This window comes from Streptomyces sp. NPDC047117 (assembly GCF_040643545.1).
Taxonomy (GTDB): domain Bacteria; phylum Actinomycetota; class Actinomycetes; order Streptomycetales; family Streptomycetaceae; genus Streptomyces.
In genome coordinates this window covers 113,440-168,786 of record NZ_JBEYUN010000014.1, presented here as the reverse complement: position 1 = coordinate 168,786, position 55,347 = coordinate 113,440, and the positions used below count along the sequence as shown (strand labels likewise).

Here is a 55,347-nt window from a genome sequence, read left to right as displayed (position 1 = left end):
TTCATGAAGGGCTGCGACTCCAGGGACGCACGAGTGAGCGGCTTGCTCGGATCCCAGCCCTGCTTGGTGATGTAGTACCGGAAGTCCGTCGTGGCGTGCCGGGCGGTCATCTTCCAGGTGAAGTTGAAGCCCTGGCCCGCCTTGAGGTTCGTGGCGGGCCACTGGCCGCCGCGCGGGTCGTCGAGTTCCGCGAAACCGGAGTTGCCGCCGGCACAGATCTTGCCGTCGGCGGGGCCGGCCGCCGGGAAGCCCTTGGGGCCCTCGACGCTCTGCGGCTCGTACTGGATGGCGCCGCAGTTCTTGACGGTGCCGGCGGCGCACAGCGACTGCCGGCTCGCGGGCTGGGTGCCGTACCCGTGGCTGGAGGCGCTGCCGGTGGCGACCAGGGAGGCGCCGGCTATGCCGAGGGTGACCACGGCAACACTGATCTTCTTGCGCATGCTTCGCTCCTGAACGTGGGGGCGGGTTCGCCGAGCTGCATTGCGGTCTAGACCAAGCCGCAGCGTAATGAGGGCCGTTGCAGTTGTCCAGACCAATTTCCACGGCTCGTCACCCGCCCTCCGTCCCCCGTTCAGCCGGAGGTGTCAGTTCCGTTCGGCGAACAGCCGCGCCAGGTGAGCGTCCAGATCCAGGTACCGGCTCTCCTGTCCGGGCGGCACCACCTCGGCGGTCGCCCGCACCCAGGCCGCCAGGTCGGTGGCCTCGGCCGTCAGCGCGCAGGCGCCGCCGTCGGCCCGCAGCTCGATGTGGACCCGGCGGAGCCCGACCGAGTCCCGGAAGGGCCGTATCCGCACGTTCCCCTCCCCCGCCGGGCCGCGCAGCCCGGCGAGCAGCAGCTCCCGTGAGAACACCCAGGTCGTGACCGTACGGCCCTGGCTGACGAAGGCGACCCTGACCTCGTACGGGCGGTCACTGCGGTAGCCGAACCGGCCCGCCACGGGAACGACGGTGTCCGGACCGAGCAGCAGCTGCAGTTCGAGGGTGCGGGTCGTGGCGGCCACCACGGCGCCTCACTCCTGCGCCGCCGCGCTGCCGCGGGCGGTGTAGAACGCCACGGTCAGGTCCTTGACCAGCGCCTTGCGCTCGTAGTCGTCCAGCTCCACCAGCCCCCGGCTGGTGAGCCGCCGTACGGTGTCGTCCACCGCGTCCACCACCGAGGTCAGCACGGTGTCGCGGTGCCGGGCGTCGAGGGCCGCCACCTGCCGGCGGTGCATGGCGGCCGCCACCTCCGGCGCGTACTCGATGCGGGTGGGCTGCGCGGAGAACACCTCGATGCCCACCGGGCGGCAGTCCGCCGCGAGCTGCGCGGTCAGCGCGTTGCCCACCGCCTCCGCGTCCCAGACGCTCGGGGCGCCGCCCTTCTGCAGCGAGGGCCCGCCGGGGCCGGCGGGCGGCGCGTCGGCGGCCAGCCGGCCGATCACCCGCGCGGTCCCGGCCTCCACCTGTTCGCGCAGGTAGGCGACGTGATCGTCGACCTCGTACCGGGCGCGGGCCGCGTCCACGACCCGCCACACCACCAGCACCACGGCCCGCAGCCGCACACCGGCCGCGTCCACGGCCGGCATCGGCTCGCTCCGCCAGTGGCGCAGCCGTACGTCGATCCGGCGGCGGCGCAGCACGGGGCTGATCCACACCAGCCCGGTCCGCCGGACGGTGCCGCGGTACCGCCCGAAGCGGCTGAGCACCCAGGCGCTGCCGACCCGGCCGCGGGTCAGCCCGCCGAGCGCGAACAGCGCGGCCACGCCACCGAGGCCGAGCAGCGCAGCGTCCCGGGCCGCCAGCGGGGAGTGGCCCCGTGCCGGCAGCCGCAGCAGCCGTGCCGCCTGCTCGGGCACCATCCCGTGCCACCACAGCAGCGCCCCGCAGCAGGCGGCCGCGGCCAGCCCGGCGACCAGGGCGATGCCACCGGGGAGCGAGGGCCCGCGCCGCTCGCTGAGGTACGGGTCCTCCGCGGGGGCGCGCAGGCCACCGGCCGGTACGGGCACGGGACCGGCGGGCTCCGTCCCGTCGTGGGGCCAGGGCTCCGCGTCGGCGGGGACGGCGGCCGGTGAGGCCACCCGGCTGCCGGCGTCGACCACGCCGAGGGCGTCGCTGAGGACCGCGCGTTCGGCGGTGTCGAGCAGCTCCTCGGCCGCCTCGATACCGGCCGTGGGCGGCAGGTCCTCCGGTCCCGGAACCGGTGTGGGCTCCGGGGTGGGCTCGGGTTCGGGCCTCGGGACGGGCGCCGGGTCCGGCATCGGCTCGCCCTCGTGGGCCGCCCAGCCGGGTACCGGGGGCCGGGCGTCCTCGGGCGCCGGGTGCCGGACCTCGGCACCGGCCGCGTCCGCCGTACGCGCGCCGGCCGGGGCCGGCCGTACGGCGTCCGACGCGACGCCGAATTCGTCCACGAAGGGCAGCCCCGTGTCGGGGTCCATCAGGGGGACCATCCGCGGTGCCACCCCGTACGTCTGTCCCGCGCCGCCCGCCGGCTCCGCCGGGAACGCGGCCTCCGGCCGTCCGCTGTCCGTTCTGCCTGCCATGAAGTGCTCCGTCATTGGAAGAGTCGCCGCCAGGTCTCGGGGCCCGGATAGCCGTCGGCGTCCCGGCCGCGCCAGCCCTGCGCGCGCTGGAACGCCTCGACGTTCCGCCGGTCCGCCTCCGTCCAACGCGGGCCGGGGCCGGAGAGGTAGTGCTTGCCGTAGCCCTTCTTCACGAGCTGCCGGCCGAGCTGTGTGACGTTCTTGCCGACCGCGCCGGGCCGGAAGTGGCGGACGCCGGGGAAGCCGCCGCTCTTGGCGCCGGCGGCCCGGCCGCCGATGTCCCGGCCCTTGCCACCGATCAGATACGCCCAGGTGTCGGGCCCGGGAAGGCCGTCGGCCTCCGCGCCGCGCCAGCCCTGGGCGCGTTGGAAGGCCCGGGTGGCGTCGCGGTCCGCCGCGCTCCAGCGCGGGCCGGGCCCCGAGCGGTAGAAACCGCTGCCGCCCCGGGCGACCAGCAGCTTCCCGAGCCGGGTCACCCAGGAGTTGTCGGACCCCGGGCCGAAGTGCCCCAGCCCCGGGAAGGCGTCCGCCACCGCGTCGGGGATGCCGGTGTCGGGCAGCCCGCCGCCGGTCAGGCCCCGGTAGCGGTAGGGCACGTATTTGCCGGCGTTGCTCCAGTAGGCGTACGGGGTGACCCGCTTCCGGGCATGTTCCGGCGCCAGTTCGTACGCGACGTACTTCGAGTGCGAGCCGTCCGCCCAGCCGCCGAAGATGGTCACGTGGGAGCCGGCCGAGGGGTTGGCCGCGTTGTGGTAGAGCAGGATGTCGCCGGGCTTGAGCTCGTCCTTCGTTATCCGCACGGCGTACCGGTCGAGCGATCCTGTCCACTGGCTGCTGCCCAGCCCCCAGGCCATCGAGACGAAGCCCGAGCAGTCCTCGCGGTAGCCGTCGGACCAGAAGCCGTTCATGTTGTAGGGCACCCGCGCCGCGATCCAGGTCTTCGCCCGCGCGATGATCGCCGCGCGGGTGGTGGGGCGGGGCTCCGCCGCGAGCCGGGCCCGCCCGCTGCCCGCCCCGCCGTACAACCCGCTGACCTGCCCTTGCGGCGTCGTGGCCGGCTCGGCGTCGGCGGCCGCGCGGCCGGCCTGACCGGCGTCGGGCAGCACATCGGCGGGCAGCCCGTCGCCGGCCGAGCCGGCGAGGACCGTACCGGCCGCGGCGGCCAGCACCAGCGCGCGGCGGGCACCGTGCGCGGCGGGGTGGCCGCCGTCCCTGAGCCGCCCGAGCGCGAGGAGGCGCCGCTCCTGCGCGCAGCCCGCGCAAGGGCAGTCGTCCGCGGGCTCGAATTCGACGAACACCGGCACCGTCATTCCCGTTCCCCTTCCGGCCGCTTCTTTCTCATAGGCCTCACACCGGCACAGCCTCTCAACTACCGGCGCATACCGCATGCTGACGGGGCAACTGATGACCTTGCATGCGGAAACACTCTTCCCCGTACCAAAACCGGCGAACCACCAGGCGAAAATGCGCCGGGGCACCGGGGCGGGGATCGCGACACGCGGAGGAAAAGCTGTCCTGCCCCGATTCCGGCAGGCGTGTCACACCTCACACGTTCGGCGGGGCGCCGACGGGTTTACGCGGTCCGGAACACCCCTGGAGTTCGTGTAGAGTTTTCCAGGTCAGCGCGCGCCGCTAGCTCAGTTGGTTAGAGCAGCTGACTCTTAATCAGCGGGTCCGGGGTTCGAGTCCCTGGCGGCGCACGTAGGACCGAGGCCCCCTCGTCACGACGAGGGGGCCTCGGTCGTTTCTTACCGGCGCTTTGCGCGGGAGTGCTGGTCAAAAGGGTGGGCCGGGGTGCAGAGTCACGGGATGGCGAGGGACATCCAGGAGCGCATCAAGAGGCTGATCATCGACCAGCGGCTGCCGTCCGGCGCGCCCCTGCCGACCGAGCCGGAGCTGATGGAGCTGCTCGGGGTCAGCCGGAACTCCGTGCGCGAGGCGCTGAAGGCGCTCCAGGCGATGGGCATCGTGGAGATCCGGCACGGCTTCGGCACCTACGTCGGGCCGATGTCGATGGCCCCGATGATCGAGGGCCTGACCTTCCGCACGGTGGCCGGGCACTACCGCGGCGAGGACAGCCTGCTCCAGCTGCTGGAGCTGCGGGAGGCGGTGGAAACCGGACTGATCGCGCGGCTGGCGGGGCGGGTGCCGGCGGCGGACCTGGCCGAGCTGGACGCGATCGTGGCGCGGATGCGGACGGAGGCGGCGGCCGGCGGCGTACGGGCCGGGACCGACCGGGCATTCCACGCCACTCTCCATCGCGGCCTGGACAATCTTCTGCTCAGCGAGGTGCTCGAAGCGTTCTGGGACGCCTTCCACCGGGTGCGTACGGACCTCGTCCCGGCGCACGGGGACCCGGAGACCACGGTGCGCCAGCACGAGGAGATCGTGGCGGCGGTACGGGAGGGCGACGGGCCCCGCGCGGAGCGGGCCGTCCGCCACCACTTCGACAACATCCGCCACAGACTGCGCAGTTCAGGCGAGCGCTGAGGGGTACGTCCGGCGGGTGCGGCGGCGCCGGACGGAGGGGCGCACGGACTGCCGCACACCACTCCGAGTCCGCCTATACGCCCACACCTTCCGTAAGCACCTCATTCCGCCCTTGCGATCATGAAGGCCGGTTAGGGACCCTGACGAGGCGGATGGGTCGAAGATGGCCTTGACGAGCATGTGGGGGAAGGCCATCGGCTGCGCCGAACGAGGAGTTGGGGAACTCCGCGCGCTGCCATGATGGCGAGGTACGACCGGGCAACCGGAAGGCGGGCGGCGCACTGCTGAGTGCGCGGGCGGCCGAGACCACGGAGCCCGAGCCGGTCAGGGGGACCAGCGGCTCGGGCGGGGAACAGACGGACACGCAGCCAGTTCTGCGTGCGGGGGGATGGAGTCATGACGTCGTCGACGCCTCACGGCGCCCGGCAGGAACAACCGTACGACCCGTCCGCGACGACGCGGTTACGCCTGCCGCGCCAGCACCGCAGGCGCCCGCAGCAGCCCGCACCGCTGCCGCGCTACGACTACGAGCACTACAGCCGGCTCGCCGGACCGCTGACCAGGCCCGAGCCCGGCAAGCCGTACAAGGTGCGGTACCGCAGCCTCCTCGCCGACGAACCGCACCGCTTACGCGCCGCCCTGCTGCTCGGCGCGGCACCGCTGGTCTCCCTCGGCCTCCTCGCCTGGCTGCTCCAGCCCGCCCACTGGACCGAGCGGGACTACCCGCAGTTCGCCTTCCTCCCCGTCCTCGACGTGGTCATGCTCGTCTCGATCGGCCTGATCGAGTTCTTCCGCTGCATGAACGTCCTCTCCAACGCCCACGCCACCCTCGTCGCCCGTGACCCGATACCGGTCATACCCGAGAGCGGCACCCGCGTCGCCTTCCTCACCTCCTTCGTGCCCGGCAAGGAACCGCTGGAGATGGTCACGAAGACCCTGGAGGCCGCGGTCCGGGTCCGCCACCGGGGCCTGCTGCACGTCTGGCTGCTGGACGAGGGCGACGACCCCGCGGTCAGAGAGGTCTGCGCGAGACTCGGGGTGCACCACTTCACCCGGCACGGCATACCGGAGTGGAACCGCGCGAAGGGCCCGCACCGCGCAAGAACGAAGCACGGCAACTACAACGCCTGGCTCCAGGCACACGGCGACGACTACGACTTCTTCGCCTCCGTCGACACCGACCACGTCCCCCTGCCGAACTACCTGGAGCGGATGCTCGGGTACTTCCGCGACCCCGACGTCGGCTTCGTCATCGGTCCCCAGGTCTACGGCAACTACGACACCTTCGTCACCAAGGCCGCCGAGTCGCAGCAGTTCCTCTTCCACGCGCTGATCCAGCGGGCCGGCAACCGCTACGGCGCCCCCATGTTCGTCGGCACCTCCAACGCGGTGCGCATCACGGCCCTGCAGCAGATCGGCGGGCTGTACGACTCGATCACCGAGGACATGGCCACCGGCTTCGAGATGCACCGCCACCGCAACCCCGCGACGGGCAGGAAGTGGCGCTCGGTCTACACCCCCGACGTGCTCGCCGTCGGTGAGGGCCCGACCGCCTGGACGGACTTCTTCACCCAGCAGCTGCGCTGGTCGCGCGGCACGTACGAAACGCTGCTCAAGCAGTTCTGGAAGGCGCCCTTCACGCTGTCCCCGGGCCGCCTCTTCAACTACTCCATGATGGTCATCTTCTACCCGATGTCCGCACTGAACTGGATTCTCGCCGCCCTCAGTTGCGCGCTCTTCCTCGGGCTCGGCGCCTCCGGCGTCCAGATCGACCCCGCCGTGTGGATGATGCTCTACGGCAACGCCTCGGCGCTCCAGATCGGCCTGTACGTGTGGAACCGCCGGCACAACGTCTCCCCGCACGAGCCGGAGGGCTCCGGCGGGGTGGCCGGCATGCTGATGTCCGCGCTCTCCGCGCCGATCTACGCGCGCTCCCTCTTCGACGCGGCGCTGCGCCGCAAGAGCAAGTTCGTGGTGACCCCGAAGGGCGACTCCTCCAGCCCCGACACCCTCTTCGGGACCTTCCGGGTGCACCTCTTCTTCCTGCTCGTCTTCGGCGCCTCCCTGATCGCCTCCTTCTTCTTCGGCCATGCGCACCCGGCGATGATCGTCTGGGCCGTACTGGCCCTGCTGGTCTGCTGCACCCCGATCGGCGTCTGGCGCTGGAGCCTGCGCCGGGACGCGCGCCACCGGGCGGACCCGGCCGCGCCGCCCGCACAGTCGCAGCCGCAGTCACAGCCACCGGCCGCCGTGGACACCGTGCCCGCGGCCACCGATGACCGGATCGCGCAGACCGTGCAGATTCCCGTGGGGGGAACCAACCGATGAGATACCGACCGAGCCGCCGCACCCGCCGGTTGGGGATGGGTGCGGTGGTGGTGATCGCCCTGGCCGCGATGAACGGCCCGGCGGTGTACGGCTTCGCCTCGGAGCAGTACCACTCGTACAAGATCAATCAGCCGGAGTACAAGGAACGGAACGGCCACTGGGACGTGGTCGACGTCCCCGACGCGTACCGGATCAACACCATCCACGCGGCCCTGCTGCACACCGGCAAGGTCCTGCTGGTCGCCGGCTCCGGCAACAACGCGGCGAACTTCAAGGCCAAGTCCTTCCGCACGGTCCTGTGGGACCCGGCGAAGAACACCTTCAAGAACATCCCCACGCCCGTCGACCTCTTCTGCTCGGGCCACACCCAGCTCCCGGACGGCAAGCTGCTGGTCGCGGGCGGCACCCAGCGCTACGAGACCCTCAAGGGCGATGTGAAGAAGGCCGGCGGCCTGATGATCGTCTACAACGAGGACCCGGACGGCCCGAAGACCTTCCCCGCCGGCACGCTCTTCACCGGCAAGGAGAACGGCAAGACCTTCGTCTCCAAGGACCCGGTCGTGGTGCCGCGGGCGAAGAAGATCAAGGACAAGGTCACCGGGAAGGTCCGGGTCGAGCACAGCGAGGGCCGGGTATACGTCGAGGCCCGCGAGGAGGGCCGCGCGCACGCCACCGGCGCCCAGGACAACTACCGCATCCACGGCCTGACCGGCGCGGACGCCCGGAACTTCTACGGCATCGCGCAGAAGCTGTCCTTCGACAAGAAGGACTTCCAGGGCATCAAGGACTCCTTCGAATTCGACCCGGTCGCCGAGCGGTACGTCCGCGTCGACCCGATGAACGAGGCCCGCTGGTATCCGACGCTGACCTCCATGGAGGACGGCAAGGTCCTCTCGGTCTCAGGGCTCGACGAGATCGGCCAGGTCGTCCCCGGCAAGAACGAGCTCTACGACCCGCAGACCAAGAAGTGGACCTATCTGCCGAAGCAGCGGTTCTTCCCCACCTACCCGACGCTCTTCCTCTCCGGCAGGGGCCAGGTCTTCTACACCGGCTCCAACGCCGGCTACGGCCCCGACAACAAGGGCCGCACGCCCGGGATCTGGGACCTGAAGAGCAACACGTTCCGGGTGGTGCCCGGGATGAGCGACCCGGACATCCTGGAGACGTCGATGTCCGTACTGCTGCCGCCCGCGCAGGACCAGCGGTACATGGTCCTCGGCGGCGGCGGGGTCGGCGAGGACCCGCGCGCCACGGCCAGGACCCGGATCGCGGACCTGACCGACCCCAAGCCCCGCTTCCGCAACGGTCCCGACCTGTACGCGAAGGCCCGCTACCCGAGCAGCGTGATCATGCCGGACGACACGGTGCTGACCACCAACGGCTCCGGCGACTACCGCGGCCGCAGCGACTCCAACGTCCTCATGGCCGAGCTGTACGACCCGGCGGCGAACAGCTCGCGCCTCGTCGCCGACCCCCTGGTCGGCCGGAACTACCACTCCGGCGCGCTGCTGCTCCCCGACGGCCGGGTGATGACCTTCGGCTCCGACTCGCTCTTCGCCGACAAGGACAACACCAGGCCGGGCGTCTTCGAGCAGCAGATCGACCTCTACACCCCGCCGTACCTCTTCCACGGGTCGCGCCCCGGCCTCAAGGCCGCGGGCCCGACGACCGTACGGCTGGGCGGTACGGCGACGTTCACCTCGGCGCACAGCGGGTCCCTGAAGAAGCTGCGGCTGATCCGGCCCGGCTCGTTCACCCATGTCACCAACGTCGAACAGCGCTCCGTCGCGCTGGACTTCACGACGAAGGGCGACACCGTGACCGCGACCCTGCCCAAGGACCCGTCCCTGGTCCCGCCCGGCTGGTACATGGTCATGGCCGTCGACGCGGACGGCACGCCGTCGAAGGCGGTGTGGCTGAAGGTGCCCGCCGCGAAGACGACGACGCCCGCCGTCAAGGACCGCGGCTGACCGTCGCGTACGGACGGAGGGGGCGCCCCGCAGGCGGGGCGCCCCCTCATCGCGTCCCTGCGCGCTGATTCACTGCTTGCTGTTGCGGGCCAGGGCCAGCGCGTACGTCGGCCACCAGGCGCCCGCCTGCGGGCCGCCCTTGCACGTGCCGTCCGACTCGCCGGGGCGCTTGATCCAGAGGTAGGCGTCCACCAGCCCGTCGTCGGTCCTGGTGGTCGGCGGCTCGCCGAGCGCCCGGCCCGGCGGGTTGCACCAGTTCTCCGCGTCGTCGCCGCCCGGCGCCGGGCCGTTGCCGTTCCGGCTGGTGTCGATGACGAAGTGCTTGCCGCCCACCATCGCGGAGAGCTGCCGGCCGTACTTCTCGTTCTCCGCCGTGGTCTGGTAGTTGGAGATGTTCAGCGCGAAGCCGTCGGCCTTCTCGATGCCGGCCCGCTTCAGGGGCTCCACCATCCGCCCGGGATCCTTGATCCAGTGCGGGTTGCCCGCGTCGAGGTAGACCTTGGTGTGCGGCAGCGCCTTGAGCTTGCCGACGGCCTCGGTCAGCAGCGCGTACCGCTCCTCGTGGAACTCCTCGGGGGTGCACTTGTCCTCGATGTGCGGCAGCGCGTCCGGCTCCAGGATCACCGTCGTCGCCCGGTCGCCGATGCCCTTGATCACCCCGTCGAGCCAGGCGCGGTAGGCGTTGCCGTCGGCGGCGCCGCCCTTGGAGTAGCTGCCGCAGTCGCGGTGCGGGATGTTGTAGAGCACCAGCAGCGCGTCACGGTCCGCCTTCGCGGCCGCCTCGGTGAAGCCGCGGGCCTCGCCCTGCGGGTCGTCGATGCCGATCCACTCCGCGACGGGCTGTGCCGCGATGCGGTTGATCAGCCGGGCGTCGTCCTGCTTGCCGCTCTTGCGGTACGCGGCGGCCTGGCGGGCGGCCTTGCCGTCCGGGTTGACCCAGTACGGCACCGTGGCCCTGGGCCGCTGGCCCGGTGGCCCGGCGCCTTCGTCGGGCTCGTCGGACGAGGAGCATCCCGCCAGGCCGGCGGCTGCCAGCAGCAGGGCCGCCAGCGCCGGTACGGTGACGCCTCGTCCGCCGCGGTCACCGCGTCGTCCGCTCGAAGTCCCCCCGGGCCCGGGTACAACGCCGTACATCCATTCCCCCCTCGGAGCACGGAACTTGGCCGGTCGCAGCAATCCTGGCACATGCCCATGGTGCGGCGACGGCGAGTGGGCAACCTGTTACGGTCCGCTTTCGTCGCCCTCTGTACGAGCGACGCGCAGGCGTTCTAAAGTGTGGTTCTGGCCCCGGCCCCCGGCCTGGAAAGCGCGCTTCATGGCGCCTCCCGCCGGCGGCAGGGCAACTCCCGCAGTCCTGAATCGCGGCGGTCGAGGACCGGTCGGCCGGTGGTTCAGGGGGGAGCGAACCGCCGGCCGGGCCGGGCGATCCGCCTTCCGTCCTTCGCACGTCGCTCACTTCCTTCAGGGTCCGCTGACGCCGGTCAGGTACGCGAAGACCACGGTGCGCGGGCGGTCCTCCGCGACGATCCGGAGTTCGGCGCGGCCGTGCTCGTGCGCCCGGTGGATCCACCGGGCGCCGGTCCGGCCGGCGGGGCGGGACCGTACGTCCTCCACCGTGAACTCCGCGATGCTGCCGTCCGAACGGGCCACCCGTACGGTCTCTCCCGCGTGGATTCCGGCCAGTCCGGCGAAGGGGCCGTGGCCGGGCCCCGCCTCGCCGCGCCCGGTCAGCACCGCCACGCCCGGCCGCCCCGGCTGTGTCCTCGACGCGTCCCAGACCACGTCGTCCGGCTCCTGGCCCGGCGGCGTTCCGTCGGTGGTGTCCGGGCCGCCCGGGATCACGTCCGCGTGGGCCGTGCCCAGCGCGCCGATGCCGACGGCGGTGGGCCGGGCGGCGGGCAGCGGGTCGATCGCGCGGGGAAGCTCCTGGAGGAGCGGGCGGCCCACCGCGGCGACGTCCCCGGTGGTGGCGGCCGGCAGCTGTCCCTCGGCCGGGCCGCGGCCCCACACCCACAGTCCGAGCAGCAGTACGGCCCAGGCCACGCCGGTCAGCAGCCGGCCGTATCCGTCGGTGGCGGCCAGGGGCTCATTCGGCATCACCGCCACCCCGCTTCCGCAGGACGTGCACGATGCGGCCGATCACGACGAGGGCGACGCCGCCGGCCACCACGAGCCCGGCCGACCGGCCCGAGTTCATGCCGCCCTCGGACTTCCGGTCCGCCGCCGGCGGGAGGGGCCGGGTGGAGACCTGGGCAGCGGGCACCGCGGACCGTGCCGCCACCCCCGCGGTGGCGGCCGGGCCGGGCCGCGTGTCCGGGCGGCCCGCCGGTTGTGCGGTGCCGGCGAGCACCACGCAGGCGGTGACGGCCGTGCACGTACAGACGGTGAATCGTGGTGGACTCATGCGCACCTCCGGATATCTCCGAAGGTCCGCCCCGCCGGCCCGGCCCGCATCCGGAGCGGCCCGTGCCGTGCGCCGTCGGGGTGAGCGGGGTCTTCCGTACGGGTGGCGCGGCCGCCGGCTACACGAGCTGGACGAGGTCCGCGATGGAGTCCACGACGTGCGACGGCTTGAAGGGGTGCTTGTCGATGTCGCCGGGCCCGGTGAGGCCGGTGAGCACGAGGAAGGTCTCCATCCCGGCCTCCAGGCCGGCCAGCACGTCGGTGTCCATCCGGTCGCCGATCATGGCGGAGGTCTCGGAGTGGGCGCCGATGGCGTTCAGGCCGTGCCGCATCATCAGCGGGTTGGGCTTGCCGACGAAGTACGGCGCGCGGCCGGTCGCCTTGGTGATCAGCGCGGCCACCGAGCCGGTCGCGGGCAGCGGGCCCTCGTTGGACGGGCCGGTCTCGTCGGGGTTGGTGGCGATGAAGGCGGCGCCGTTGTTGATGAGCCGGATGGCCTTGGTGATGGCCTCGAAGCTGTAGGTGCGGGTCTCGCCGAGGACGACGTAGTCCGGCGAGTGGTCGGTGAGGATGTATCCGATGTCGTGCAGGGCCGTGGTGAGCCCGGCCTCGCCGATCACGTACGCGGTGCCGTTCGGCCGCTGGCTGTCCATGAACTTCGCGGTGGCCAGCGCCGAGGTCCAGATCGACTCGTACGGCACTTCGAGGCCGATGCGGGCGAGCCGGGCCTGGAGGTCGCGCGGGGTGTAGATCGAGTTGTTGGTGAGCACGAGGAACGGCTTGCCCGATTCCCGCAGCCGCTTGATGAAGGCGTCGGCGCCGGGGACCGGCACACCTTCGTGCATCAGCACACCGTCCATGTCGGTGAGCCATGACTCGATCGGCTTGCGCTCTGCCACTGCCGGACTCCTGCCGTACGGGGAACTGCTGCCTGACTGCCGAGGGCGCCGGCCGTTGCCGCGCGTCTCACGCGAAACGTACGTACGACCGACGCCCACAGCCTAAGTCAGCCGGCCGTGACCTTGACCCCGTCGACGGCCCAGTACCAGTTGTTGCCTCCGGTGTAGCGGAAGCGGACCCGCACGGTGCGGGCGCCGGACGGCACGTCCAGGGCGACGGTCTCGGCCCGGGCGACGGCGTCGGCGGTGTAGGTGCGGACGGGGACCGGGGTGCCGTCGTCGTAGGAGACCAGCACCTCGGCCCGCTGCGCGCCCTCCTGGAGGTAGTGGGAGGAGAAGGAGAGCGTGGCCGGCGCGCCGCCCTGGACCGGCCAGGCGGGGCTGACCAGCGTGGAGTCGAAGGTGCCGGTGGTGGCCGCGTCGGACCATTCGTCGCCGTCGGCGACCGCGAAGACGCCGCGCGCCCGGACGTTGGACTCGCGCTGCTGGCCGGGCGCCGCCCTGGTCCAGAACTCGTCGGTGGTGAAGGACCAGCCGCGCCACTCGGTGATCCCGCCGCCGCCCATCGCGGAGTTGTCGACGGACCAGCCGGGCGGCGGGGTGCGGGTGAAGCCGAGCACGCCGGCGCCGACGCCGGTCTCGTCGACGGCCCCGGTCAGCTTCGGCCGCAGCGCGTCGAAGTCGTCGGCGGCAGGGGTCTGGAGGGGGCGGCCGTCCAGCTGCCGGGCGGGGTCGGCGGTGATGCCGAGGTGGCGCAGGGCGGTGGCGGCCACGTCGACGATCCGGACGTCCTCGCGGACCGTGCGGGCGGGCAGCCCGCCGCCGGACGCCAGGACAAAGGTCTGCCGCTCGCCCCAGCTGTTCCCGCCGTGGCCGCCGGCGTCGGTGTGGCCGTGGTCGGCGCTGATCAGGACCAGCCAGTCCTCGGCGGCGTAGGAGGCCCGGGCTTTCACGGCCGTGAGCATCTCGCCGACCTGGGCGTCCGCCGCGCGGAGCGCGTCCAGGTACGCCCGGCTGGCGGCGCCGGACGCGTGGCCGGCGTGGTCGACGTTGTCGAGCTGGACGAAGACCGCGTCGGGGTTTCCGCCCGTCAGCTCGGCGACAACCCGCGCGGTGGTGCCCTTGTCGTACTCCGCGGACGGGGTGGCGACGCGGGTGTCGACCTCGGCCGAGACGATCCGCTCGGTGATCGGTGCCCAGGAGGCGACGGCGTACGTGCGCAGGGCGGGGCGGGCACGTTCGACGCGGGTGAGGAAGTCCGGGTAGCTGCCGTAGTCGGCACCGCTGAAGCTGTTGTCCCGGACGCCGTGCTTGTCGGGCCAGACGCCGGTGAGCAGCGTCGACCAGCCGGGCGCCGACTCGGTGCGGGCCATCGGGCTCGCGTAGAGGCTGGTGGGCGCGGTGATCCCGGCGGCCATGAGGGAGTCGAGGACGGGGGTGTCGGCGTCCCGTACGCGGTCCAGCCGGCCGGCCCCGTCCAGGCCGATGAACAGGACCTTGGGGGTGCGGACGGCGGCGGTGGCGACGGCGGCGAGCGGCCCGGCGGCCAGCGCGGCGCCGGCGAGCCCTGCGGTGGCGCCGACGAGCAGGGATCTTCTGCTGAGCTCGGACAAGGTGTTCCTCCGTGGGGTGCGATGTGCCCGGCACACTCCAACGCCCCTGCCGGAACAGGGGCGTTGGGTCTGGACCCGTTACCATTCCGCGATACTGCGCGGAGCGCCAGGGCCGTGCGGTGAGAAGTGCGGGAACGGGAGGTGAGCGTCAGCTGCCGGTGGCCGACTTCCAGGCGTCGATGTAGGTGTCGAGGTTCTTGTCGATGTCCTGCCAGTCCGGCTCGAAGATCTCGACGCCCTTCATGATCTCCGCGAGCTTCCGGGCGTTCTCGTCGGTGGCCTTGACGTCCTTGCGGGCCGCGAAGCCGCCGCCGACCGAGGAGACCTCCCGCTGGACCTCCGGGCTGAGCAGGTAGTCCAGGAACTTCTTGCCGTTCTCGGTGTGCGGGGCGTCCTTCACCAGGCCCGCGGCGTACGGCAGCGCGAAGGTGGAGGGCTTGCCGCCCTTCTTGGCCGCCGGGAAGAAGATGCCCTGGTCCGGCATCGACTTCATGTTGGCGTAGTTCATCTGCACGTCGCCGTTGGCGACCAGCAGTTCGCCCTTGGCGGTCTTGGGCGCGAGCTGGCCGGTGGAGGAGGACGGGCCGACGTTGTTGGCCTGGAGCTTCTTGAAGTAGTCCATGGCTCGGTCGGTGCCGCCGAGGTCGTGCATGGCCTTGATGACGACGGCGGTGCCGTCCCCGGCCACGCCCGGCGTGGAGTACTGGAGCTTGTTCCTGTACTTGGCGTCCAGCAGGTCCTGCCAGCTCTCCGGGGACTCCTGCACTTGCTTCTTGTTGTGGATGAAGCAGAAGTAGTTGTTGACGACGGAGGTCCACTTGCCGCCCGGGTCCCGGTCGGCGGCGGCCACCTGGTCGTACCCCTTGGGCTCGTACTTCTGCAGCAGGCCCTTGCCGTCGGCCTGCTGGATGAACGGGGGCAGCGTGACGACCACGTCGGCCTGGGTGTTCATCTTCTCGCGGGCGAGCCGCTGCACGGCCGCGCCGGACCCGGCCTCCACGTAGTTGACCTTGATGCCGGTCTTCTTCTCGAAGTCCTTGAACACCTTGTCGTAGAACCCGTCGCCCTTCTCGCCCTTCAGGCCGTCGGCGCTGTAGACGGTGACTTCCTTGGCGTTCGGGTCGGCGGCGGTACCGCCGCAGGCGGTCAGCCCGGCGCCGAGCGCCAGGACGGAGACGGTCGCGGCGACCGGCTTGAGGTACGAATGGCTGCGCATGGCGGGTCGTGGCTCCTCGGGGGAAGGGTGCGCGTCAGCGGTAGGAGGCTCTGGTACGGATGCGGGAGACGCCGAAGAGCACGATCAGCGTCGCGGCCATCAGGGCCACCGCGAGGGCCGCGCCACTGAAGAGGGCGCCCCGGTCGGTGGTGGCGAAGATCTGGACCGGCAGCGGCAGCCAGTCGGGCGGATAGATCATCATCGTGGCGCTCAGCTCGCCCATGGACAGCGCGAAGCAGAGGCCGGTGGCCGCCGTGAGGGACGGCAGCAGCAGTGGCAGCTTGACCCGCCACAGGACGTACGCGGGCCGGGCCCCGAGGGCCGCGGCGCTCTGCTCGTACGCGGGGTCCAGCCGGTCCAGCGCCGCGCTCACCGACTGGTGGGCGAACGCGGTGACCAGCACCGTATGGGCGATGATCACGATCTGCCGGGTGCCGTTGAGCAGCAGCGGCGGCTGCGAGAAGGCGACCAGCAGGGAGAGGCCGACGGCGACGGAGGGCACCGCCACCGGCAGCATGAAGAGGGTGTCGATCACCTTCTTGCCCCGGCCGCCCAGGCGCTGCGCGGCCAGCGCCGCCCAGGTCCCGGCGACCAGCGCGAGCAGGCTCGCGGCGAGCGCGGTCAGCAGGCTGGTGACCAGTGCGTCGAGGGAGTCGCCCTTGGCCATGTCCTGGTAGTGCGTGAGCGTCGGGCCCGAGGGCAGCGCGCCGCTCCAATTGGTGGCGAACGACGCCGCCAGGATGACGGCGAACGGCAGCGCGAACAGCGGCAGGAAGAGGAGCAGGAAGCCCGCCCACACGCCCCATCTGGCCTTATTGCTGTGCACGAGCACGGCGGGCACCTCCCTCGCGGCCGGTGCGCGCCACCAGGGCCCGGTAGCCTGCGTACAGCGCCACGGACAGCGCGATGTTGACGACCGCCACGACGCACGCACCGGTGTAGTCGCCGTCGAGGATGGCCTTGGTGTAGACGAGGACCGGCAGCGTGACCACGTCCTTGGCGCCCGTGAACAACACGATCCCGAACTCGTTCAGGCACATCACCAGGACGAGCGCGCCGCCCGCCGCGAGCGAGGGCAGCGCCTCGGGCAGGATCACCGTGCGCACGATCCGCCACGGCCGGGCGCCGAGCGACGCGGCGGCCTCCAGCTGCCCGGTCTCCACCTGCGAGAACGCGGCCAGCAGCGGGCGCATCACGAACGGCGTGAAGTACGTGATCTCCGCCAGCAGCACGCCCCAGGGCGTGTGCAGGAAGTCGAACGGGCCGCTCGCGGCGCCGGTCGCCGAGGTCCACAGCCCGTTGGCCACGCCCGTCGAGCCGTAGACGAACAGCAGGGCGAGGGTGATCAGGAACGAGGGGAAGGCCAGGAAGATGTCGATGAACCGGCCGAGCGCCCGCGCCCCGGGGAACGGCACGAAGGCGACGACCAGCGCGAGGGCGAAGCCGAGCACCAGACAGCCGGCGGTCGAACCGGCCGCGATCAGGACGGTGTTGACCAGCGCGTCCCGGAAGGACGCCTCGGCCAGCACCTCCCCGTACGCGGCCGTCACCGGCCCGCCGTCGTCCGGCGTGAACGACTGCCGCACCAGCAGCACGAGGGGGTAGAGGAAGACCAGCGCGAGACCGGCCAGGGGCGGCAGCGCCCACAGGCCGCGCGGTACGGCCCGGACCCGCGACCGGCGAGTGACGCCGAGGCGCGCCCGCTGGGTGACGCTAGCCATCGGCACCCGCCCCCGCGGGGATCAGCACCGCGTCGTCCGGCGCGAAGTGCACGGTCACGTCGGCACCCACGGCGGGCACCTCCCGCAGCTCGCGCACGTCGGCCATGACCCGGTGCCCGCCGACCTCGACGTAGAGCCGGTGGGTGGCGCCGCGCCACTGGAGTTCGGCGAGCCGGCCGCGCAGCGCGTTCGGCCCCTCCCCCAGCCCGACCAGGTGCGGCCGTACGCACAGGGTGGCCGCGGCGCCGCGCGCCACGCCCTCCGTGCCGCGCACCGCCAGCTCGGTGTCCCCGAAGGTCACGGCCGCGTCGCCGGGCCCCGCCGTGACCGGCAGCAGGTTGGCGTTGCCCACGAAGGAGGCGGTGAACTCGGTGCGCGGCGCCCGGTACAGCTCCCGCGGCGTACCGCAGTCCCGCAGCCGCGCCCGGTCCATGACCGCGATCCGGTCGGCGAGGGTGAGCGCCTCGACCTGGTCGTGGGTGACGTACAGGATCGACACGTCGGGCAGTTCGCGGTGGAGCCGGGCCAGTTCGGCGAGCATCCCGGAGCGCAGCTGCGCGTCCAGCGCGGACAGCGGCTCGTCCAGGAGGAGCACGCCGGGCCGGATGGCCAGCGCGCGGGCGATGGCGACGCGCTGCTGCTGACCGCCGGAGAGCTCGCGCGGGTAGCGCCGGGCGTAGCCGGCCATGCCGGTCAGCTCCAGCGCCTCGGTGACCCGCGCCGCGATCTCGCCGCGCGGCACCTTCTGCGCCTTCAGCCCGAAGGCGACGTTGTCGGCGACGCGCATGTGCGGGAAGAGGGCGTAGCTCTGGACGACCATGCCGATGCCCCGCTTGTACGGCGGGAGGCCGGTGACGTCCCGGCCGCCGATCAGCACCCGCCCGGAGGCCGGCGTCACGAACCCGGCGACGGCCCGCAGCGCGGTGGTCTTGCCGGACCCGGAGGGCCCGAGCAGGGCCATCACCTCGCCGGGCTCGACGGTCAGGTCGAGTCCGTCCAGCACGGTGTGGCTGCCGTACGCGACGGAGACGTTGTCGAAACGGATGCCGGAGGCGGCGGGCTTCGTGGCCGGTGCCGCCGCGGGCGCCGCGGCGGTGTCAGGCGGGGCGGTCATCGTTCACCACTCCCAGCAGGGCGGGCAGTTCGGCGACCGAGCCGAGGACATGGGTGGCGCCCGCGGTGGTCAGCTGCTCCTTGTCGTGCGCGCCGGTGAGCACGCCGGCGACGATCCCGGCGCCGGCCCGGCGGCCGGAGAGCATGTCGTAGGAGGTGTCACCGGCCACCGCGATCCGCTGGACGGCGTCGGTGGCGCCGGTGCGCAGCAGCGCGGCGAGCACCATGTCGGGGTACGGGCGGCCGCGCCCGCCGGCGTCGGCCGGGCAGAGGGTGAGCGGCACGAGGTCCTGCCAGCCGAGCGCGGCGAGGATCGCGTCCTGGGTGACCCGGGCGAACCCGGTGCTGAGGACGACGGTGATCCCCGCGGCCCGCAGCGCCTCGATCGCCTCACGGGCGCCGGGCACGGGCGCGATCAGCCCGCCGTCGACCAGCTCGCCATAGGCCTGCTCGAAGCGGGCGTTGGCGCGCTGCGCCGCCTCCTCGTCGCCGAAGAGGTGCCGGAAGACGGAGATCTTGGACTCGCCCATCGTGGCGCGCACGTAGGCGAGCTTCTCGGCGTGGTCGGGGGTGCCGGGCTCGACGCCCAGCTCCCGGGCCGCGGCGTCGAAGGCCTGCTCGACGAGGCCGCCGTCGGCGACGGTCGTACCGGCCATGTCGAGCACGACCAGCTCGATGTCGTTGCGGCCCGTGGTGCTGTTCTCGGTCAATTTCCTCACCATCCCAGTTCGTCGGCGGTCTTCTCGGCGATCGCCGGGGAGCAGGTCATGCCGCGCCCGCCGGGCCCGGTGACCAGCCACACGCCGTCGCTCGCCTGCTCGCGGTGCACGACCCGGCCGGTGTCGGTGCACTGCGCGTACACCCCGGCCCAGCGGTGCCGGACGCGCGGCAGCGGGCGGCCGAGGATCGATTCGACGACGCCGGTCAGGTGCTCGTAGGGCTCCTCGACGGTGTCGAAGGCGAACGGCGTCTCGTACTCGTGCGTGTCGCCGATGGTCAGCCCGCCGTCCGCGCGCTGCACCATCAGCAGCTGCATCTTGTGCGCGGCGGCGGTCGGGGCCTGCGCCTGGCCGGCGTTGAGCGCGTCCAGCGCCTCGCTGCCGTACGCGGGGTAGTAACGGAAGCTGTCCGCGTCGGCGACGGAGGTGGTCAGCGGCTCGCCGAGCGGGTCGGTCTGCATCATCTGCAGCCGTACGCGGCGGACCGGGAGGTCCGGCAGCAGCTCGCGGACCAGGCCGCTCAGCCAGGCGCCGGTGCACAGCACGACCGCGTCGCCGCGGTGGACGTCGCCGTGGTCGTCCCGTACGCCGACGCCGTTGTCGAGGACATCGCGGACCTCGCGCCCGCCGAGAAAGGTGTAGCGGCCGGAGGCGAGCAGCGCCTGCTTCAGCTCGCGCTGGGCGACACGGGGCTCGACGGCGGCGTCCCGCTCGCACCACAGGGCGCCGAGGAAGTCGCCGCGCAGCGCGGGGTTGAGCGCGCGGGCCTCCTCCGCGTCCAGCAGCTTGTAGCCGCGCGCGGCGGCGTCCGGGCGGCGGGCGGCGGCCTCGGCGACGGCCCGCTCGGCCTCGTTCTTCACGACGGTCAGCGAGCCGATGGCACGGAAGCCGAGCCCCGGCACCCGGGCACCGATCTCCTCCCACAGCACGCGGGCGCGGAGCGCGGTGTCCAGCTCCTCGCCGCCCGCGCGGCCGCTCACCCAGATCTGTCCGAAGTTCCGTACCGAGGCGCCGCGGGCCTCGGCCTCCCGCTCGATGTGCACGACCTCGTGGCCGCGTTCGACCGCTTGCCAGGCATGCATGGTCCCCAGCACGCCGGCTCCGACAACTATGACTCGCATGGGCATGACGCTCGTCGCGTCGGGTGGCCGAATATGGTCCGCTCAGCAACAGAACGGTTAACAGGCCATCAAGCTTGGCCTAGACCCGTTATCTTCTCGTGACCAAGGTGGGGCCCGCCATAGGGGTACGGCCGGTGACCGGCTTCCCGCCGCGGTGATTGCTCGCGCAGTCCCCCCCGCACCCCTAGGGCGCGTCGCCGAGCCGCGCCGTGAACGAGAACCGGTCACCCCGGAACAACGTCCGCACCCGCTCCAGCGGCCGCCCGGCCGTATCGCGGCTGACCCGATGGATCAACAGCATCGGCAACGCCCCCGGCGTACCGATCAGCAGCGCCTCGCGCGGCGTGGCCAGCACCGTCTCCAGCCGCTCGTCCGCGTCGCCGAAGCCGATGCCGAGCCGGTCGTGGAGGTAGGCGTAGAAGGAGGAGTCCGGCTCGAAGTCCGTGTCGAGCCGCGGCGCCCGCTCGACCGCGACGTACGTGCTCTCCAGCCCGACCCGCTCGTCGTCCGCGAGCAGCACACGCTCCATGTGCCACACCGGCTCCCCCGCCGGCAGTCCCAGCTCGGCGGCGAGCAGGTCGGGGCAGGGGAAGCGGTCCAGCCCGATGAGGTGCCGCCCGGGACGGCGGCCCTGCTTGCGCACGCCCTCGGTGTAACTCGCCAGCGCCAGCGGCTGTTCGAGCTTGGGTCCGGCCACCACCGTGCCCCGGCCGAGCCGGCGGATCCGGCCTTCGAGGAGCAGGTCGCGCAGCGCCTGGCGCAGGGTTTCCCGCGACACCTCGAACCGCAGGGCCAGTTCGCGCTCGGTGGGCAGCGTCTCGCCCTCCCCCAGTTCGGCGAGCAGTTCGCCGATCCGCACCTTCGCCGCGTAGTACTTGGGGATGCGCCCGTGCTCGGGGATGCCGGCTCTGATCGGCGCACCGGGCGCCTGGTCCTTCGGGTAGTCCACCGGCCGATCCTCGCACGCCCGTCCGGCGCGCGGTGCGGAGTGCCGTCCTCGCCGGCTCAGTGCGCCGCACCCGCCGCGGTGAACGGCCCGTGCGGCGCGGCGAAGAGGGAGGCGAGGACGAGGTGGGCCGCGCCGAGCGCCACCATGTGTGCGCCGCCGGGTGCGGCCGCGACCGGTACCGTACGGGCGCCGCCCGCACCGTGCGCGCGCAGCTGGCCGTCGAGCGAGGCGGCGACCCCGCGTACGTACGTATCGGGGTCGGCCAGCACCGTACGCCCGCCGAGCAGGACCCGGTCGACGTCGAGCAGTTCGACGAGGTTGGCGGCGCCGACGCCCAGCACGCGTGCCGCCTCCGCCGGGTCGCCCGCCGCCACCGCGGCCAGGCACAGCGCCTCGATGCAGCCGCGCTTGCCGCAGCCGCACAGCGGCCCGTCCAGCTGCACCACCTGGTGCCCGAACTCACCCGCTCCGGTCCTGGCCCCGCGGTGCACGGCGCCGTCGAGCACCAGCCCGGCGCCCAGTCCTGTGCCCAGGTGCAGATAGCCGAACGAGCCGGCGCCGCGCGCGTGCTGCGCCAGGCCGTGCGCCGCCGCGTTGGTGTCCTTGTCCAGCACCACCGGCAGGCCGAGCCGCTCGGCGAGCGCGTCGCGCAGCGGGTAGCCGTCCCACTGCGGCAGGCCGGTGACCCGGTGCAGGACGCCCGTCCGGTGGTCCAGCGGGCCGGGGCAGGCGACGCCCGCGCCGATCACCTGCGCCTCGGGCGCCGCGGCGCGCACCTCGGCGACCCGGTCGGCGGCGGCCGCCAGCACCTCGTGCGCCCCGGCGCCCAGGTCCAGCGGCGCGCGGCGGACCGCGACCGGCTCCCCGGCCAGGTCCGCGAGGACCGCGACGCTCTCGTCCCGGTCCAGGTGCAGCCCGATCGCGTGCCGGGCGCCGGGGACCAGCCGCAGGACCGTACGGGGCTTGCCGCCGGTGGAGGCACGCCGGCCGGCCTCGGCGGCGAGCCCGTCCTCCCGCAGCCGTGCGGTGATCTTGCTGACCGCCTGCGGGGTGAGCCCGCTGCGCTCGGCCAGCTCCAGCCGGCTGACGCCGCCCTCGCCCGCGGCGCGCAGCAGCCCGAGCAGCACGGCCGCGTTGTGCCCGCGGAGCAGGGGGAGGTTGGCGCCGCCGGGCCCGCGCGGGGCCGAGCCGTCCGCCGAAGGTCCGGGCGCGGGGCCGGGCACAGGGCCGACAGGGGGAGGGTCGGTATGGGGAGGATTCTCGCTGCTCACCCCTCCATTGTGGGCACCGCTTGCACTTTGGCAACAGCGTTGCTTAAGTGGGAGTCATGAGCAGCCCGAGCGACTCCACCGGTACCGCACTCCCCGGCAGCCCCCTCCGCGTCGGCCTCATCGGTTACGGCCTGGCCGGCTCCGTCTTCCACGCCCCGATGATCGCCGCGACCGAGGGCCTGGTCCTCGACACGGTCTCCACCTCCAGCCCCGACCGGCAGGCGCAGGCCCGCGCCGAGCACCCGCAGGTGCGTACGGTCGCCACCCCCGACGAGGTGCTGGCCCGCGCGGCGGAGCTGGACCTGATCGTCCTCGCCTCCCCCAACAAGACCCACGTCCCGCTCGCCACCGCGGCCCTGGAGGCGGGCCTCCCGGTCGTCGTCGACAAGCCGCTCGCCGCGACCGCGGCCGAGGCCGAGCGGCTCGCCGCGCTGGCCGAGGACCGCGGGCTGCTCCTCTCCGTCTTCCAGAACCGCCGCTGGGACAACGACTTCCTGACCCTGCGCAGGCTGGTCGAGGAGGGCGCGCTCGGCGAGGTGTGGCGCTTCGAGTCCCGGTTCGAGCGGTGGCGGCCCAAGCCCAAGGGCGGCTGGCGCGAGTCCGGCGACCCGGCCGAGATCGGCGGGCTGCTGTACGACCTGGGCAGCCACGTCGCCGACCAGGCCCTGGCCCTCTTCGGCCCGGTCGTCTCGGTGTACGCGGAGTCCGACGTGCGCCGCCCCGGCGCCGAGGCCGACGACGACACCTTCCTCGCGCTCACGCACGCGAACGGCGTCCGCTCCCACCTGTGGGTGAGCGCCACCACCGCGCAGCTCGGCCCGCGCTTCCGGGTGCTCGGCAGCGAGGCCGGTTACGTGAAGTACGGCCTGGACCCGCAGGAGGCGGCGCTGCGCGAGGGCCTCCGGCCCGGCACCGGCGCCGAGTGGGGCGTGGAGCCGGAGTCGTCCTGGGGCCGCATCGGCGCCGGGGAGTCCCCGGAGACCGGCGGCGGCGAGCCCGTGCCGACCCTGCCGGGCGACTACCCCGCGTACTACGCCGCGGTCGCCGAGGCGCTCCGTACGGGCGGCACACCGCCGGTCACCGCCCTGGAGGCCGCCGCCGCGCTGCGCGTCCTGGAGGCCGCCAAGCTCTCGGCCGCCGAGGGCCGCACCGTCCGGATCGAGGCCACCCGATGACCGCCGACGACATCGACACCCTGGAAGAGCACGAGCGCCGCCTGGTCCTCGACCGTTTCGGCAACGACGACGCCTGGGCGCTGGGCTCTCTCCTCGTCGGCCTGGCCCGCGAGCGGAACGCGGCGGTGACGATCAGCATCCGGCGCGGCTCCCAGCGCCTCTTCCACTACGCGCTGCCCGGCACCAGCGCGGACAACGACGCCTGGCTGGACCGCAAGTGCCGGGTGGTGGAGCGGTACGGCGAGGCGTCCTTCCTGGTCGGCGCCCGTTTCCGGGCCAAGGGCCGGACCTTCGAGGAATCCTCCCGGCTGGACCCCGACACCTACGCGGCACACGGCGGCGCCTTCCCGATCCGGCTGCGCGGGACCGGGGTCGTCGGCGCGGTGGCCGTCTCCGGCCTCGCCCAGGCCGACGACCACGCCCTCGTCGTCGAGGCGTTGGAGCGATTCCTGCGCCCCGCCTGACGCAAAGCGTGCGCCCCGCCCGCCAAAACGGGAAAGCTGTGGGGGAACCGACGAGAGAGGCGGTACCCCCCATGGCGCGGACGGGCGGGGCGGGCTGGACCGGAACATCACGGCGCACCGTCCTGGCGGCGGGGCTCGCCGCGGGGCTGACGCCGCTGGTGACGGGGTGCCAGGCGGGCGACGACGGGCGGTCGCCGTTCACCGGCGAGGACGGCGCGGGCGACAAGGTGCTCGCCGTGAAGATCGACAACGTCGCCGCCGCCCGGCCGCAGACCGGCCTGGAGAAGGCCGACATCCTCTACACCGAGCAGGTGGAGGCGGGCCTGTCCCGGATACTGGCCGTCTTCGCCGCCCACCTCCCCGACCGCGTCGGCCCGGTCCGCAGCGCCCGCGAGTCCGACCTCGAACTGCTCCGCCAGTTCGGCAACCCGGCACTGGCCTACTCCGGCGCGCAGGCCAAGCTCCGCCCCACCCTGGAGTCGGCGCCGATCGTCCCCCTGCCGCCGGGCGAGGCCCCCGACGCGTACGTCCGCAGCGCGGACCGCGCCGCGCCGCACAACCTCTACCTCCGCCCGGCCCGCGCCCTCGAAGCCGCCTCGGGCGCCTCGGCCCCCGCCGACATCGGCTTCCGCTTCGGCTCAGCCCCCTCGGGCGGCACCCGCACGAGCCGGCAGGACATCAGCTACCCCGCAGCCCGCTTCGGTTTCACCTGGTCCGAGCCCCGGAACCGCTGGCTGGTCTCGATGGACGGCACGCCCTTCCGCACCACCGGCGCCGGCCAGCTGGGCGTCGCCACCGTGGTGATCCAGTACGTGACCGTCCGCTCCTCCCGCCTGCACGACAAGTGGGGCAGCGTCACGCCGTACACCGAGACCGTGGGGTCGGGGGACGCCCTGGTCCTCCGCAACGGCAAGAAGTACGAGGCCCGGTGGTCCCGCCCGGGAGCGGACGGCGGCACCACCTTCACCACGCCCGACGGCAACCGTCTCGACTTCCCCCGCGGCCCGGTCTGGGTGGCCCTCACCCCGAAAAAGGGCTGAGGCGCGGACGCCCCGCGGGCCACCCGGCGGCGGGTCAGGCGTCCTTCAGCTCCTGGCGCTGGCGGCCCAGGCCGTCGATCTCCAGCTCGACGACGTCGCCGGCGCGGAGGTAGGGCTTGGGGTCGGCGTGGCCCATGGCGACGCCGGCCGGGGTGCCGGTGTTGATGACGTCGCCGGGGTAGAGGGTCATGAAGTGGCTGAGGTAGCGGACGACCTCGGCGACCGGGAAGATCTGCTCGGCCGTGGTGCCGTCCTGCTTCAGCTCACCGTTCACCCAGAGGCGGACGCCGAGCGCCTGCGGGTCGGGGACCTCCTCGGAGGTGACCAGCCAGGGGCCCAGCGGGTTGAACGTCTCGCAGTTCTTGCCCTTGTCCCACTGCCCGCCGCGCTCGATCTGGAACTCCCGCTCCGAGACGTCGTGCGCGATCGTGTAGCCGGCGACGGCCGCGAGGGCCTGCTCGTCGGTCTCCAGGTAGCGGGCCGTGCGGCCGATGACGACGGCCAGTTCGACTTCCCAGTCGGTCTTCTCGCTGCCTCGCGGTACGAGCACGGTGTCGTCCGGGCCGACGACCGTGTCCGGGGCCTTCATGAAGACGATCGGCTCGGCGGGGAGGGCCGCGCCGGTCTCCCGGGCGTGGTCGTGGTAGTTCAGCCCGATGCACACGACCTTGCCGATGCCGGCGAGCGGAGCGCCCGTGCGGAGTCCGGCAGGGTCCAGTGCGGGCAGCCCGCCGGACGCGGCCGCCTCCCGTATCCGGGTCAGCGCGGTCTCGTCGGCGAGCAGCGCCCCGTCGATGTCCGGCACCAGTTCCGACAGGTCACGCAGGGTTCCCAACTCGTCGAGCAGCGCCGGGCGTTCCGCCCCCACCGGTCCGACACGCAGCAGCTTCATCGATTCAACTCCCGTGGTCGTGTGCGAAGGGTCGGCCCGGGAGGGTCTCCCGGGCCGGCCGATGGGTGCGGCCATCGAGCGATTCGGACGATCGTCCAAGAACGGGGTCCCGCCCGCAAGACCCCGTTCACGTACTGGACCTTTACTCGGCAGTAGCAGTCCGCGACTTGGTGCCGCCGACGGCCGGCCGGGCGGCTTCGGCGGCCGGTTGCCGGTCACGCGTCAGCAGCGCCCGCTCGCACACGGTCCATGCCGTGGTCGTGACGACGTACAGGCCCGCTGCCAGCGGCACGACGGCCACGGTGACCAGGGTGCCGAAGGACAGCAGCGGCGCCAGCTTCGTCATCGCGGCCATGCCCGGTACCTGCTCACCGGTGGCGTCGGCCCGCGCCGCCGCCGTCGCCCGGCGCGTCCGCCGGAAGTTCCACGTCGCCACCGCAGCGACCAGCACGAAGAGGGCCACGTACACCAGCCCGTGCGGGCCGAACGGGCCGCCGTCGGCGAGCGCGTCGGCCCAGCGGCCGCCGAGCGGGGCGCCCAGCAGCCGCTCCCCCAGCAGCCCGGAGCGGGCGGAGGTGAAGAGGTGGTACATCAGGAAGAAGACCGGCAGCTGGAGCAGCATCGGCAGACAGCCGGCCAGCGGCGAGGCGCCCGCGTTCCGGTAGAGGTCCGCCAGTTCGCGCTGCATCCGCTCGGGGTCCTTGGCGTGCCGGCGGCGTATTTCGGTCATCCGCGGGGCCAGCGCTGCCCGGGACTTCTCACCCCGTACGGCGGCCCGGGAGAGCGGGTGCAGGGCGGCGCGCACGGCGAGCGTGCAGACGACGATGGCGGCAGCGGTCGCCGAGGCGCCGAACACCGGGGCGAGGACGTCGGCGAGGCGGCCGAGCGCGGCGCCGAGCGTGGCGAAGACGGACATGGGTGAGCCCTCCATGGGTCACGTCGAGGACCGGAAGAAAGCCGACTTCCGGAAGAAAGGGGTGAATCTCGGCGTGACGAGCCACGTGGGCAGACCCGTGCGTGCGCGGATGCGCGGACGGGCCCCGTGCGGGCGGGGTGGAGCAGCGCCTTGCGGGCGCCTACGCGGCCGTCGGGAGACGGCCGCCCGGTGCCCTCGGCCGCGGCCGGCCGGCGGCGTCGGGATCGCGCTGCGGCAGGAAGGCCGTACGGCGTTCCCGGTCCCGGATGGCGGTGCGCACCCGGTGCGGCGGATCGGGGCGGGCCAGCGTCGCGACGAGCACGGCGCTGCCGCTGAGCAGGAGGGCCGCGGTGGTCGCGGCCACGGTCAGCGCCGTGTCCGGCCCGCTCTGCGCGAGCGCCAGCCCGGCGACCAGGAACAGGAGCGCGCCCAGGTACAGCCGCCGGCCTGCGATGCGGTGCACGCGTGCCCCCTCTCCCGCTCGGCTTTGTCCTCTTCCGCTCAAGAGTAACCAGAGATCTGTGCAGTCGGGGTTCCCAGCGGGTAACTTTCCCGCTGCCACCGGCCACTCGGACCGGGGTGAACCAGGGAGGTGCCGTGCGCGAGATCAGTACGCCCGCCCTGGTGGCAGCGGCCCGTACCGGCGGCCTCGCCGATTCCGTCCACGAACTGGCCGAGCGGGTCCCGGCCCTCCCCGTGGCGGCCCGGCGGGACCCCGCCGACCCCGCCCGCTGGCGGCCGGTGACCGCCGACGCCTTCCGGGCCGAGGTACTGACCCTGGCCAAGGGCCTGCTCGCGGACGGCGTGCGGCCCGGCGACCGGGTCGCGGTGATGTCCCGCACCCGCTACGAGTGGACGCTGTTCAGCTATGCGGTCTGGTCGCTCGGCGCGCATCTCGTACCGGTCTATCCCACGTCCTCCACCGAGCAGCTGCACGCGCTGCTGGCCGGCACGGGTGCGCAGACCGTCGTCATCGAGAACGAACAGCACGCCATGACCGTGGCGTCGGCCTGCGACGCGCAGGTCCGGCTGCGCCGCGTCTGGCAGCTGGACCAGGACTGCGTCGGCCGGCTCGGCGAGCTCGGCGGCCGGCTGGCCGACGAGGACGTGCACCGGCTCCGCCGGGCCGTCGTCCCGCGGGACACCGCGGCCGTCGTGCAGACCTCCGGCACCACCGGGCGGCAGCGCGGCTGCGTGCTCACCCACGGCAACCTCGCCGCGGAGGCGGACACGCTGCTGGCGGGCTGGGGACAGCTCGCCGGGCCGCCCGGCGAACAGCCGTCGATCCTGGCGTTCCTGCCGCTCGCGCACAGCTACGGGCTGATGGTCCAGGTCGCCTGCCTGCGCGGCGGCATCCTGCTGGGCCACGAACCGGAGCTGACCCCGCAGGCCCTGCTGCCCGCGCTCGCCTCCTTCCGGCCCACCTTCCTCTTCGGCGTCCCCTACGTCTTCGAGAAGATCTACGACACCGCGCGCCGGGTCGCCGAGGAGCACGGCCGGCTGCGGATGTTCGACGCCGCCGCGTCCACCGCGCTCGCGTACGTGCGCGCCGTGGAACGCCAGGAGCAGGGCCGCGGGCACGGCCCCGGGCCTGCCCTGCGCGCCAAGCACGCGCTGTACGAACGGCTGGTGTACGGGCGGATCCGCGGGGTGCTGGGCGGCCGGGTGCGCACCGCCGTCTCGGGCGGCTCCCCGCTCCGCGCCGACCTCGGGCGGATCTTCGCCGGAGCCGGGCTGACCATCTACGACGGGTACGGGCTCACCGAGACCAGCGGCGCGGTGACGGCACAGCCGCCGGGCCGGGTGCGGTTCGGCACGGTCGGACGGCCGCTGCCGGGCTGCGCGGTACGGATCGCCGAGGACGGCGAGGTGTGGGTGAGCGGCGACGTGGTGTTCTCCGGGTACGTCGACGAACACGGCAGCGCGCCGCACGACGGCTGGTTCGCCACCGGCGACCTCGGACTCCTGGACGAGGACGGCCACCTCGTGATCACCGGCCGCAAGAAGGACATCATCATCACCAGCGGCGGCAAGAGCGTGGCGCCGCAGGGGCTGGAGGAGCGGATCCGCTCCCATCCGCTGGTCTCGCAGTGCCTGGTGGTCGGCGACAACCGGCCCTACATCGCGGCGCTGATCACCCTGGACCCCGACGCGCTGGAGCACTGGCGGCGCTACCGCGGCGGATACCGGCACGCCCGGCCCGGCGAGCCGCCGGAGGAGGGCGTGCGGGCGGCGGTGCAGCGGGCGGTGGCGGTCGCCAACGCGTCGGTCTCGCGCCCCGAGTCGATCCGCGCGTTCCGCATCCTGCCCGGCGAGTTCAGCGTCGCCGACGGGCTGCTGACGCCCTCCCTGAAGCTGCGCCGCAGGGCCATCGAGGCGGCGTACGCGCAGGAGATCGACGCGCTGTACACCCGCTGAGCGGCGTCCGCGTACGGGCACGGGCCGGGCGGCGCGCCCGCCTTGGGCACGCGGGCCCCGCCGCACCGTAGCAGCGCCCGCGCCGCTCCGGCCGTTTCTTGTCCGGGCATGAGGACCCCGCGTTCCGCCGCCCGACACCGGCCTAGCGTCCCAGTCGTCCCCACCGGACCGACCGGGAGGTTTCGTTGCGTTCCATCGCCGGCCTGGCGTCACCCGCATCCCCCGCCGACGCGCGGGCGCTCGCCACCGGGCTGATCGTCGCCGCCCTCGCGGCCACGTTCGTCGCCCTGCTGCTGCCCGTCCAGCTCTTCGGCCAGAACACCTCGGTGGCCGCAGCGGCGGCCGGCTGGGAGGACGACGGCGGCGGCACCGTCCGCACCCCGTACGGGCCGCTGACGCCCCTGGACCGGGACTTCGTGCGCAAGGTACGGCTCGCCGGGCTGTGGGAGCTGCCCGCGGGCCGCCAGGCGCGGGAACGCGGTACGCGCAAGGCTGTGCGGACCGCGGGCGACCATCTCGTGGCCGGGCACACGGAGCTGGACCGGCTCTCGGTACGGGCCGCCCGTGACCTGGGGATGCCGCTGCCGGACGAGCCCACCGCACAACAGCAGGGCTGGCTCGGCCAGCTGGACGCGGCGCGCGGCCAGGAATTCGACCGGCGCTTCGCGCAGTTGCTGCGCCGCGCGCACGGCAAGGTCTTCGGGCTCGTGGCGCTCGTCCGGGCGCAGAGCCGCAACGCGATGGTGCGGCGACTGGCCACTCGTACGAATGCGGTCGTCCTGGACCACATCACGGTCCTGGAAGGTACCGGCCTGGTCGACTTCGGCAACCTGGCGGCGGCCCGCCCCCGGCAGCCGTACGTTTCCCCGAACACGCGGCCGCACCCCCACCTCACTCTCCTCAGCACTTCCCACCACTCCCCACGAAGCGAAGTGATCGCATGACTCCACAGGCCCATAAACGCTCGCGCCTGACCACCCGGCTGGTGGCCGCGGCCGCCGCGCTGCTGCTGGGCGGCGGCGGGACCGCGCTGATAGCCGCCGGCGCCTCGGCGGACGGGACGGACGGCGAGGACGGCCCGGGGCAGCGCGGCGGGCAGGTGGCAGCGGCCGCCGCCACCGTGTCCTGCCCGGACGTCGGCGACCGGCTGCGCCAGGTGCCGCGCGGCGCGAAGCTCCCGGTCTCCCGCGGGCTCGCGGCGCTGGACCGTCAGGTGGCGGCGGCGTACGAGAAGATGACGGCGGGCGGCAGCGGTACGGACGCCGTGCTCGGGCAGCTGCGGCAGCAGCGGGAGAAGACCATCGGGGCGATGGCCGACGCGATCGGCAGGTCGGCGCCCCGCCCCGACGCGCTGCTGAACATGAGTGCCTGCCGGATGAAGCCCACGGGCCAGCCGGTGTCGGTCGGCGAACCGGCCCCGGGCCAGGGTCAGGCGAACGGCGGCGAGCAGCAGGGCGGCGGCCAGGACGGCAACGCCGGCCAGGGCGACGCCGGCCAGGGCGACGCCGGCCAGGACGGCAACGGTCAGGACAACGGCGGCCAGCAGCAGGACGGCGGGCAGCTGCCGCCCGTCGGCGGTCCCTCGCCCGACGATTTCGCCGACATCCGCTCCCAGCAGCCCAACGCCCAGCAGCCCCCGCAGGGCGACGGCGCGTCCACCGGCACCTTCGTCTCGGAGTGCGGCACCAACGAGGAGGGCCACTTCAACTCCGACAACGTCATCGTCACGCCCGGCGTCAGCAACGGCGCGCACCACACCCACGACTACGTCGGCAACGAGTCCACCGACGCCTTCTCCACCGACCAGAGCCTGGCCGCCTCCGGCACCACCTGCGGCAACGGCGACCTGTCCACGTACTACTGGCCGGTGCTGCGCGTCCTGGACGGCACCTCCGAGCACAAGCCCGGCGCTGGCCACGACGGCAACGTGGGTTCGGTGCTCACCCCGTCCGACGTGCAGCTCACCTTCAGCGGCAGCCAGGACGGCGACGTGACCGCGATGCCGCGCTTCCTGCGGATCATCACCGGGGACGCCAAGGCGTTCACCAACGGCCCGGCCAACGCCAACGCCTCCTGGAGCTGCACGGGCTTCGAGGACCGGCAGCTGAAGGACAAGTACCCGATCTGCCCGGCAGGCTCCGACGTCGTACGCACCTTCAACTTCCAGAGCTGCTGGGACGGGCAGAACACCGACAGCGCCAACCACCGTACGCACGTGGCGTTCGCGCAGCAGGACGGCTCGTGCCCGGCCGGCTTCCGCGCCATCCCGCAGCTGCAGGAGAAGATCACCTACGACGTGCCGGCCGGTGAGCAGTTCGCGGTGGACAGCTTCCCCGAACAGCTCCACAAGCCGGTCACCGACCACGGCGACTTCATCAACGTCATGCCCGACCAGCTGATGGACCAGGCGGTCGAGTGCATCAACAGCGGCCGCGACTGCGACTGAGCCACCACGGTGGTCCCGGGTCCGCACGGCCCGGGACCACCGCACGGACGCCGCCCGCCGGGACCCACCCGGCGGGCGGCGTGCTCAGAGCCCGTTCACCCGCGCCTCCCGGGCGATCCCCAGGGGCCGGACGCCGGTCACCGCCCCGGCCCGGCGCCCCGACCGGGAGCGAAACCGCCGCACCCGGGCCAGCAGCCGCCGGCTGCGCAGCGCCATCTCCAGCTCGAAGCGGGTACGCGGATCACGCAGCGCGGGGCCGAAGAGCTTCTCGATCTGCCGCAGGCGGTAGCGCACCGTCTGCGGATGCACCTGGAGCACCTTCGCCGCCTCCGGCGCGCCACCGCCCTCCAGCCAGGCCAGCAGCGTCACCTCCAGCCGCTCGCTCTGCCGGGGCGTCAGCTCCTCCAGTGGGCCGAGCCAGCGTGCGGTCAGCGCCCTGACCAGCGACTCGTCCTGCAGAAGCAGCAGCGCCGAGAGGTGGTCGTCGACGAAGACCGGGCGTACGTCGGGACCGCCGCGCCCCGGCCCGAGGGCCAGCAGCGCCCGGGCCCAGCGCAGCGAGGACGCCGCGTCGTCGGCGGGCACGGCATGGCCGACGGCCGCCGCACGGCCCTTGAGCGCGGCCTCCAGCCGGGGCCGGGTCTGCGTCCCGGGGTCCGGCACGAGGAGGCAGGTGGTGCCGTCGACGGTGCCGACGAGCGCGTCGCCCAGCGCGGCCGCCAGCTGCGGCACCTCGGCGGCGGAGCCGAGCACGACGGCCCGCAGGGAGGCCGGTACGGGCCAGCCGGCGCACCGGGCGGGCTCGGCCAGCGCGGCGGCCGACAGCGGCTGCTGTCCGGTGAGCGCGCCGAAGAGGACCTGACGGGCACGGGACACCGGCATCGGGGTGACGACGAGTCCGGCCGGCCGGCGTTCGCGCTCCGTCCGCTCCTGATAACCGAGCGAGGTCAACAGGGCCTGTTCCATGGCCCATTGTGCTTCCGCTGCCTTCGGGGATTCCGCGAGAAGGGCGGAAAAGGCGGGAAGAGCGATGCGCAGCTCTTCCACCATCTTCTCGGCGAGCGACGGGAGTTCCTTTCGCAGAACCCGGGTCCACTCACCTCGGGGGCGTGACCAGATGCGGTTCAGGAGTTCACACATCGCTACCTCGTTTCCTGCCGTCGGGGGGCGGCTGGGATACGGCCGTTGTGCCTGAGGGCCAGTGTCTGAGTCGGCATCATCCGCACCAGGAGGGACGACGGCGATGCCGGTGCAGGAATTTGTCACAGCGCGCTAAAGGCCCGGAAGTCCCCGGACGCGTCCGCGATGCTGCCGGACACATCGCCGACGGTACGTACGGCAATTCCCCGCCCTTTCCGGGGCGTTGTGCATCCTTCCGCTCGATTTCCGTGGAGACCCGATGCCCGCGCCAGTCCCGCGCACCCGCCGCCGCCCGTATTCCGCTCCCCGCACCGGGAGACGGCTCCCGCTGCGCCCTGTCCTGCCCGCCGCGCTGCTGCTCTTCCTGGCCGTCCTCGCCCGCTCCGGCGCCGCCGCCCGGGCCGCGGACTTCCTGGACTTCGGGGCCGGGGTGCTCGCGCTCGTCGCGCTGACCGGCACGGTGGTCTGGGGGCTCGCCGCCACCGACCGGCGGGTGCTCGCCTCCGGGCACCGGCTGCTGGCGCAGGCCGTGCACCGCGGCACCGGCGTGGCGGGCCTCGGCTTCCTCGCCCTGCACATCGGGGTGAAGGTGGCCCGCGGCCAGACCACCGGCCGGGCCGCCGCGCTGCCCTTCGCCGACGGGGCCCGCCCTGCCCTGATCGGCCTGGGCACGCTCGCCGCCTACGGGTTCCTCGCGGTGGCGGTGACCGGCGCCGCCCGCACCGCCTTCACCGGCCGGGCCGCCGCCCGGTGGTGGCGCGCCCTGCACATGACCGCGTACCTGGCCTGGAGCGCGGCGCTGGTGCACGGCCTGCGCGCGGGCCGCCCGGCGGCGGGCTGGGTCACGGCCGGGTACGCCGTATGCGTCGCGGCCGCGGCCGCGGCCCTCGCGTACCGACTGCGGGCCGACCGCCGCGCGACCCGCCGCGCCCCGGAGGGGCGCCCATGAGGGGCGCGGGAAGTGTCGACATGCGGCTCCGCCGCGTGGGCGCGCCCAGCCACGACGGCGCTGCACCCGGCATCGGCACCCTGGCCCCATCCCCATGGCCGCCCCGCCTACTGGCAGGGGTGACCACCCCGCACAGCGGCGCCGCCGCCCGGCTCGACCGCGTGGCCCACCTGACCGTGCACGGCACCGCCCCCGTGCTCTCCGCCGCGGAACTGACCGCGCTCGCCGAGAACATCGGGCTGCGCGGCCGCGGCGGCGCCGGCTTCCCCTTCGCCCGCAAGGTCACCGCTGTACGGGAGGCGCTGCGCCGCTCGGACGGCCGGGCCGCCGTGGTCGTCAACGGCACCGAGGGCGAGCCGGGCTGCCTGAAGGACACCGCGCTGCTGCTCCACGCGCCCCATCTGGTGCTGGACGGCGCGCTGCTGGCCGCGCACGCGCTCGGCGCGGGCGAGGTCGCCGTCGGGGTGACCCGCGCCGACGTGGCGGAGTCGGTCGGCCGGGCGATCGCCGAACGCGGCCCGATGTCGCTGCGGCTGCGCGTGGCCCGGCTGCCGGAGCGGTTCGTGGGCGGCGAGGGCTCGGCCCTGGTCGACGGCCTCGACGGCGGTCCGGGGTTGCCCTCCGGGCGCAAGGTCCGCTCCAGCGAGCGCGGCCTCGGCGGGCTGCCCACCCTGCTGTCCAACACCGAGACCTACGCGCAGCTCGCGGTCGCCGCCCGGCTCGGTGCGCTCGGCCACCGCACCATCGGCGTCCCCGAGGAGCCGGGCACCCTCCTGCTGACCGTCGCCGGCTCCCACGTCCTGGAGGTCCCCACCGGCGTGCCCCTGGACCGGGTGCTGGCGCACTGCGGCACCGGCCCGGGCCAGGGCGTCCTGATCGGCGGCTACCACGGCACGTTCCTCGCCCCGGCCGCGGCGCGCACCGTCACCCTGGACCGCCCGGCGCTCGCCGCGCACGGCGCCGTCCTGGGCGCGGGCGCCCTCCTCCCGCTGCCGGAAGGCACCTGCCCGGCCGGGGAGTGCGCGGCGGTGACGCGCTGGCTGGCCGGGGAGTCGGCCGGCCAGTGCGGCCCGTGCGTCCTGGGCCTGCCCGCACTCGCCGACGCGCTGGCGGCGGCGGTGCGGGGCGGCGGCGCGCGTGCCCTGGCCGCCGTACGGGCCCGGACCCGGGCCGTGGAGCGGCGCGGCGCGTGCGGCCACCCCGACGGCACCGCCCGCTTCGTCGCCTCCGCGCTGGCCGCCTTCCCCGAGGAGTTCGCCGCGCACGCGCGCGGCGGCGGCTGCGGACGCCCGGTCCTGGGCGCCCTGCCGCTGCCCGGGGGCGCCCCACCGCCCGGCGCGGCGGCCCCCGTACGCCCGGCCGCGCCCGCCGCGCAGCTGGTCGTGGACTGGACGCTCTGCCGGGGCCACGGGCTCTGTGCCGATCTCGCGCCCGGCGTCGTCCGCCTCGGCCCGGACGGCTATCCGCAGCAGGCCACCATGGCGCTGCCCGCCCGGATGCGCCGCCGTGCCCAGCTCGCGGTCCGCCGCTGCCCCGCCTTGGCCCTGCGCGTCCGGTCCCCCGCCGAATGACCCCGTACGGGCGTACGCCGATCCCGCTCCGCCTCCGTACTGCCCGTAGCGCACCGCCTTTTGACGTGAAGTGACAACTTTCGCGGGCGTTGAACGGCGGCAGCACCGCCCCCCGTACCCCGGTCCGTACCCCCGTCCCGACGGCACCTCCGCCGCCCCCACCGAAGGAGATCCCCATGAGCAACCGAGCCGCCCCGGTCAACCGGCGACAGGCGGGCATCGCCCTCACCGCCCTCACCGTGCTCGCCCTCACCGCCGCCTGCGGCGACAAGGACTACGGCGCCGCCGGCAGTGACCAGGTCCAGCCCGCCGGCCAGGGCACCTCCGACAACGGCTACGGGTCGGGCGCCGCCAAGGACGGCGGATACGGCGACGACGCGGCGGGCGGCGCCGCGGCCGGCGGGCTCGGCGCCGCCGCCAAGTCCCTCGCGCTGAAGGAGGCGCCGGGACTGGGCAAGGTCGTCACCGACGGCCAGGGCCTGACCCTGTACCGCTTCGACAAGGACACCCCGAAACCGCCGAAGTCCGCCTGCGACGGCGACTGCGCCTCGACCTGGCCGCCGGTCCCCGCCGACGACGCGAAGGCCACCGCCGGGATCAACGCCGCCGACCTCGGCTCGGTGACCCGGTCCGACGGCAGCAAGCAGCTCACCCTCGGCGGCTGGCCGGTGTACCGGTACGCCAAGGACAACGCGCCCGGCGACACCAAGGGCCAGGACGTCGGCGGCGTCTGGCACGCGCTGGCGGCGGACGGCGGCAAGGCGGGCGAGGCGGCCGCGAAGGAGCCCCCGAAGGCGGACGAGGAGCCCGCCGCGCCGCCGGCGGCCGCCGAGCCGAAGGCCGACGTCTCGGTCGCCGACAACGCACAGCTCGGCAAGATCATCGTGGACGGCAAGGGCCGCACGCTCTACCGCTTCACCAAGGACAGCCCCTGGCCGATGAAGTTCGCCTGCGTCGGCGCCTGCCTGGACACCTGGAAGCCCGCCGAGCCCGCCGACAAGGACAAGATCGAGGGCGTACCGGCCAAGCTGATCACCACGGTCAAGCGTCCCGACGGCACGAAGCAGCTGGCCGTGGACTGCTGGCCGATGTACCTGTTCAAGGGCGACAAGGCCCCCGGCGACGTCAACGGCCAGGGCGTGAAGGGCACCTGGTTCGCGGTCGGCGCCGACGGCAAGAAGATCACCGAGTCCGCCGGGGCCCCGAGCGCGTACTAGCGCGGCTCCATCTTCGCCAGCCGCGCCCACACGACCAGCCGGTACTTCGAGGTGTACTCCGGCGTGCAGGTCGTGAGCGTCAGGTAGTAACCGGGCTCGGTGTAGCGGTATCCGGGGTGGACCGAGCTGTACGGGACCTTGGCCAGCACCGTGCCGTCGCCGGGCATGGTCTGCGGCAGGGTCCGGTCCACCGCATAGGTGTAGCGGGCGTCGGCGGTGTCGATGCGTACGGTGTCGCCGGCCCGCAGCAGGTTCAGCCGGCGGAACGGCTCCCCGTGGGTGTTGCGGTGCCCGGCGAGCCCGGTGTTCCCGGCCTGTCCCGGCTCGGCGGTCCCCGGGTAGTGCCCGACGTACCCCTTGTTCAGCACGGACTCCTTGCCGATCCCCTGGGCGACGGGGGCCGCGAGGCCGAGGCGCGGGATGCGCAGGACGGCGTAGGCCAGGTCCTGGCCGGGGCGTTGGGCGGGGCGCCGGGCGGGGCGTTCGGCGCCGGGACGCGGATCCGGCGACGCACTCGTGTCGGACGCGCTCGTGTCGGGCGAAGGAGTGGGCGGCCCGGGCGAGGGCGCGGGCCGCTGCCACCCCCGCTCCAGCTGTGACACCCGCTCCCCGGCGCTCGCCCGCGCCTCCCGGTTGGTCCACCACAGCTGATGGACCACCAGCAGCGCCAGGACGGCGCCGAGCGTCACTGCCAGCTCCGCCGCCGTCCACACCAGCCGCACCACCACCGGTATCCGCTGCCGCACGCGGGGCACCGTACGGCGTGCGGGCGGCAATCACCAGAGCGACGGCGTGGGCGACTTCGCCGTGGAGCGGCCCGGTCAGCCGCCCAGGGCGTGGGACACCGCGTAGATGCACAGCCCCGCCAGCGCGCCCACGACCGTGCCGTTGATCCGGATGAACTGGAGGTCCCGGCCGATGTGCGCCTCGATCTTCTTCGAGGTCTGCTCGGCGTCCCAGCTCGCGACGGTGTCGGTGATCAGCAGCGTGATCTCGTCGCGGTACGTCGTGACGACGTACACCGCGGCGCCCTCCAGCCAGCCGTCGACCTTGCCCTGCAGCCGGTCGTCCGCCGCCAGCCGCTTGCCCAGCGACAGCAGCGCGCCGCGCACCCGCTGCCGCAGCTCGCTCCGCTCGTCCTCCGCGGCGGCCACCATCATGGCGCGGACCGACCCCCACGCCGACGCGATCAGGTCCTGCACCTCGCCGCGGCCGAGCACCTCCGACTTCAGCCGCTCCACCCGCGCCCGGGTGTCCGTGTCGGACTGCAGGTCGCCCGCGAAGTCGGTGAGGAAACGGTCCAGCGCGCCGCGCGCCGGATGCTCGGGCATGTCCCGCATCTCCGTGACGAACCGCAGCAGTTCCTTGTAGACCCGGTCGCCGACCTTGCGGTCCACGAAGCGCGGGGTCCAGCCGGGCGCGCCGCCCGCCACCGCCGACATCACGGAGTCGGAGTGCAGGATCAGCCAGTCGTGCGCCCGGGCGCAGACCAGGTCCACCAGCCGGGTGTGACCGCCGTCGGCGACGATCTTCTCCAGCATCGTGCCGAGCCCCGGGGCGATCTCCTGGGCGTCCGCGCGGCGGGTGATCGCCTCGCCGACCACCGCCTGCACGTCGGAGTCGCGGAGCACCGTCAGCGCGCCGCGCAGCGCCGTGGCCAGCTCGGCGGTGACCCGGTCGGCGTGCTCGGGCTCGGCGAGCCAGCGGCCGACCCGGCTGCCGATGCCGACCTTGCGCAGCCGCTGCCGCACCACCTCGCCGGAGAGGAAGTTCTCGCCCACGAAGTCGCCGAGGCTCTGCCCGAGCTGGTCCTTCTTCGTCGGGATGATCGCGGTGTGCGGGATGGGCAGGCCGAGCGGCCGCCGGAACAGCGCGGTCACCGCGAACCAGTCCGCGAGCGCGCCGACCATGCCCGCCTCGGCCGCCGCCGCCACATAGCCGGTCCAGCCGCCGGCCCCGGCGGCGCCCGCCCACTTCGCCAGCGCGTAGACGACGGCGACGGCCAGCAGCAGGCTGGTGGCGAAGGTCTTCATGCGGCGGACCCCGCGCCGCTTCTCCTCGTCGGCCTCGTTGAATGTGAAACCGGCCACAGGATTCGCGGCGGTTCCGGCCGCCGGCCCGCCCTCCGCGCCGGTGGCCAGGTCCGTCTTCGTGCGTTCCATCCGCTCCATCCGTTCGACCGCCCCGGGTGTATGTCCAACTGTGACCTAGTCCTGGTTCCCTTCCTGGAACGAACCACGAGTTCCCGTCGTCCCACAGGTCGAGCGCATCGCCCCTGCCGCCGTCCCGGCGGCGAGGGAGCCGCCCGGCAGCCGTGGCGTCCACCATGGGATCATGGAGGATCGATCGGACTGCGACGGCGCCGCTGATCAGACGCTGCCCTTGCCCATCCGGAGCCAGCGGCTCCGCCTGCCCCAGGAGAACGCCCCCGCATGAACAAAAGTGTGGGTTACGCCCTGCTCGCCGGTCTGGCGGCAGTGGTGGTCCTCGTATCGACCGCGATCTTCGTCGGGTTCGGCGGCGACGGCAGCGGCACCGGCAGCGACCCGCACAGCCCGCGGAACTCCGCAGACCCCGCCGTCTCCGGCCAGTGGGTCGGCACCTGGGCGGCATCGGCCGCGGCCGCCGAACCGGGCACCCTCGACGGGTACGCGGGCATGTCGATACGGAACGTGATCCACACCAGCATCGGCGGCACCAGCGCCCGCATCCAGCTCTCCAACCTCTACGGCACCCGACCGCTGGCCATCACCCACGCCACCATCGCCCTGGCCGCCGCGCCGAACAACCCGACCGCGACGGCCGGCACGATGCGCCGCCTCACCTTCGGCGACCGCCCCTCCGTCGTCATCCCGGCCGGCGGCGCCATAGCGAGCGACCCCGTGCGGCTGGACGTGCCGCACGACGCGGACCTCCTGATCACCACGTACTCCCCGGCGCCCTCCGGCCCCGTCACCTACCACCCGTACGCCCGGCAGACCTCCTACCTGGCGCGCGGCGACCGGGCCGCGGCCGAGGCGGGCACGGACTTCACCGAGCAGAGCCCGTACTGGCGCTACCTCACCGGCGTCGACGTCTGGAGCCGCGAGGCCAAGGGCTCGGTCGTCGTCATCGGCGACTCCATCACCGACGGCATCACCTCCACCATGGGCGCCAACCACCGCTGGACCGACTTCCTGGCCCAGCGACTGCGCGAGGAGCCCGGCGCGCCCCGCCTCGGCGTCCTCAACCAGGGCATCAGCGGCAACCGCCTGCTGATCGACGGCAGCCGCTACTCCCCCAACAACGGCCCCAGCGTGCTCACCCGGCTGGACCGCGACGCGCTGTCGCGGACCGGGGTCAAGGCGGTGATCGTCGAGATCGGCCTGAACGACCTCTTCAAGACCCCGCGCCAGTGGGACCCGAAGAAGCTGGTCGCCGGCATGCGGAAGGTCGTCAAGCAGGCGCACGCGCGCGGCCTGCGGGTCACCGGCGGCACGCTCACCCCGTTCTACGGCCACCGCGGCTACTCGGTCCGCATGGACCAGGTGCGCCAGGCGGTGAACGCCCAGATCCGGGCCGGGAACGTGTACGACAACGTGGTCGACTTCGACAAGGCGCTCCGCGACCCGGCCCAGCCGAACCGGCTGCTCCCCCGGTACGACTCCGGCGACCACCTGCACCCGAGCGACGACGGCTACAAGGCGATGGCCCTCGCGGTGAACCTCAAGCACCTCAAGGGCTCGGCCCCCGCCTCGCTGTAGGACGACGGGCGGCGGTCAGCCCAGCTCCTTGCGCCGCCGCTCCTTCTCCTCCTTCTCCAGCGCCCTGCGCTCCCGCCGCTCGGCCTTCAGGCGCTCCTTCTCCGCCCTGGTCGGCTTCCGCTCGACACCGACGCCGCCCCAGAACGCCAGGCCCGTCACGATCACCCGGGGCGCGCCGGGGTCGCCCGCCACCCCGGCCTCCCGGTGGTCGAAGCCGCCCATGATGCCCACACCGCGCACGTCGACCTCGACGCCCGGCGGCACGACGATGTTCACCCCGCCCATGATCGCGACGCAGTTGATCACCACCTCGCGGTCCGCGAACCGGGCCTCGCGCAGATCGATCTCGCCGCCGCCCCAGAAGGCGACCGCCGTGAAGCGCCGCCCCACGGTCCACTGCCCCGTCCGCTGGAAGCCGCCCAGGATCCCGATCCCGGCCGACGAGCTGCCCTCGCCGCCCACGATCCGCTCCGCCCAGGCCGGCGCGACAGCGTTCCGGGGCACGGCCGCCGGCAGCACCGGCACATCCCTTCCCCCCACCGGCAGGTCCGCCGTCAACGGCTCCAACTCACCGTACGTACGCGCCTCGTACGCCGCCTCCAGCCGCTCGTCGAATTCCTCCATCCGCAACCGGCCCTCGGCAAGCGCATCCCGCAGAATCTCCGCAACCCGGTCCCGGTCGGCATCAGAGGCCCGCAATTCGGGGCGTTCCTCATTCATGGCCAAAGAGTAAGCAGGGAACCAGCCGTCCGGCCCTACTTCACCGCGCTTCGGGTGTACATCCGCGCGATCACGTCCTCGATGTCCGGCTCGCGTACCGAGAGGTCGACCAGCGGCCAGCGCTCGGCGACCGCCGCCACCACCGGTGCCGCGCTCTGCGACGCCGGGAACGCCAGCCACTGCCGCGGGCCCTCCACCCGCACGGTCCGCGCCCCCGGTACGCCCTCGATCGGCGGCAGCTCCCGCTCCAGGTCCACCACGAGCGTCCGTTCGCTCTCCCCCACCCCGTGGAGCCCGTCCAGGTCGCCGTCGTACACCAGCCGCCCGTGGTCGATGACCATCACCCGGCGGCACAGCTGCTCGATGTCGGTCAGGTCGTGGGTGGTCAGCAGGACGGTCGTGCCGAGCGTGGTGTTCACCTCGCGCAGGAAGTCCCGCACCCGCGCCTTGCTGATCACGTCCAGCCCGATCGTCGGCTCGTCCAGGTACAGCACCTCCGGGTCGTGCAGCAGCGCCGCCGCGATGTCCCCGCGCATCCGCTGGCCCAGCGACAGCTGCCGCACCGGCACCGTCAACAGGGGACCGAGGTCGAGCAGTTCCACGCACCGGTCGAGGTTCTTGCGATACGTGCCGTACGGCACCCGGTACATCCGCCGCACCAGCTCGTAGGAGTCCTTCAGCGGCAGGTCCCACCACAGGGTCGTGCGCTGCCCGAAGACCACGCCCATCCGGCGGGCCAGCCTGGTGCGCTCCCGGGAGGGATCGATGCCCGCGACCCTGATACGGCCGGCGCTGGGCACGAGGATGCCGGTCAGCATCTTGATCGTGGTGGACTTGCCGGCGCCGTTCGGGCCGATGTACCCGACCATCTCGCCGCGCCCGATGCGGAAGCCGATGCCGTCCACGGCCCGCACCTCCTGCTTCACCCGGCGCAGCCGCCCGGCCTTGCGGCGCACCTGGAAGACCTTCTCCACCCCCTCCAGTGCGATGAATTCCGGCCCGTTTCCGTTCGTCGCCGGTCCGTCCGTCGTCATGTCAGCTCCCCGTGCTCCGGTAACCCCGCAGACCCGCCCGCCACGCCAGCGCCGCGCCCCCGCACATCACCGCGGCCACCACGGGCCCCAGGAAGTCCACCCAGCTCGGCAGCCCCAGCGGGTCGTCCCGGCCGAGGAGGCGGAGCGCCGGCAGCCAGTTCACGAAGGCCAGCGGAATGATGTACGTGACCCCGCGCACCAGGTCCTTGGCGAAGACGGTGGGCGGGTACTGCAGCATCGCGTTTCCGCCATATGTGAAGGAGTTCTGCACCTCGGCGGCGTCCTGGGCCCAGAACTGGAAGGCCGCGCCCAGCGTGAAGATCGCACCGTAGATCGCGGCCCCGCTCACCAGCATCGCCGCGACCATCACCACCCGGCCCGGCGTCCAGTCCGCCGGGACCCGGGACAGCGCCCAGCCCAGCACCACCGCGGCCTGCGACAGCCGCCCGATCCGGCGCAGCGCGAACCGGTCGGCGGCGACCTGTACGTACACCGGCGCCGGGCGGACCAGCAGGACGTCCAGGGTGCCGTCGCGCACCCGCGCGCCGAGCCGCTCCACGTTGCCCAGCAGCAGGTCCGCGAGGCCGAGGGCCGTGGCCGACGCTCCGTAGAGCAGGGCGACTTCGGGCAGCCCGAATCCGCCGAGCTCGTCGATGTGCGAGAACATCAGAAGGATCGTCACGAACTCCAGGCCGCTGCCCGCGGCATTGCCGAAGGCCATGATCGCAAACGACGCCCGGTAGGTGAGTGTGGACCGGACCCACATCGCTACGATCAGCAGGTATGCCCGTATGCCGTGCCGCACCGGCGCGGCCCGCCCGAAGGACTCAGCCACCCTGCACCACCACCTTCCGGGTGGCCGCCGACTGCATCAGCCGGCCGACCGCCAGCAGCACCGCCGCCCAGCCCGCCTGAAAGGCCAGCGCCCCCAGCACGGCGGCCCCTTCGTACCGCCCCAGCAGCACGTCGGCCGGCACCTGGAGCACCGACGCCCACGGCAGCATCCGTGCGACCTCGCCGAATTCGCCGGGGAAGGCCCGCAGCGGCAGCAGCATCCCGGAGAAGAACATCGCGGCCAGCCCGCCGAGCACCGCCACCCCGGCGCTGTCCAGCAGCCAGAACGCGGTGAGCGCGACGAGGTAGCGCAGCGCGAAGCTGACCGTCACCGCGAGCACGGCGGACACCAGGAACGCGGCCCACAGGCCCGGCGCTGCGGGCAGCGCCAGGGGGAAGGCGAGCGCGCCGACCGCCATCGGCAGCACCCCGCGGCCGAGCAGCTGGCAGGCGGCCCGGCCCAGGTCGGCGGAGAGCCACCACAGTTGGAGGTCGGCGGGGCGGTAGAGGTCCACCGCGATGTCGCCGGTGCGGATGCGCTCCTGCAGCTCCTCCATACCGCCGTTGACGGCCAGCGAGACCGTCGCCAGCAGCGCCTGGCCGACCCAGACGAAGGTCAGCGCCTGCGCCTGGTCGTACCCGCCCAGCTGCGGCCGCTGGTCCCACAGGGCCAGGTAGGTGTAGGAGATGATGAAGCCGAAGACGGTGTTGGTGAACACCCCTGCGGCGGTGGCGGTGCGGTAGGTGACGTACCGCCGGAAGCCGCCCCGGGCCACGGCCGCGTACAGCGCGAGGCCGCCACCACGCTCACGAACTGCCCCGCCCACGCTTCCGTCCCCCGAGGTGTGACGCCAAAACAACGGAGCCTAGCTCCGCCGTTGGTGGGGGCACCACGGGTTTATCACCCGATCCAGTGAGGGAGAGAACCCATTCGGCCGGTCACAGACCGGTCACATGTGCGTGCCACCCTCTTGGGTCGGCCCGCAGGATGCGAGAGTTTCTCAACGGGCGACACTTGCATTTCGGAAGACACGACCTTTTTCCGGCGTAGGGCGCGAATCGCCCGCTACGACACCGATCCGCCGCGGCACAACCATCGGCGGCGGCCGAGGAGTCACTACAGACATGAACGACGATCCGCAGCAGGACGACCGGGGAAGTAACGGTTCCCCCGACGGCGAACCGGGCGCCGCCCCGCCCTCCGGCAAGAAGGGCCGCCCCCGCCGCACGGGCTGGCGCCGCTTCCTGCCCACCTGGCGCATGACCCTCGGCGGCATCCTGGTGATCCTGCTGATCATCGTCGGCGGCTTCATCGCCGGCTATCTCCTCGTCGGCATCCCGCCCGCCAACCAGGCGGCCAAGGCCCAGAGCAACGTCTTCCTCTTCTCCGACGGCACCCAGCTCGCCCGCGACGGCGCGGTGAACCGCGAGAACGTCAAGCTCGACCAGGTACCCAAGACCGTCCAGCACGCCGTGCTCGCCGCGGAGGACCGCAACTTCTACAGCGAGTCCGCGGTCAACCCCGTCGCCATGATCCGCGCCGCCTGGAACACCGTCATCGGCAAGGGCAAGCAGTCCGGCTCCACCATCACCCAGCAGTACGTCAAGAACTACTACCTCGGCCAGGAACAGACCGTCACCCGCAAGGCCAAGGAGTTCTTCATCGCCATCAAGCTGGACCGCGAGGTGAGCAAGGACGAGATCCTGGAGGGCTACCTCAACACCAGCTACTACGGCCGCAACGCCTACGGCATCCAGGCCGCGGCCCAGGCGTACTACAACAAGGACGTCAAGGACCTCAACGCCGCCCAGGGCGCCTACCTCGCCACCCTCCTGAACGCCCCCAGCCAGTACGACATCGTCGTCCACCCGGAGAACCGCAAGCGCGCCGAGGCCCGCTGGAACTACGTCATGGACGGCATGGTCAAGAAGGGCTGGCTCAGCGGATCGGCGCGCGCGTCGACCAAGTTCGACCCGCCCGGCGCGGCCAAGACCCCCTCCGGCCTCTCCGGCCGCCGCGGCTACTTCGTCGACGCCATCAAGGACTACCTCCGCAACAACGACATCCTCGACGAGGACGATCTCAAGGGCGGCGGCTACCGCATCACCACCACCATCGACAAGAAGAAGCAGCTGGCCCTCGAAAAGGCCGTCGACGACCAGGTGATGGACCAGCTCGACAAGAAGAACCGCGACGCCGACAAGAACGTCCGGGCCGGCGGCGCCTCCATCGACCCCGCCACCGGCAAGGTCGTCGCCATGTACGGCGGCATCGACTACGCCAAGCAGTTCGTCAACGGCGCCACCCGCGCGGACTACCAGGTCGGCTCCACCTTCAAGCCCTTCGTCTTCGCCTCCGCCGTCGCCAACCACTCCACCACCCAGGACGGCCGGACGATCACCCCGCAGACCGTCTACGACGGCACCAACAAGCGGATGACCCTCAGCGACGGCCAGCCCACCGGCTTCGCCCCCGCCAACGAGGACGACCGCTCGTACGGCCAGATCACGGTCAGCGAGGCCACCGACAAGTCCGTCAACGCCGTCTACGCCCAGATGGGCATCGACGTCGGCCCCGACAAGGTCCGGGAGACCGCCGTCGACCTCGGCATCCCCCGCGGGACCCCCGGCCTCGCCGAGTCCCAGGGCTCCATCTCGCTCGGCACCGCCACCCCCAGCGTCCTGGAGATGACCAGCGCCTACGGCACCCTCGCCCACCACGGCAAGCGGGTCCCGTACACCTTCGTCCAGAAGATCACCAAGAACGGCGAGAAGGTCGGCCTGCCCATGCGGTCCGAGCAGACCGCGATGCCCCGCGAGGCCGCCGACACCACCACCTCCATCCTGCGCAGCGTCGTCGAGAGCCCCGGCGGCACCGGCGCCGCGGCCCAGGCCGCCGGGCGTCCCGCCGCCGGCAAGACCGGCACCGCCGAGGAGGACAAGGCCGCCTGGTTCGCCGGCTACACGCCCGACCTGGCCACCGTCATCGCCGTGTTCGGCCAGGACCCCAAGACCGCGACCCAGGAACCGCTGTACGGCGCCGGCGGCCTCGCCCGCATCAACGGCGGCGGCTGGCCCGCCCAGATCTGGGCCGACTACACCGCGGCCGCGCTGGACGGCAAGGCACCCGAGGACTTCGACCTGGAGCTGGAGACCGGCGCCCAGGAACCGGTCCCCACCGGCACGGCGCCGCCCACCGGGCCCGGCGACGAGACCGGGGTGCCCACAGCCCCGACCGAGACCACGCCCCCGGACTCGCCCCCGGTCACCACGCCGCCCCCGTCCACCGTCGAACCGCCGGAGCCCACCTTCCCGAGCGAACCGCCGCCCACCTCCGCCCCCACCGAGGACTTCCCCACGGTCGAGCCCGGCGGCGGACCGGGTGGTGGTGGCGGACCCGGCGGCGGACCCGGCGGAGCACCGGGCACACCGTCCGACGACTGGGAGTGACGGCGGAACGGCAGCACGACAGAACGGCAGTACGGCAGTACACGCGAAGGGGCCCGGGGCACGTCGATCAGGACGTGCCCCGGGTCCCTTCGCCGCGCTCAGTGACCCGACGTCGCCTTCAGGCCCACGACGGCCACCAGCAGCAGACAGATGAAGAAGATCCGGGCCGCGGTCGCCGGCTCACCCAGCACCACCATGCCCACCACCGCCGCACCGGCGGCACCTATGCCCACCCACACGCCGTACGCCGTACCGATCGGCAGCGTCCGCGCGGCGATCGACAGCAGGGCCATGCTCACGACGATGCCCGCGCCCGTGAACAGGCTCGGCCACAGCCGCGTGAACCCGTCGGTGAACTTCATCCCGATCGACCAGCCGACCTCCAGCAGACCGGCGACCAACAGCAGAACCCATGCCATGACGGCACCTCCGTGACAAGCGCGCACACGCGCATGCGTGCGTGCATCTACAGGGGTGCGTCGTCTTGTCATGACCCGGTACGGCGCGTCTCGTCGGGATGTTTCCGACCATAGCAAGCCACGCCGAAACGGGCGGTGACGCCGGTCACCGCCCGCAGAAACTGCTGGTCAGGGCCTTACGGGACGAACAGGGGAGGCGGACAGAGGGAGGCTCGGAGGCACAGCCCCGGGACGAACGGGGGCAGGGACAGGCTCAGAGGCACAGCCCCGAGAGGAACAGGGACGGGCTCAGAGGTACAGCCCGGTCGAGTCCTCGGCGCCCTCCAGGCGCTCCGCCGCCACCGCGTGCAGATCGCGCTCCCGCATCAGCACGTACGCGACGCCGCGCACCTCCACCTCGGCGCGGTCCTCCGGGTCGTACAGCACCCGGTCCCCCGGCTCGACGGTACGGACGTTCTGCCCCACCGCCACGACCTCGGCCCACGCCAGCCGGCGGCCGACCGCGGCCGTCGCCGGAATGACGATGCCGCCGGTCGAGCGCCGCTCGCCCTCGGCGATATCGGTACGGACGAGCACCCGGTCGTGCAGCATCCGGATCGGCAGCTTGTCGTGGGTGTCCTGAGTGTTGTTCGGGCTCACGGCAAGACCGTACCTGCACCCGCCCCCGCACCGGACCCCGGCCCGGGCGGTACGGGCACCCCGGCCCGGGCGGTACGGCCCCGGCAACGCCCCTACGCGGCCCATGCGACGCCTCTACGACGCCCCTACGACCGGCGCTTGCGCGCACCCACCGCCAGCAGCCCCACCAGACCGACCGCCACCAGCGCCACCGGAACGATCCGCTCCATGCGCGGCGCGCCGTCCTCCGACACCAGCTGCGAGCGGACGTCGGAGACCGCCCGGTTGGCGAGCACGTACGCCCGCCCGGCCGTACGGTCCACGGCCGCCGCCGCCTTCGCCTTCGCGTCGCCGACGATCGTCCTGGGGTGCAGCCGCACGCCGATCTCGTCGAGCGTCACGGCGAGCTCCTGCCGCCGGCGGACGATGTCCGCCTCGATCTGCGCAGGGGTCCTGGCATCCGACACCGCGCTGCCTCCGTCGTCTCGGCCGGTGAATACAGATCCTCAATGATTCCTGATGGACAGTCTGTCAGCTCACCCACCGAACCGCCCCACGGCACCCCCGATCAACGCGCCCACGCGGCGTACAAAGAGACGAACCGGCCGAGGGCATGAGGGGCTGTCGGCGGACCTCAGTAACCTCGGGACAGCACAAGCGACCACCGAGGTCGGCACGGTCACCGGCCCACTTCGGCACGGTCACCGACCCACTCCTGAGGAGAGCCATGAGCGAGCGACTGCAGCCCGGCGACACCGCCCCCGCCTTCACCCTCCCCGACGCGGACGGCAAGCAGGTCTCGCTCGCCGACCACAAGGGCCGCAAGGTCATCGTGTACTTCTACCCCGCGGCCCTGACCCCCGGCTGCACCAAGCAGGCCTGCGACTTCACCGACAACCTCGACTTCCTGGCCGGGCACGGCTACGACGTCATCGGCATCTCCCCCGACAAGCCCGAGAAGCTCGCGAAGTTCCGCGAGAAGGAGGAGCTGAAGGTCACCCTCCTCGGCGACCCCGACAAGAGCGTCCTGGAGGCGTACGGCGCCTTCGGCGAGAAGAAGCTCTACGGCAAGGTCGTCACCGGCGTCATCCGCTCCACCGTCATCATCGACGAGGAGGGCAAGGTCGAGCGCGCCCTCTACAACGTCAAGGCCACCGGCCACGTCGCCAAGATCATCAAGGACCTGGGGCTGTAAGCACCCGCCGAACGGACCCGCGGGGCAGCGCCGTCCGGCCCCCGAGGCCCGGCACCCAGCACGGCCTCACCGAACGGCCTCCCTCCGGACATTCGTCCCGGCGGGAGGCCGTTCGTCATCGCGGCTGGGCACGGTGGCCCGGCGTCGCGACCCGGCATCGCGGCTCGGCGTCGCGGCCTGATTCCCCCTCCCCCCGCCTCCACACCCCCACCCGTTCGACCAGCACAACCACCTCACACCCGCCCTAAACGGCCCACACCGAGTGACGAAAATCGCGTTCTGCCGCCAAAGTGGTTTGACCGGCTCCGTAACCGCGCAGACGCCCCTTTCGAAGCGAGCCCACCGCGCAGCGCGCGGACCGACCGACCGAGAGGACCGCACTCGTGACGACCGGCAGCACCGATGCCACGTCCGGGACCGACATGGACCCCGAGGCGGTCCGGCGCCACCGCATGCTCTTCCGCGCCATCGCCCGCCGCAAGAACCCCAAGCTCCGCCGCACCGACATCACGATCACCGACGAACGGGTCGTGAAGCGCGCCGTGAAGGCCGCCGCCGTCGGTAACGCGATGGAGTGGTTCGACTTCGGCATCTACAGCTACCTCGCCGTCACGATCGGCCACGTCTTCTTCCCCAGCGGCAGCGACACCGCGAGCCTGCTGTCCTCGTTCGCGACGTTCGCGGTGGCCTTCCTCGTACGGCCCATCGGCGGCGCGTACTTCGGCCCGCTCGGCGACCGCATCGGCCGCAAGAAGGTCCTCGCGCTCACCATGATCATGATGGCCGTGGGCACCTTCTGCATCGGCCTGATCCCGTCGTACGCCACCATCGGGTTCTGGGCACCGGTACTGCTCATCCTCTTCCGCCTGGTCCAGGGCTTCTCCACCGGCGGTGAGTACGGCGGCGCCTCGACCTTCATCGCCGAGTACGCCCCCGACAAGAAGCGCGGTTTCTTCGGCAGCTTCCTGGAGATGGGCACCCTCGCCGGCTACACCGGCGCCGCGGGCCTCGTCCTGCTCCTCAACACCTTCCTCGGCTCCGACGCCATGGAGAGCTGGGGCTGGCGCCTGCCGTTCCTCGTCGCGGGCCCGCTCGGCCTCGTCGGTCTCTACCTGCGGATGAAGCTCGACGAGACCCCCGCCTTCCAGAAGCTGGAAGCCAGCCAGACGCACTCCGCGACGGGCTCGGCCACCGAGGAGGAGGCGGAGTTCTCCCACCTCTCCGAGAACCAGCCCAAGCGGAAGATCGGCGAGATCTTCTCCCAGCAGTGGCCCGCCCTCATCCTCTGCATCGCCCTGGTCGGCGCGTACAACATCACCGACTACATGCTGCTGTCGTACATGCCGACGTACCTGACCGACACGCTCCACTACAAGGAGTCGCACGGCCTGCTGGTGCTGCTCGGCACCATGGTCGTCCTGATGCTGGTCATCAACTTCGTCGGCCGCCTCAACGACCGCTTCGGCCGCAAGCCGCTGCTCATGGCCGGCATGCTCGGCTTCTTCGTCCTCTCCATCCCCTCCTTCCTCCTGGTGGGGACCGGCGATCTGCTGCTCATCTGCGTCGGCATGCTGCTGATGGGCTTCTCCCTGGTCTGCCTCCTCGGCACGATGTCGGCGGCCCTCCCGGCCCTCTTCCCGACCAACGTCCGGTACGGCTCCCTCTCCATCGGCTACAACCTCTCCACCTCGCTCTTCGGTGGCACGACCCCCCTGGTCATCGAGGCCCTGATGGCCGGCTTCAACGGCAACCAGATGATCCCGGCGTACTACGCCATGGGCGCGGCCCTGATCGGCGTCATCGCCGTCATGTGCATGAAGGAAACCGCCCAGCAGCCCCTCGAAGGCTCCCCGCCCTCGGTAGCCACCCACGAGGAAGCGGTCGAACTGGTCACGGCCCAGAGCCCGGACCCGCGCTTCTGACACAGAGCGGCCCCCGAATCCCCCGATCACCCGATCGGGGGATTCTTCATTTCTGCCCCTCACCCTGCGTGACTCCGCCTTGAGGCTTCCCGTTGTTCAGTTCGACATCAGAACAATCGGCCGTCGCCTGACGGCCGGACGGGGGAACCATGCCCGCCAGCCCATACACCCACGACCGTCTGTCCAAGGCCGCAGCCTCGTCGCGCACCCTCTCGGAAGCCTTACGCCAACTCGGCGTCGACCCGAAGAGCCCGACCCGCAGCTACCTCCGCATCCGCATGAAGTCCATGGGCATTGACACCTCGCACTTCACACGCGAGGGCACTCGTTGGACCAAGGCCGCCCTCGAACCGGCCGTGGCCGCCTCGACCAGCATGTACGAGGTCCTCCGCCACCTCGGCCTCGATCCCGTCGGCGGCCATCACACCCACATCAGCCGCCGTATACGGGCCTTGGGGATCGATACGTCGCACTTCGACGACAAGCCATCCGGCGCGGATGCTCGGCAACGACGTGCACGGGAGCAACTGCTGAGGAAAGAGGGCCCTGCCCAAGCGCCCCGCGTCCCGGCACGGCGACTGAGGCGCGCCCTCCTGGCCCACGGCACGGACGAACGCTGCGCCCTGTGCGGCATCGGCCCGACCTGGCAGAACCAGCCGCTACCGCTGGAGGTCGACCACATCAACAGCGACTGGCGCGACAATCGCCTGGAGAACCTGCGCTTCCTCTGCCCGAACTGCCACTCCACGACGGACTCCTATCGAGGCCGGAACAAGGGCCGTCGGGCCACGGGCCGCAAGGGCTCGGCATGAGCGGCGGAATCAAGTACACCCGCGAGCGGATGACCGAAGCGGCCGCGTCCTGCGCAGACATCGACGAAGTCATCGCCTTCTTCGGCACTCGCCCTTACGAACGGCTCCGCCAGTACCTGCTGAAGCGCTTCGCCCACTTCGGCATCGACGTGTCGCACTTCCGCCACCGCAAGTACACGAGACATGCCACCGTCCCACCCGCCACACTGCCGCAGGTCATATCGGCATCGCTCTCCCTCGCGGAGACTCTGCGCAGGCTCGACATGCCCGACAACACGGCCACCCGGAGAGTGCTCCGCCGATGGATTGCCGAAGCCGCTCTCGATATGTCGCACTTCCTCGGCCAAGCTCATCAGCGAGGCAAGCCAAGCCCAACGCCCATCAAGTCGGCCGAGCAGATCCTCGTGAAACACGACGGCCGTCGGCGTACGCAATCGGCGATGCTTCACCGGGCTCTGCGGCAGATCGGGGTGGCGGAACTGTGCGCCCGGTGCGGCACGGGACCGTGCTGGCATGGACGCCCTATGACGCTGGAGGTCGACCACATCAGTGGCGACTGGAGCGACGACCGGGCCGAGAACCTACGACTGTTGTGCCCCAACTGCCATGCGATCACCAGTACCTGGTGCAGGGGAGGCAATTGGCGCCGCGACGTACGATGACGCCAACCGGACCCGCTGTCACCAAGTGGACCCAGTAGAGTGGGCGGCGCGGGCCCGTATCCCAGCAGGCAAGAGGACGCCGGTTTAGATCCGGTGCGTCGTGGGTTCGAGTCCCACCGGGCCCACCGCATTCGGTCGTCTCCTCGTGCGAGGAGACGACCGAGCCGTTTCCGGGGTCAGCCCAACAGCTCCCGTACCACCGGCGCCAGCGCCCTGAAGGCCTTGCCTCGGTGGCTGATGGCGTTTTTTTCGGCTGCTGTGAGTTCGGCGCAGGTGCGGGTGTCGCCTTCGACCTGGAGGATCGGGTCGTAGCCGAAGCCGCCGGTGCCGGCGGGGGCGTGGCGGAGGGTGCCCTCCAGCTTGCCCTCGACGACGCGCTCCGTGCCGTCCGGGAGGGCGAGGGCCGCGGCGCAGGCGAAGTGGGCCGCGCGGTGCTCGTCGGCGATGTCGGAGAGCTGGGCGAGGAGCAGGTCGAGGTTGGCCCGGTCGTCGCCGTGCCGGCCGGCCCAGCGGGCGGAGAAGATGCCGGGGGCGCCGTTCAGGACGTCCACGCAGAGGCCGGAGTCGTCGGCGACGGCGGGGTGGCCGGTGGCCTGGGCGAGTGCGTGGGCCTTCAGCAGGGCGTTCTCGGCGAACGTGACGCCGGTTTCCTTGACGTCGGGGACGTCCGGGTACGCGTCGGCGCCGACCAGTTCGATGGCCAGGTCGGCCTCGGTGAGGATGGCGCGGAGTTCGGTGATTTTGCCGGCGTTGCGGGTCGCGAGGATCAGGCGCTGGTGCTTCATGGTGAGCGATTATCCCGGTGCGCCGGACTCGACCGGCCCGGCGGGGCGGGCCACCCCGCCCCGCCCTGCCCCGCCCCGCGTGTCACGCGGCCCGTCAGCCCGGGGTGCAGATCTTGGTGAGTTCCGAGGCGGCGGACTCGATGGGGGCGGTGTCGGGGGTCTTGCCCTGGTCGAGGGACTGCTGGGCGTCCTTGACACCGCGGGAGAGGTCGTCGACGGCCTTGCCGATGTCGGCGTTGTCGCTCTTGTCGCCGAGCTCGTCGAGGTTCTTGTCGATCTTGTCGAGGGCCTGCTGCGCCTCCGCCGGGTTGTCGGCGCCGTTGGAGAAGGCCTGCTGGAGTTCGTCGACGTTCTTGCCGACGGCGGTGGCGGTCTGCGCGCAGTCCAGGGCCGTCTCCACCGCTCCGCAGCCGGTCAGCACGGGGACGGCCAGGGCGATGGCCGCCACGGCGGAGGCGGCGGTCACGGCCGTACGACGGGCGGGCCGCACGGCGGCGCCCGATCCGGGGGAACGGCGACGGCGGGCGAAGCGGTACGCGGACATGGGCGGGGCCCTCCCTAAGCAATGAACAGGTAAAGGAAGGAACGCCTGGCGCGCGCTTTTGGTTGCCGACGTCGCCGATATGCGGCGGAAGGTCAGGTAAGTCCGGCGATGAGGCCGGTCTGGGTCAGGAACATGGCCAGGACGACGACGAGCGTCCAGCCGAGGAGGTGCTCCATCCACGGCGAGTCGTCCTTGGGTCCCCCGGTGCGGGCGGCGGGCGCCTCGAGGGCGGCGGCGGTGGCGGTAGCAGCGGCTTCAGCAGGCATGACGGTGAAGTTCCTCGTCGTCGGGTGCTGGGGAGATGCGCCCCGGCCGTAAGAGCCGTACGAGCCGCAGGAGTCCGTACGGGCCCTGATGGCCGTACAAGCCCTTACAAGCCCGTACGAGCCCATATGAGCCGTACGAGCAGCCGTACGAAACGTGTCGTGCGGGAAGCGGAGGGCGCACTTCCCACAGTGCGCCCGTACCGCAGCCATTCCTAGAGATGCAGCTCCCACGAGGGGAACGTCACAGATCACCGAGTGCGGGGCATTTCGCCCCCTGTGCCGGTACGCCGCAGGTCACAGCGTCCGTTCCAGCGCCTCCCGCTGTGCCTTGTCCAGGTCCGCGCAGCCCGCCACGGCGAGGTCGAGGAGGGCGTTGAGCTCGTCGCGGGCGAAGGGCTCGGCCTCGGCGGTGCCCTGGACCTCGACGAAGCGGCCGTCGCCGGTGCAGACGACGTTCATGTCGGTCTCGGCGCGGACGTCCTCCTCGTAGCAGAGGTCGAGGAGCGGCTTGCCGTCGACGATGCCGACGGAGACGGCGGAGACCGTGCCGGTCAGCGGCTTGCGGCCGGCCTTGATGAGCTTCTTGCCCTGGGCCCAGGCGACGGCGTCGGCGAGGGCGACGTACGCGCCGGTGATGGCGGCGGTGCGGGTGCCGCCGTCGGCCTGGAGGACGTCGCAGTCCAGGACGATGGTGTTCTCGCCGAGCGCCTTGTAGTCGATCACGGCGCGCAGCGAGCGGCCGATGAGGCGGGAGATCTCGTGGGTGCGGCCGCCGATCTTGCCGCGGACGGATTCGCGGTCGCCGCGGGTGTTGGTGGAGCGGGGCAGCATGGAGTATTCGGCGGTGACCCAGCCCTCGCCGCTGCCCTTGCGCCAGCGGGGCACGCCTTCGGTGACGGAGGCGGTGCAGAAGACCTTGGTGTCGCCGAAGGAGATGAGGACGGAGCCCTCGGCGTGCTTGCTCCATCCGCGTTCGATGGTGACGGGGCGGAGCTGTTCGGGGGTGCGGCCGTCGATGCGAGACATGGGGACGAGCCTATCGGGAATGCCGAAGGCCCCGTTCCGGTACGTCCGCACGTACGGAAGGGGCCTCGGGGCGAGCGCGGCGTGCGCCGTCGGCTCAGCTCACATCATGTCTTCGATGTCGGCGGCGATGGGGTCGGCGTCGGTGCCGATGACGACCTGGATGGCGGTGCCCATCTTCACGACGCCGTGGGCGCCGGCGGCCTTGAGGGCGGCCTCGTCGACGAGGGACGGGTCGACGACCTCGGTGCGGAGGCGGGTGATGCAGCCTTCGACCTCTTCGATGTTGTCGAGGCCACCGAGCCCGGCGACGATCTTCTCAGCCTTGCTGGCCATGTCCACTCCTGCTTGTCTCGGCCGTCGGCGATGGTGCCGAAGGATTCCACACGGTAACGCACGTTCAGCCCTGTTGGACGGGCGTATGTCCGCTGCCTGGCGAATGATGGCGACCACCCGGTGGTGCGTCCGGGAGGTCCCGTCAGCGCCACTACGAATGGTCTACACCACCAGTATGCGGCAAGCACGAGTCGGCCGTCGCGGGGCCGACGGCCGGGAGGATGCGGATGAGTTCGGACGCGGCGGCGGCGCCGAGGAAGAAGAAGTGGGGCGGCGGGCTGTTCCAGGGCCTGCAGAAGATGGGGCGCAGCCTGCAGCTGCCGATCGCGGTGCTGCCCGCGGCGGGCATCCTGAACCGGCTCGGCCAGCCCGATGTCTTCGGGGCCGAGGGGCTGGGCTGGGACGACGTGGCGAAGGTGTTCGC

At 72.6% G+C, this 55,347-nt stretch carries 54 protein-coding genes, 2 tRNA genes and 1 riboswitch (2 of these 57 cut by a window edge); of the genes, 21 read left to right on the top strand and 35 right to left on the bottom strand.

The features are described 5' to 3' along the window. From ABZ840_RS26060 to ABZ840_RS26045, 4 genes are all read right to left on the bottom strand, one after another. Nucleotides 1-440, bottom strand: the 5' portion of a protein-coding gene (locus tag ABZ840_RS26060) for a lytic polysaccharide monooxygenase (protein WP_361562755.1). Its footprint begins 154 nt before the window's first position; 440 of the gene's 594 nt are visible here — the first part of the coding sequence; the start codon lies at nucleotides 438-440; its stop codon lies off the left edge, out of view. A gap of 144 nt (nucleotides 441-584) precedes the next feature. Continuing rightward, nucleotides 585-1,001 (bottom strand): SsgA family sporulation/cell division regulator, encoded by a 417-nt coding sequence (locus tag ABZ840_RS26055; protein ID WP_361562753.1) that lies wholly within the window; start codon nucleotides 999-1,001, stop codon nucleotides 585-587. A gap of 9 nt (nucleotides 1,002-1,010) precedes the next feature. Further along, complete coding sequence (locus ABZ840_RS26050) at nucleotides 1,011-2,519, bottom strand: SPFH domain-containing protein (protein WP_361562751.1); 1,509 nt, start codon at nucleotides 2,517-2,519, stop codon at nucleotides 1,011-1,013. Between the two features lie 11 nt (nucleotides 2,520-2,530). Further along, the gene (locus ABZ840_RS26045; RefSeq protein ID WP_361562750.1) at nucleotides 2,531-3,829 is read right to left on the bottom strand and encodes a peptidoglycan-binding protein; all 1,299 of its coding nucleotides are present in this window, start codon (nucleotides 3,827-3,829) and stop codon (nucleotides 2,531-2,533) included. 316 nt (nucleotides 3,830-4,145) lie between these two features. Between ABZ840_RS26045 and ABZ840_RS26040 the strand changes: the two genes are divergently transcribed. The 4 genes from ABZ840_RS26040 (at nucleotide 4,146) to ABZ840_RS26025 (ending at nucleotide 9,307) form a co-directional block, all read left to right on the top strand. Continuing rightward, nucleotides 4,146-4,219 (top strand) — tRNA-Lys (locus tag ABZ840_RS26040). 109 nt (nucleotides 4,220-4,328) lie between these two features. Next, nucleotides 4,329-5,009: a FadR/GntR family transcriptional regulator gene (locus ABZ840_RS26035; RefSeq protein ID WP_361562748.1), complete on the top strand. Its 681-nt coding sequence runs from the start codon at nucleotides 4,329-4,331 to the stop codon at nucleotides 5,007-5,009. A 396-nt stretch (nucleotides 5,010-5,405) separates the two neighbouring features. Continuing rightward, on the top strand, nucleotides 5,406-7,337 hold the full coding sequence (locus tag ABZ840_RS26030; protein WP_361562746.1) for a cellulose synthase catalytic subunit: 1,932 nt from the start codon (nucleotides 5,406-5,408) through the stop codon (nucleotides 7,335-7,337). Next, complete coding sequence (locus ABZ840_RS26025) at nucleotides 7,334-9,307, top strand: kelch motif-containing protein (protein ID WP_361562744.1); 1,974 nt, start codon at nucleotides 7,334-7,336, stop codon at nucleotides 9,305-9,307. Before ABZ840_RS26030 ends, ABZ840_RS26025 begins: the two co-directional genes overlap by 4 nt. A gap of 69 nt (nucleotides 9,308-9,376) precedes the next feature. Here ABZ840_RS26025 and ABZ840_RS26020 read toward each other — a convergent pair whose 3' ends face one another. From ABZ840_RS26020 to ABZ840_RS25960, 13 genes are all read right to left on the bottom strand, one after another. Further along, nucleotides 9,377-10,441, bottom strand: coding sequence for a glycoside hydrolase family 6 protein (locus ABZ840_RS26020; RefSeq protein WP_361562742.1), 1,065 nt, complete (start codon nucleotides 10,439-10,441; stop codon nucleotides 9,377-9,379). Between the two features lie 327 nt (nucleotides 10,442-10,768). Beyond that, a complete protein-coding gene (locus tag ABZ840_RS26015) occupies nucleotides 10,769-11,404 on the bottom strand; it encodes a class F sortase (protein ID WP_361562740.1) in 636 nt (211 codons plus the stop codon). Further along, complete coding sequence (locus tag ABZ840_RS26010) at nucleotides 11,394-11,711, bottom strand: hypothetical protein (protein ID WP_361562738.1); 318 nt, start codon at nucleotides 11,709-11,711, stop codon at nucleotides 11,394-11,396. Before ABZ840_RS26010 ends, ABZ840_RS26015 begins: the two co-directional genes overlap by 11 nt. 118 nt (nucleotides 11,712-11,829) lie before the next feature. After that, on the bottom strand, nucleotides 11,830-12,609 hold the full coding sequence (locus ABZ840_RS26005; RefSeq protein WP_052867035.1) for an HAD-IIA family hydrolase: 780 nt from the start codon (nucleotides 12,607-12,609) through the stop codon (nucleotides 11,830-11,832). 107 nt (nucleotides 12,610-12,716) lie between these two features. After that, the gene (locus ABZ840_RS26000; RefSeq protein WP_361562737.1) at nucleotides 12,717-14,222 is read right to left on the bottom strand and encodes an alkaline phosphatase family protein; all 1,506 of its coding nucleotides are present in this window, start codon (nucleotides 14,220-14,222) and stop codon (nucleotides 12,717-12,719) included. A gap of 148 nt (nucleotides 14,223-14,370) precedes the next feature. Continuing rightward, on the bottom strand, nucleotides 14,371-15,438 hold the full coding sequence (locus ABZ840_RS25995; RefSeq protein ID WP_361562735.1) for a 2-aminoethylphosphonate ABC transporter substrate-binding protein: 1,068 nt from the start codon (nucleotides 15,436-15,438) through the stop codon (nucleotides 14,371-14,373). A gap of 34 nt (nucleotides 15,439-15,472) precedes the next feature. Then, entirely contained in the window at nucleotides 15,473-16,270 is a 798-nt protein-coding gene (locus tag ABZ840_RS25990) for an ABC transporter permease subunit (protein ID WP_361562734.1), read from the bottom strand. After that, the gene (locus ABZ840_RS25985; protein WP_361562732.1) at nucleotides 16,251-17,159 is read right to left on the bottom strand and encodes a 2-aminoethylphosphonate ABC transporter permease subunit; all 909 of its coding nucleotides are present in this window, start codon (nucleotides 17,157-17,159) and stop codon (nucleotides 16,251-16,253) included. The genes ABZ840_RS25990 and ABZ840_RS25985 overlap by 20 nt, the downstream gene beginning before the upstream one ends. Further along, nucleotides 17,152-18,273, bottom strand: coding sequence for an ABC transporter ATP-binding protein (locus tag ABZ840_RS25980; RefSeq protein WP_361562730.1), 1,122 nt, complete (start codon nucleotides 18,271-18,273; stop codon nucleotides 17,152-17,154). Before ABZ840_RS25980 ends, ABZ840_RS25985 begins: the two co-directional genes overlap by 8 nt. Next, on the bottom strand, nucleotides 18,257-18,982 hold the full coding sequence (locus tag ABZ840_RS25975) for a phosphonatase-like hydrolase (RefSeq protein ID WP_361562729.1): 726 nt from the start codon (nucleotides 18,980-18,982) through the stop codon (nucleotides 18,257-18,259). Before ABZ840_RS25975 ends, ABZ840_RS25980 begins: the two co-directional genes overlap by 17 nt. A gap of 5 nt (nucleotides 18,983-18,987) precedes the next feature. After that, nucleotides 18,988-20,112, bottom strand: coding sequence for a TIGR03364 family FAD-dependent oxidoreductase (locus ABZ840_RS25970; protein ID WP_361562727.1), 1,125 nt, complete (start codon nucleotides 20,110-20,112; stop codon nucleotides 18,988-18,990). A gap of 184 nt (nucleotides 20,113-20,296) precedes the next feature. Then, nucleotides 20,297-21,061 (bottom strand): GntR family transcriptional regulator, encoded by a 765-nt coding sequence (locus ABZ840_RS25965; RefSeq protein ID WP_361562726.1) that lies wholly within the window; start codon nucleotides 21,059-21,061, stop codon nucleotides 20,297-20,299. A gap of 56 nt (nucleotides 21,062-21,117) precedes the next feature. Beyond that, on the bottom strand, nucleotides 21,118-22,284 hold the full coding sequence (locus ABZ840_RS25960; protein ID WP_361562857.1) for an ROK family transcriptional regulator: 1,167 nt from the start codon (nucleotides 22,282-22,284) through the stop codon (nucleotides 21,118-21,120). 104 nt (nucleotides 22,285-22,388) lie between these two features. On the opposite strand from ABZ840_RS25960, the gene ABZ840_RS25955 reads away from it, so the two are divergent. The 3 genes from ABZ840_RS25955 (at nucleotide 22,389) to ABZ840_RS25945 (ending at nucleotide 25,011) form a co-directional block, all read left to right on the top strand. After that, on the top strand, nucleotides 22,389-23,507 hold the full coding sequence (locus tag ABZ840_RS25955) for a Gfo/Idh/MocA family oxidoreductase (RefSeq protein WP_361562725.1): 1,119 nt from the start codon (nucleotides 22,389-22,391) through the stop codon (nucleotides 23,505-23,507). Next, nucleotides 23,504-23,971, top strand: coding sequence for a heme-degrading domain-containing protein (locus tag ABZ840_RS25950; RefSeq protein ID WP_361562724.1), 468 nt, complete (start codon nucleotides 23,504-23,506; stop codon nucleotides 23,969-23,971). Before ABZ840_RS25955 ends, ABZ840_RS25950 begins: the two co-directional genes overlap by 4 nt. Before the next feature lie 71 nt (nucleotides 23,972-24,042). After that, on the top strand, nucleotides 24,043-25,011 hold the full coding sequence (locus tag ABZ840_RS25945; protein WP_361562722.1) for a DUF3048 domain-containing protein: 969 nt from the start codon (nucleotides 24,043-24,045) through the stop codon (nucleotides 25,009-25,011). Between the two features lie 34 nt (nucleotides 25,012-25,045). Here the strand turns inward: ABZ840_RS25945 and ABZ840_RS25940 are convergent, their stop codons facing one another. The 3 genes from ABZ840_RS25940 to ABZ840_RS25930 form a co-directional block, all read right to left on the bottom strand. After that, complete coding sequence (locus tag ABZ840_RS25940) at nucleotides 25,046-25,903, bottom strand: fumarylacetoacetate hydrolase family protein (protein WP_361562720.1); 858 nt, start codon at nucleotides 25,901-25,903, stop codon at nucleotides 25,046-25,048. Nucleotides 25,904-26,045: 142 nt separating this feature from the next. Continuing rightward, nucleotides 26,046-26,819, bottom strand: a complete 774-nt coding sequence (locus tag ABZ840_RS25935) for a YidC/Oxa1 family membrane protein insertase (protein ID WP_361562718.1) — start codon at nucleotides 26,817-26,819, stop codon at nucleotides 26,046-26,048. A gap of 160 nt (nucleotides 26,820-26,979) precedes the next feature. Beyond that, nucleotides 26,980-27,282: a DUF6412 domain-containing protein gene (locus ABZ840_RS25930; protein ID WP_361562716.1), complete on the bottom strand. Its 303-nt coding sequence runs from the start codon at nucleotides 27,280-27,282 to the stop codon at nucleotides 26,980-26,982. A gap of 134 nt (nucleotides 27,283-27,416) precedes the next feature. Here ABZ840_RS25930 and ABZ840_RS25925 point away from each other — a divergent pair, with 134 nt between their 5' ends. The 3 genes from ABZ840_RS25925 (at nucleotide 27,417) to ABZ840_RS25915 (ending at nucleotide 31,683) form a co-directional block, all read left to right on the top strand. Continuing rightward, nucleotides 27,417-29,237, top strand: coding sequence for an AMP-dependent synthetase/ligase (locus ABZ840_RS25925; RefSeq protein WP_361562714.1), 1,821 nt, complete (start codon nucleotides 27,417-27,419; stop codon nucleotides 29,235-29,237). Between the two features lie 185 nt (nucleotides 29,238-29,422). After that, nucleotides 29,423-30,181 carry a DUF4142 domain-containing protein gene (locus tag ABZ840_RS25920; RefSeq protein ID WP_361562712.1) on the top strand — a complete coding sequence of 253 codons (759 nt, stop codon included), beginning with the start codon at nucleotides 29,423-29,425 and terminating at the stop codon, nucleotides 30,179-30,181. Further along, on the top strand, nucleotides 30,178-31,683 hold the full coding sequence (locus ABZ840_RS25915; protein ID WP_361562710.1) for a DUF1996 domain-containing protein: 1,506 nt from the start codon (nucleotides 30,178-30,180) through the stop codon (nucleotides 31,681-31,683). Before ABZ840_RS25920 ends, ABZ840_RS25915 begins: the two co-directional genes overlap by 4 nt. A gap of 84 nt (nucleotides 31,684-31,767) precedes the next feature. On the opposite strand, the gene ABZ840_RS25910 is transcribed toward ABZ840_RS25915, so the two are convergent. Then, complete coding sequence (locus ABZ840_RS25910; RefSeq protein WP_361562709.1) at nucleotides 31,768-32,649, bottom strand: helix-turn-helix domain-containing protein; 882 nt, start codon at nucleotides 32,647-32,649, stop codon at nucleotides 31,768-31,770. 433 nt (nucleotides 32,650-33,082) lie between these two features. Here ABZ840_RS25910 and ABZ840_RS25905 point away from each other — a divergent pair, with 433 nt between their 5' ends. The 3 genes from ABZ840_RS25905 to ABZ840_RS25895 all read left to right on the top strand — a co-directional run bounded on the left by ABZ840_RS25905 (nucleotide 33,083) and on the right by ABZ840_RS25895 (nucleotide 36,560). Next, the gene (locus ABZ840_RS25905) at nucleotides 33,083-33,772 is read left to right on the top strand and encodes a hypothetical protein (protein WP_361562707.1); all 690 of its coding nucleotides are present in this window, start codon (nucleotides 33,083-33,085) and stop codon (nucleotides 33,770-33,772) included. A gap of 119 nt (nucleotides 33,773-33,891) precedes the next feature. After that, nucleotides 33,892-35,343, top strand: a complete 1,452-nt coding sequence (locus ABZ840_RS25900; protein WP_361562705.1) for an NADH-ubiquinone oxidoreductase-F iron-sulfur binding region domain-containing protein — start codon at nucleotides 33,892-33,894, stop codon at nucleotides 35,341-35,343. Nucleotides 35,344-35,519: 176 nt separating this feature from the next. Then, on the top strand, nucleotides 35,520-36,560 hold the full coding sequence (locus ABZ840_RS25895; protein ID WP_361562704.1) for an SCO0930 family lipoprotein: 1,041 nt from the start codon (nucleotides 35,520-35,522) through the stop codon (nucleotides 36,558-36,560). On the opposite strand, the gene ABZ840_RS25890 is transcribed toward ABZ840_RS25895, so the two are convergent. Together ABZ840_RS25890 and ABZ840_RS25885 are read right to left on the bottom strand one after the other, a co-directional pair. Continuing rightward, on the bottom strand, nucleotides 36,557-37,306 hold the full coding sequence (locus ABZ840_RS25890) for a class E sortase (protein ID WP_361562702.1): 750 nt from the start codon (nucleotides 37,304-37,306) through the stop codon (nucleotides 36,557-36,559). The genes ABZ840_RS25895 and ABZ840_RS25890 overlap by 4 nt on opposite strands. Before the next feature lie 75 nt (nucleotides 37,307-37,381). Continuing rightward, nucleotides 37,382-38,731 carry a DUF445 domain-containing protein gene (locus ABZ840_RS25885; RefSeq protein WP_361562700.1) on the bottom strand — a complete coding sequence of 450 codons (1,350 nt, stop codon included), beginning with the start codon at nucleotides 38,729-38,731 and terminating at the stop codon, nucleotides 37,382-37,384. A 261-nt stretch (nucleotides 38,732-38,992) separates the two neighbouring features. Between ABZ840_RS25885 and ABZ840_RS25880 the strand changes: the two genes are divergently transcribed. Beyond that, on the top strand, nucleotides 38,993-40,303 hold the full coding sequence (locus tag ABZ840_RS25880; RefSeq protein WP_361562698.1) for an SGNH/GDSL hydrolase family protein: 1,311 nt from the start codon (nucleotides 38,993-38,995) through the stop codon (nucleotides 40,301-40,303). Between the two features lie 15 nt (nucleotides 40,304-40,318). On the opposite strand, the gene ABZ840_RS25875 is transcribed toward ABZ840_RS25880, so the two are convergent. From ABZ840_RS25875 to ABZ840_RS25860, 4 genes are all read right to left on the bottom strand, one after another. Then, nucleotides 40,319-41,023, bottom strand: a complete 705-nt coding sequence (locus tag ABZ840_RS25875) for a DUF1707 domain-containing protein (protein WP_361562697.1) — start codon at nucleotides 41,021-41,023, stop codon at nucleotides 40,319-40,321. A gap of 35 nt (nucleotides 41,024-41,058) precedes the next feature. Beyond that, a complete protein-coding gene (locus ABZ840_RS25870; RefSeq protein WP_361562695.1) occupies nucleotides 41,059-42,057 on the bottom strand; it encodes an ATP-binding cassette domain-containing protein in 999 nt (332 codons plus the stop codon). A gap of 1 nt (nucleotide 42,058) precedes the next feature. After that, nucleotides 42,059-42,823, bottom strand: a complete 765-nt coding sequence (locus tag ABZ840_RS25865) for an ABC transporter permease (protein WP_361562856.1) — start codon at nucleotides 42,821-42,823, stop codon at nucleotides 42,059-42,061. Nucleotides 42,824-42,884: 61 nt separating this feature from the next. Next, a complete protein-coding gene (locus tag ABZ840_RS25860) occupies nucleotides 42,885-43,718 on the bottom strand; it encodes an ABC-2 family transporter protein (protein ID WP_361562694.1) in 834 nt (277 codons plus the stop codon). Between the two features lie 298 nt (nucleotides 43,719-44,016). Here ABZ840_RS25860 and ABZ840_RS25855 point away from each other — a divergent pair, with 298 nt between their 5' ends. Next, entirely contained in the window at nucleotides 44,017-46,341 is a 2,325-nt protein-coding gene (locus ABZ840_RS25855) for a transglycosylase domain-containing protein (RefSeq protein ID WP_361562692.1), read from the top strand. Between the two features lie 98 nt (nucleotides 46,342-46,439). Here ABZ840_RS25855 and ABZ840_RS25850 read toward each other — a convergent pair whose 3' ends face one another. The 3 genes from ABZ840_RS25850 to ABZ840_RS25840 form a co-directional block, all read right to left on the bottom strand. Next, entirely contained in the window at nucleotides 46,440-46,760 is a 321-nt protein-coding gene (locus tag ABZ840_RS25850) for a multidrug efflux SMR transporter (RefSeq protein ID WP_361562690.1), read from the bottom strand. A gap of 54 nt (nucleotides 46,761-46,814) precedes the next feature. Beyond that, nucleotides 46,815-46,880: riboswitch (guanidine-III (ykkC-III) riboswitch) on the bottom strand. Nucleotides 46,881-47,048: 168 nt separating this feature from the next. After that, a complete protein-coding gene (locus tag ABZ840_RS25845) occupies nucleotides 47,049-47,351 on the bottom strand; it encodes a co-chaperone GroES (RefSeq protein WP_019711573.1) in 303 nt (100 codons plus the stop codon). A gap of 173 nt (nucleotides 47,352-47,524) precedes the next feature. Next, nucleotides 47,525-47,845 (bottom strand): DUF3618 domain-containing protein, encoded by a 321-nt coding sequence (locus ABZ840_RS25840; protein WP_361562688.1) that lies wholly within the window; start codon nucleotides 47,843-47,845, stop codon nucleotides 47,525-47,527. Between the two features lie 260 nt (nucleotides 47,846-48,105). On the opposite strand from ABZ840_RS25840, the gene bcp reads away from it, so the two are divergent. The 5 genes from bcp (at nucleotide 48,106) to ABZ840_RS25815 (ending at nucleotide 52,094) form a co-directional block, all read left to right on the top strand. Then, the gene (bcp, locus tag ABZ840_RS25835) at nucleotides 48,106-48,573 is read left to right on the top strand and encodes a thioredoxin-dependent thiol peroxidase (protein WP_361562686.1); all 468 of its coding nucleotides are present in this window, start codon (nucleotides 48,106-48,108) and stop codon (nucleotides 48,571-48,573) included. A 422-nt stretch (nucleotides 48,574-48,995) separates the two neighbouring features. Further along, complete coding sequence (locus ABZ840_RS25830) at nucleotides 48,996-50,495, top strand: MFS transporter (RefSeq protein WP_361562854.1); 1,500 nt, start codon at nucleotides 48,996-48,998, stop codon at nucleotides 50,493-50,495. A 149-nt stretch (nucleotides 50,496-50,644) separates the two neighbouring features. After that, a complete protein-coding gene (locus ABZ840_RS25825; RefSeq protein WP_361562684.1) occupies nucleotides 50,645-51,307 on the top strand; it encodes an HNH endonuclease signature motif containing protein in 663 nt (220 codons plus the stop codon). Continuing rightward, nucleotides 51,304-51,969 (top strand): HNH endonuclease signature motif containing protein, encoded by a 666-nt coding sequence (locus ABZ840_RS25820; RefSeq protein WP_361562683.1) that lies wholly within the window; start codon nucleotides 51,304-51,306, stop codon nucleotides 51,967-51,969. The genes ABZ840_RS25825 and ABZ840_RS25820 overlap by 4 nt, the downstream gene beginning before the upstream one ends. Nucleotides 51,970-52,019: 50 nt before the next feature. Further along, nucleotides 52,020-52,094, top strand: a tRNA-Leu gene (locus ABZ840_RS25815). Between the two features lie 51 nt (nucleotides 52,095-52,145). On the opposite strand, the gene ABZ840_RS25810 is transcribed toward ABZ840_RS25815, so the two are convergent. From ABZ840_RS25810 to ABZ840_RS25790, 5 genes are all read right to left on the bottom strand, one after another. Further along, a complete protein-coding gene (locus tag ABZ840_RS25810; RefSeq protein ID WP_361562681.1) occupies nucleotides 52,146-52,754 on the bottom strand; it encodes an XTP/dITP diphosphatase in 609 nt (202 codons plus the stop codon). Nucleotides 52,755-52,848: 94 nt separating this feature from the next. Next, complete coding sequence (locus ABZ840_RS25805; RefSeq protein WP_361562679.1) at nucleotides 52,849-53,298, bottom strand: hypothetical protein; 450 nt, start codon at nucleotides 53,296-53,298, stop codon at nucleotides 52,849-52,851. A 92-nt stretch (nucleotides 53,299-53,390) separates the two neighbouring features. Continuing rightward, nucleotides 53,391-53,564, bottom strand: a complete 174-nt coding sequence (locus tag ABZ840_RS25800) for an SCO1431 family membrane protein (RefSeq protein ID WP_361562678.1) — start codon at nucleotides 53,562-53,564, stop codon at nucleotides 53,391-53,393. A gap of 294 nt (nucleotides 53,565-53,858) precedes the next feature. Further along, nucleotides 53,859-54,590, bottom strand: coding sequence for a ribonuclease PH (gene rph, locus ABZ840_RS25795; RefSeq protein WP_361562676.1), 732 nt, complete (start codon nucleotides 54,588-54,590; stop codon nucleotides 53,859-53,861). A 99-nt stretch (nucleotides 54,591-54,689) separates the two neighbouring features. Next, complete coding sequence (locus ABZ840_RS25790) at nucleotides 54,690-54,923, bottom strand: PTS glucose/sucrose transporter subunit IIB (protein ID WP_030250235.1); 234 nt, start codon at nucleotides 54,921-54,923, stop codon at nucleotides 54,690-54,692. A 227-nt stretch (nucleotides 54,924-55,150) separates the two neighbouring features. Between ABZ840_RS25790 and ABZ840_RS25785 the strand changes: the two genes are divergently transcribed. Further along, nucleotides 55,151-55,347: the 5' end (the start) of a PTS transporter subunit EIIC gene (locus ABZ840_RS25785; protein WP_361562674.1), read on the top strand. 1,117 nt of this gene lie beyond the right edge of the window; 197 of the gene's 1,314 nt are visible here — the first part of the coding sequence; it begins with the start codon at nucleotides 55,151-55,153; its stop codon lies beyond the right edge, outside the window.

Coding starts and splice junctions, on each gene's coding strand:
- ABZ840_RS26050 (WP_361562751.1), bottom strand. CDS start 2,519: ATGGCAGGCAGAACGGACAGCGGACGGCCGGAGGCCGCGTTCCCGGCG.
- ABZ840_RS26045 (WP_361562750.1), bottom strand. CDS start 3,829: ATGACGGTGCCGGTGTTCGTCGAATTCGAGCCCGCGGACGACTGCCCT.
- ABZ840_RS26035 (WP_361562748.1), top strand. CDS start 4,329: ATGGCGAGGGACATCCAGGAGCGCATCAAGAGGCTGATCATCGACCAG.
- ABZ840_RS26030 (WP_361562746.1), top strand. CDS start 5,406: ATGACGTCGTCGACGCCTCACGGCGCCCGGCAGGAACAACCGTACGAC.
- ABZ840_RS26025 (WP_361562744.1), top strand. CDS start 7,334: ATGAGATACCGACCGAGCCGCCGCACCCGCCGGTTGGGGATGGGTGCG.
- ABZ840_RS26020 (WP_361562742.1), bottom strand. CDS start 10,441: ATGTACGGCGTTGTACCCGGGCCCGGGGGGACTTCGAGCGGACGACGC.
- ABZ840_RS26015 (WP_361562740.1), bottom strand. CDS start 11,404: ATGCCGAATGAGCCCCTGGCCGCCACCGACGGATACGGCCGGCTGCTG.
- ABZ840_RS26010 (WP_361562738.1), bottom strand. CDS start 11,711: ATGAGTCCACCACGATTCACCGTCTGTACGTGCACGGCCGTCACCGCC.
- ABZ840_RS25995 (WP_361562735.1), bottom strand. CDS start 15,438: ATGCGCAGCCATTCGTACCTCAAGCCGGTCGCCGCGACCGTCTCCGTC.
- ABZ840_RS25985 (WP_361562732.1), bottom strand. CDS start 17,159: ATGGCTAGCGTCACCCAGCGGGCGCGCCTCGGCGTCACTCGCCGGTCG.
- ABZ840_RS25980 (WP_361562730.1), bottom strand. CDS start 18,273: ATGACCGCCCCGCCTGACACCGCCGCGGCGCCCGCGGCGGCACCGGCC.
- ABZ840_RS25970 (WP_361562727.1), bottom strand. CDS start 20,112: ATGCGAGTCATAGTTGTCGGAGCCGGCGTGCTGGGGACCATGCATGCC.
- ABZ840_RS25955 (WP_361562725.1), top strand. CDS start 22,389: ATGAGCAGCCCGAGCGACTCCACCGGTACCGCACTCCCCGGCAGCCCC.
- ABZ840_RS25950 (WP_361562724.1), top strand. CDS start 23,504: ATGACCGCCGACGACATCGACACCCTGGAAGAGCACGAGCGCCGCCTG.
- ABZ840_RS25945 (WP_361562722.1), top strand. CDS start 24,043: ATGGCGCGGACGGGCGGGGCGGGCTGGACCGGAACATCACGGCGCACC.
- ABZ840_RS25940 (WP_361562720.1), bottom strand. CDS start 25,903: ATGAAGCTGCTGCGTGTCGGACCGGTGGGGGCGGAACGCCCGGCGCTG.
- ABZ840_RS25935 (WP_361562718.1), bottom strand. CDS start 26,819: ATGTCCGTCTTCGCCACGCTCGGCGCCGCGCTCGGCCGCCTCGCCGAC.
- ABZ840_RS25915 (WP_361562710.1), top strand. CDS start 30,178: ATGACTCCACAGGCCCATAAACGCTCGCGCCTGACCACCCGGCTGGTG.
- ABZ840_RS25910 (WP_361562709.1), bottom strand. CDS start 32,649: ATGGAACAGGCCCTGTTGACCTCGCTCGGTTATCAGGAGCGGACGGAG.
- ABZ840_RS25905 (WP_361562707.1), top strand. CDS start 33,083: ATGCCCGCGCCAGTCCCGCGCACCCGCCGCCGCCCGTATTCCGCTCCC.
- ABZ840_RS25895 (WP_361562704.1), top strand. CDS start 35,520: ATGAGCAACCGAGCCGCCCCGGTCAACCGGCGACAGGCGGGCATCGCC.
- ABZ840_RS25885 (WP_361562700.1), bottom strand. CDS start 38,731: ATGGAGCGGATGGAACGCACGAAGACGGACCTGGCCACCGGCGCGGAG.
- ABZ840_RS25880 (WP_361562698.1), top strand. CDS start 38,993: ATGAACAAAAGTGTGGGTTACGCCCTGCTCGCCGGTCTGGCGGCAGTG.
- ABZ840_RS25875 (WP_361562697.1), bottom strand. CDS start 41,023: ATGAATGAGGAACGCCCCGAATTGCGGGCCTCTGATGCCGACCGGGAC.
- ABZ840_RS25870 (WP_361562695.1), bottom strand. CDS start 42,057: ATGACGACGGACGGACCGGCGACGAACGGAAACGGGCCGGAATTCATC.
- ABZ840_RS25865 (WP_361562856.1), bottom strand. CDS start 42,823: ATGTGGGTCCGGTCCACACTCACCTACCGGGCGTCGTTTGCGATCATG.
- ABZ840_RS25855 (WP_361562692.1), top strand. CDS start 44,017: ATGAACGACGATCCGCAGCAGGACGACCGGGGAAGTAACGGTTCCCCC.
- ABZ840_RS25850 (WP_361562690.1), bottom strand. CDS start 46,760: ATGGCATGGGTTCTGCTGTTGGTCGCCGGTCTGCTGGAGGTCGGCTGG.
- ABZ840_RS25845 (WP_019711573.1), bottom strand. CDS start 47,351: ATGCTGCACGACCGGGTGCTCGTCCGTACCGATATCGCCGAGGGCGAG.
- bcp (WP_361562686.1), top strand. CDS start 48,106: ATGAGCGAGCGACTGCAGCCCGGCGACACCGCCCCCGCCTTCACCCTC.
- ABZ840_RS25830 (WP_361562854.1), top strand. CDS start 48,996: ATGGACCCCGAGGCGGTCCGGCGCCACCGCATGCTCTTCCGCGCCATC.
- ABZ840_RS25825 (WP_361562684.1), top strand. CDS start 50,645: ATGCCCGCCAGCCCATACACCCACGACCGTCTGTCCAAGGCCGCAGCC.
- ABZ840_RS25820 (WP_361562683.1), top strand. CDS start 51,304: ATGAGCGGCGGAATCAAGTACACCCGCGAGCGGATGACCGAAGCGGCC.
- ABZ840_RS25810 (WP_361562681.1), bottom strand. CDS start 52,754: ATGAAGCACCAGCGCCTGATCCTCGCGACCCGCAACGCCGGCAAAATC.
- ABZ840_RS25805 (WP_361562679.1), bottom strand. CDS start 53,298: ATGTCCGCGTACCGCTTCGCCCGCCGTCGCCGTTCCCCCGGATCGGGC.
- ABZ840_RS25800 (WP_361562678.1), bottom strand. CDS start 53,564: ATGCCTGCTGAAGCCGCTGCTACCGCCACCGCCGCCGCCCTCGAGGCG.
- rph (WP_361562676.1), bottom strand. CDS start 54,590: ATGTCTCGCATCGACGGCCGCACCCCCGAACAGCTCCGCCCCGTCACC.
- ABZ840_RS25790 (WP_030250235.1), bottom strand. CDS start 54,923: ATGGCCAGCAAGGCTGAGAAGATCGTCGCCGGGCTCGGTGGCCTCGAC.